Raw genomic sequence first — 57,671 nt, forward strand, 5'->3', positions numbered from 1 at the left:
GGTTCCTAGCCTCCTCGCGAGAGCTGCCCAACGGCGGGTGGCGCTTCTCGGGAGGCAGGTATTCATGACCCGTTTCGCAGCGCCCGGTACGGATGGCGCGGTCGTCTCCTACGAGGCGCGTTACGACCACTTCATCGGGGGTGAGTACGTCCCGCCGGCGCGCGGGCAGTACTTCGAGAACCCGAGTCCGGTGAACGGTCTGCCGTTCACGGAGATCGCGCGGGGTACGAGCGAGGACGTGGAGCGCGCGTTGGACGCGGCGCACGCGGCCGCGCCCGGCTGGGGGCGCACGTCCGTGACGGAGCGTTCGGACGTCCTGCGGAAGATCGCCGATCGGATGGAGGCGAATCTGGAGCAGTTGGCGGTGGCGGAGAGCTGGGAGAACGGCAAGCCTGTGCGGGAGACGCTGGCCGCCGACATCCCGCTCGCCATCGACCACTTCCGGTACTTCGCGGGGGCGGTCCGCGCGCAGGAGGGTTCGCTGGCGGAGCTCGACGAGGACACGGTGGCGTACCACTTCCACGAGCCGCTGGGTGTGGTCGCCCAGATCATCCCGTGGAACTTCCCGATCCTCATGGCGACCTGGAAGCTGGCGCCCGCGCTGGCGGCGGGCAACGCGGTCGTGCTCAAGCCGGCCGAGCAGACCCCGGCGTCCATTCACGTGTGGATGAGCCTGGTGGCGGATCTGCTGCCGCCGGGTGTGGTGAACATCGTGAACGGGTTCGGGGTGGAGGCGGGCAAGCCGCTGGCGTCGAGTCCGCGGGTGGCGAAGGTGGCGTTCACGGGCGAGACGACGACGGGGCGACTGATCATGCAGTACGCCTCCGAGAACATCACGCCGGTGACGCTGGAACTCGGTGGCAAGTCGCCGAACATCTTCTTCGACGACGTGTGGTCGGCGAACGACGATTTCCGTGACAAGGCCCTCGAAGGCTTCACGATGTTCGCGCTCAACCAGGGCGAGGTGTGCACGTGTCCGTCGCGGGCGCTGGTGCAGCGCGGCAACTATGCCGAGTTCATGGAGGCGGCCGTCGCTCGCACCGAGCAGATCAAGACCGGGCACCCGCTGGACACCGACACCATGATCGGCGCCCAGGCCTCCAACGACCAGTTGGAGAAGATCCTTGCCTACTTGGACATCGGTCGGCAGGAGGGCGCGAAGGTCCTGACCGGTGGGGAACGCATCGAGCACGAGGGCGAGTTGAAGGGCGGTTACTACGTCCAGCCGACGATCTTCGAGGGTGACAACCGTATGCGGATCTTCCAGGAGGAGATCTTCGGTCCGGTCGTCTCCGTGACCTCGTTCAACGACTTCGACGACGCCATCAAGATCGCCAACGAGACGCTGTACGGCCTGGGCGCGGGTGTCTGGACACGTGACACCAACACGGCCTATCGCGCGGGCCGTTCCATCCAGGCGGGCCGCGTCTGGACGAACTGCTATCACGCCTATCCGGCGCACGCCGCGTTCGGCGGTTACAAGGGTTCCGGCATCGGCCGCGAAACCCACAAGATGATGCTGGACCACTACCAGCAGACCAAGAACCTTCTGGTGTCGTATTCGCCGAGGAAACTGGGCTTCTTCTAGAGGCACGAAAAAAGGCGCCTGACCTGGGCTTTTGCCCGTTAGGCGCCTTCCTCTCGGCCCGTCCGGGGCAAAGACCGACTTACGTTATAACTCCCAGTTCCTCCCACCGCTGTCCCGCTCCTGACCAGTACTTCCGGACCAGTCACGGACCAAACCCCGACTCACCCTTCAGGCTCCGCGCCCTGGCTGACGCGGTCCCACTCCTGCATGGACTGCTCGATGAGGCGGTTGGCCTGTTCTCGGACGCCGTCCAGGAATTTGGCGTAGTGGCGGAAGAGGACCTCAATGCTCTGGCCCGCGCGACGAGCGCACTCGGCGGGGTCCACACCGGAGTACAGCCAGAACGAGATCCCGGCATGCCGGAGATCGTAGGGCCGCTTTGCCAGCCTGGAGGCGAGTTCTGTACGGGTCAGGACATACTTCCGTGCCCGCGCCCACGTTGTGCCATATGCAGCTGCGTCCACGTAGTTGCCGGCCTGGTTCCGGAACAGTCGGCCGTCCGGCGCAACACCGAAGCGTTCGATGTGTGCGAGGAGCATGCGTACGAACTGCGGCGGGATGGGCACAGGCCGTGTCGCGGTAGCCGCGCGGCGCTTGAGGGAATGCACCTCGTGCACCGAACCACCGTCCGTCCACTCTTTGCCTGATGTGACGACGCCACCCGACAGGTTGAGCATCCCCCAGCCGCTCTCGGGCAGATGGCACTGTTCGAGCCGGAGATGGATGACCTCCGCAGGCCGCATCGCCGCGTAGTACATGCAGCCGAAGAACGCCTCCAGGTGAGGGCCGCGCCCGCGCTGTTGGGCAACCGCCGTGAGCAGCCGGGCGACCTGGGCGGGATTGGGAACGGCAGCCGGGTCCACTTCCTCGTTGACCGCTGGAGCGTTCCACCTGAGTCCGTTGAGGGGATTCTCCGTGAAGTAACCCTTCTCCACAGCGATGTTGAGGACTTCGTTGAACGCAGCCCGCTTGCGCCGTGCCGTCTTGGCCGCAGCCTCTTTGCCGTCCAGCTTGAGGCACAGGGCGTCAAGTGCCCGTCGCAGCACATCGGCTTCCGCGAGAGCGCTGACAGGCAGGGAGTTTCGCTTCATCCAGTCCAGCGCCTGCCGCCATTCCTCAACTGGCTCTTTCTCCCACGCCTTCTTGTTGAACGCCCAGGAGTACAACGCTCGCCGCAGCACCCGCGGCTCCGCATAGGTCACGCCAGAGCGCACTAGGGCAGGCGTGATGGTGGCGAATGCGTCGGCCAGTGTGCGGCGGGTGTTTCCCGGCGTGCGGTCCCAACGCTGGTCGAGGTATTCGTGCGCAAGGTCATACCATGTCGTCCGCTGCTTGATAGCTCGCAGTTCGGACGCTGGCAGCCCTGTGCGCTCATCGAAGGGCTCACCATCGCGTGCCGCGGTCATCAGCTTTGACCGCCTGCTGTCGGCGAGCCCGACGGTCATGAATGACTCTGATTTTTCGCGCCCATTGACCGTCCACCGGACCATAAACGGCTTGCGCCGATCGGGGCGCTCCCGTATGTCCCAGAAACGGACATTGTAACTCATCGCCAAGTATCAGTATCTCTCTCGCACATGTCCCACCAGGCATCCAGGTCAGCACGACGACACCGGAGTTCACCATTGGGCAACTTGATCATGCGGGGCGCTTGCCCGCGAGCGCGCATTCGATAGAACGCCGACGGACTCATACGAATCTCCGCGAGAACCTCGGTGAGCTTCAGCGCCGGAGGACGAGCCATGCAATATCACCTTCACATTAAGAAAGGCTTCATGCCGGAAATCCAGGCGCGCATCGTATGCAGCAGAGATCCCCATTTCTGCACGGCCGCCGACCCGGGGTGGACGACCAGACGCAGCCAGGTATCACGCATCGATACAGCGGATGATTTCCTCTCGGCGCACAAGGGAGCGGTCCGGAATGAGACCTTGCGAAGCGAGCAACAGTGGCCGTGGGCATGAAGGATTGGTCATTGATGTAGCAGCAGCTGGCAACAGCCACCCAATATCTCCTCTCGGATGCGTACGGCTCTGCCAACTGTGTCCGCCACGGCTCCACCGCCAAGCACAGCCGAATGCGAACACCACCAATGCTCTGGAAGATCCCCGATTTCGGTAACCGGGGAGCTTCTGCTATGTATCGCCCTGCACTACGAAGGCTGCTCATCGCGCCTGTTTCCGCCTCAGTCACGCGGTACGAGCGGAGGGCGAGGGTGCGCCATCCGTGACGAGCACGGGCAGCCTGCCGCCGGTGAGCCGATCGAGGTCACGGGCCCTACGACCTCACAGCGCCAACAACCCAGGCGCCGTGGCGTGTTGCTGTACTGCGGTACGCAGCGATGTACGTAGAGGCCTCTCGACCACGGCGGTTACCGCGTTACACCAAATCCTGGCGTGCAAACACAGAGAGGCAGAGCCCTGGAAATGGCGCCAAAGCCCTCCGTCTCCGGGGCAGTCCAGGCGTTCGCGGCGCCGAGCGGGATGGGGACGAATCGGAAGGCGGGACTCGACAGGTGGACCTCCTCGGAGCGGGACGCGGTCGTGGGACCGAGCAGCGCGGGATGCGTACTGCCATAGCGGCCAGCCCCTCTACAGGCTGACCTTCAATGGCGCGCCCCCCGGCTGACCTGGTGTTTTCAGGGTCGTTGTACGTTGACATGATCCCGAACGGGGTTCCAGTCCCGTGGGCCATTTCCTTGTCTGCCGTGGGCGAATGCCGGAGCCTCGGTCACACAGAGCCACTCGCCCCTTGATGATCCCCGCCGTGGATCCGGCCGACTTCTCGGGCGGTGACCAATGCGAGCGATGCCGATGATCCAGTGCTGCTGCGCTGCAGTGATCAGCCCACCGAGGTCGGCACCAAATCCCGGTCGTGCACGACTGTCTGAGGGAAGAGGGTGCCTGGCTGATCACTCACGCAGTTCGCCGAGTTGTACGCCCGGAATTGGAGGGGCACGCAAGGCTGTCCCGGATCACGATGTCGCTGGCGCTGAGAGCCGACGACAGCTGTCCTTGCAGCTCGTCCGGGATGGTCCCTGCCCCGAGGGCGCAGGCATGTACGAGAGCGCGGCAGTCCTGGGTTTGCCAGTCCGTGGCGATCGCGGTGAACAAAGGGTGCGCCAGGTTCTCGCGGGCCGCGTAGCCGTCTTCGGCGGCGGCCGTCCTGCGGTGGACGTCCTCGACGATGCGGTAGGCGGTAGGAGCCTCGGCGGAACCGATCGCGTCGAGGACGATGAGGCCGAGCCGGATATCGAAGACGGTCATCCCAGGTTCGGCCGGCCACTCCAAATAGGTGGTCACCAGCGCCGCCAGTTGGTCTTCGACCGGCAGCTCGGCGCCGCGGCGGCACAGGGCCGTCAAGCATGCCGTGATGGCCTGCTCCCACGGATCACCGGGCATCGTTTCGGCAAGGAGAACAGCTGCCCATGCCGTGTCACCCGCAACGAGGGCAGCGAGTACGGCAACTTGGCGTCCGTCGAGCATCCGCTTGCCTACGCCGCGGTGAGTCTCGAGGTGTCTCAGGGCCTCCGCCCAAAGTCCCTTGGTGGTGAGGGTGCGGGTCCCATCGCCGAGGAGCACGCGCCACAGCCACGCACGGACCTCGTGGCGGTCCTCGTCGGTCGCAGTGATGTTCGCCGGTACGGCGACGCCCCCGAACCGGGCCGCTGTGCCTGCCTCGACGGCCGTGTACAGGCCGAGTAGGTGCTGGCGCCCCTCGTCGGTGTGGCCGGCGCGGATCTGGAGGCGGGCGAGGTTGACGACCGGTTCCAGTCCCCGGATTGCGCTCATGCCGGGCAGGGGGCAGGCATGGAGGTAGGCGGCGGCGTGCTGGTGGCACATCTGGCGGGCCAGGTCGGGCAGGCCGAGATCGGAGGCGATGAGCGCGGCCTGGTTGTAGACAGCGGATGCGAGCCCTTGGTCGCCCTTCTTCACCGCCGTCTCGGCGAGGTCGACGAGACCGCCCACGCGTTGGGGCAGGGGCAGACAGGCGGGCCGGAATCGGGCGACGAGCGGGAAGCGCTGGGCTATGGGTCCGTGCGGGTCCATGGGTTCCCCGGGCGTGAGTGAGAAGTGCTGGGGCGACGGTGCCCGCGAGCCGTACGCCGGCGGGCACCGTCCGCTACACAAGGGGCGTCACCGCCAGTCGACGACGATGCGGTTCAGCGGGGTGTCGAGAGCGAAGAGTCCGGGGCGCTGCTCGATGACGGGGGCGTCGAGGGGCTGGATCTCGAACGTGGCCTCGCGGCCGCGGTATTCGCGGTCCCAGGTACGGATGGCGTCGGCGACCTTCGTGGCGAGCTCGTCGCTGCCGGGGCCGTGGCCGATGACGCCGAACTCCCAGAGCTTGTCGCCCTCGGGGGTCTTCTTCTCCGACACGCGTCGCGCCAGGTAGGTGACGGCGCCCTTGTCGACGGCCGCAGTCGATGAGGGGTAGGGGTCCTCCGTGAGCAGAGTGCCCTTGGCGTTCTGGGGGAACAGCATCCGGATGAGGCCGGAGGGAAGGGAACAGGTGACGAAAAGTTCCATCCACTCCGGCGATTCCATGGCGCGGACCATCATGCCGGTCCACTCCTCGGTGCGCGGCTGGTCCAGGACTCCGGCGAGGGCATCGGCGTCGATGTTCTGCCCAGCGGGGGCCTGAAGCCGGACGGTGCCGTCTGCGCTGAGCGGGATGACACGGCGGTCGTCGTCGGCGATGCCCCGGCGGAGCGGCATGAAGGTGTTCATCTCGCTGCCGAGAGACACCCATCGACCCTCGCGCTGCTCGTAGGCGATGGACCGGGAGACGGTGCCCTTCAGGCGCTGGGGGACGAGGAGCCGGCCGCCGGGGGCGAGCTGTTGCATCCAGGCGTGTGGCACGCCGTGAGCGCCCACGGTGGCGATGATCCGGTCGTACGGCGCTCCTTCGGCGTAACCGAGGGCCCCGTCGCGGGTCACGGCCTCGACGTTGGTGAGACCAGCTGCGGCCAGGCGTGCGCGAGCGCCCTCCACAAGGTCGTCGTCGACATCAAGGGTGGTCACGTGCCCGCTCTCCCCGACCAGGTGGGCGAGGAGAGCGGCGTTGTAGCCGGTGCCGGCGCCGAGTTCGAGGATGCGCTCGCCGGGCTGCGCGTCGAGCTGGTCCAGCATGAGGGCGACGACGCCCGGCTGGGAAGCGCACGAGATCGAAGTGCCGTCGGCGTCGTACTTGATGTGCACCGGTGCGTTGGCGTAGGCGTCTTCGAGCGACGCATCCGGCACGAACACGTGACGGGGCACACTCCGCAGCGCATTCTCGACTGCGGCCGTGCGGGCGTGCCCCTCCGCGCGAAGCTGGTCGACCAGGGCGTTGCGGAGGCGCTCGGCGTCAGCCGTGGGGGTGGCGATCGTGTCGGTGTTCACCGCCCTGACGCTATCCGTCTTGGCCGTTGCCTCGTCGGTCGACGCGGTGTTGTCACTCGTTCCCATGATTACCTCTCGTGCGATGTTGGACATGGCGCTTTGGTCGTCCCGGAGGAGACCGGCGCGGTTGGCGTGAAAGATCACGTGGTGGGCAAGGACGGCTCTCAGACCGCGGGTGAGGGCGCCGCGGCCTGCGAGGTCGGCGAGCGCGGTGCCCGCCCTCTCGAAAGCGGCGACCCACTCGTCGTGCTCGGCGAGCGGGCCGTTCGCGCGGCACAAGCTATGGGCGTCGACCGTCATCAGCTTCCGCATCGCGGGCGCCAGTTCGGCGGCCCGCGCAGAGGGCAGAAGGCCGGTGGCCGGTCGGAGGGCGGCGACCTTTACCCATACGTCGCCCTGCTCGACCCAGTCCAGGCCGGCCGCCCGCATCATCACGCTTGCCAGCAGCACGGCGGTTTCCCGGCGTCCCAGCTGCTCCGGGCCTGGTTGATAGGTGAGCAGGTGGCGGCTGTCCTTGTGGAACAGGTCGTGGGCGACGTCCATGGCCTGGGTCCCGCCGAAGGCGTGGGTCTCGGGTTCGTAGATGTAGGGCAGCCATGACACGGCCGTGCCGTCCTGGACGAGGTCGCTCAGCAGCGCTTCGACGGCGGGTGAAGGCTCGTCCGCGCGGTACCGCAGCGGCCAGGGCTGCTTGTTCATGAACCACCAGCCGGTGAGCTGCCCGTCCCGTTCGGCAGCGAGGAGGACAGGGGCGAGGCGTTCGACGATGGCGCGCTGGGCGCTCTCGCGGTCAGCGAAGGTGATGTTGTGTTGCTGCCAACGGTCGGAGCGGTCCGGGGGCATACGGGTGTCCTTCGGTCGAGGGTCAGGCGATGAGCAGGCAGGCGTCCCAGGTGGATCGGGGCGGTGCGGCGGTGCTTGGCGCGAGGAGGGCCAGTGCGATACCGGCTGCGCCGTCGAGGAGACCGGGGCCGCGCTCCTCGTCCTGCAGGAGCGTCGTGGCGGCGTGTGCGGGGTCGGCGCCCGGCGGTTGGACTGCGGCTAGGAGTGCCGGGATCGTGGCGCGGAGCTGTCCGGCGGTCGAGGGGTGGGCGTCGTCGGCCGCGCGGGCGGCGACGTGGGCGAGGCCGGCGAAGCCGTGGCACAGAGCGTTGTCCGTCGTGGCCTTGAGCTGAAAGGGGTCGGTGATGGCGGCCACGAGCGCGTTCTCGGCGTCCAGCTGACGGCCGTCGTCGCCGCGGGCGAGCGCGGCGAGTTGCTGGGCGCGGGCGAGGCCAGCGGTGCCGTAGCACCATGACGGCCGCCGCGGCGTGGACGAGGTGAGGCGGCCGGTGCGCAGCTCTTCCCGGGTGACCCAGTACGGCCACGCCGGGCCTCGGCCACTGTCCTCTCGGCATCGGTCCAGCCACACCAGGATCCGGTCCAGTGCGTCGTCGTGGTCGTCGACGAAGGTGCCCTGCGTGGCGGCGAGCGCCAGGAGCGCGAGCACGCCGCCGATACCGTGCGCCATGCCGTTGTTGGCGTGTCCGCCTCGAAAACGGTCGTCCGGGCGGCCCGAGGGCCCTGTGTTCGTCCACCAGCCGGGCAAGATCTCGCCGTCGTGTGTGATCGGTTGGGTGAGGCGTACGCCGTAGTCGAGTACGGCACGCAGGGCGGCGCTGCCAGGGTTGCGGCGCAGGAGGTAGGAGCCGTAGCCGCTCAGGCCGCGAATGGTGTCGAACTCCGCGAGCGCTGGGAGGAGTCCGGCGTCGATGCGGCGGTGTGCGGCGCTGACGCGGCGGCTCACGTCGTCAGCCATTTGTCGGTCGAGAGTGTCGAGTGCGCGCTGGTAGGCGCCTGGCAGGTGATCGGCGGCGCACGCCAGAGCCTGCGCGAAGGCGGGCGCCCCGTAGAAGGGGTGGCTGTCGTGGCCGCTGGTCAGCGGTTCGCGGGATGCGGCGGCGAGCCAGTCGTGGGCGCGCTGCCACGGCCCCAGGCCGGCCGCAGCCCGCTCGATGTGCAGGAGCGCGATGCCGGGCAAGCCATAGGCAAGGTGCTGCCGATGAGAGACCGCTGGCCCAAGGTACGCCGTGTGGGGGTCGGCGAGCTGCTCGGCGACGGCGCCGGCCAGGTCCAGCCCGGCCTGTGCGATCACCGTGTCCTCCCAGTGGTGCGGGCGGTCCAGGCCAGGGCTGCAGCGCGAGCGAGGTAGAGGCAGACCTCTTCTTCGGGGAAGTTCACCGCGATGTGCCGCACGAAGTGGACATGCAGCAGCGAAGTCAGGACGTCATCAAGGGCGATGCCCTGCGTGTGGGGACCTGGCAGTTGCCGGCGGTAGGCGGCGAGCGCCGCGTCGCGATCGGCCCACGCCGACACGATCGCCGTTCCTCCGGGGGCGCCGCGCAATGCCGCCCAGTCGTCGCCAGGGTCAGCGAGGCGTACGGCATCGGTGAACTGCGGGCGCGGTACGGGCAAGGGCGCTGTGGGAGGGATGTGGTCGATCAGCCAGCGCATCCCGGCTTGGGTGCTGCCGAGGAAGGCGGAGGCGATAGAGACAGTGTGTGCGGCCACCAGCGTGCGCTCGTGTGGGCGCTGCGGCTGCGAGAGCTGGGCCAGGATGGCGCGCGAGTCCGCCCGGAACACTTCCTCGGCCGCGTCCCAGGCAGGGCCGGATCCCCAACGGCCCATCTCCCGATAGGAGGTGGGGTACCGCAAGTCCGCGAGCAGACCGGCGCCGCGCAGCTCGTCGGCCCATGCGCTCACGGTTCGAGCCGTCTCAGCGAATGCCTCCGGCGTGGGTAGCGCGATGCGCAGACGCAGGTGCTGCTCGGGGTCGCGGAAGCGGATGAACCACCACGGCGGGCCACCCAGCCGTTCGAGCAGATTGGGCAAGTGGCAGGAGAGCAGGGTGTCCTGGCGGCGATCGTCTCCATACAAGGTGGCCAGCAACACCGACGAAGCGGCCGGGGTCTGCATCTGGGCTGGAGAGAGGGCGCGAGCCCGGGTGGGGGCGGGAAGCGCCGGCCACGTCGGAGACCGGATTGCCTTGAGCGGCACCACTACCTCGTGGGCGCGACCGTCGCACCAACCAAGCGCCCCCGGTTCCGCCGCCTCGACGAGCACGGCCAGGCCCGCTCGGTCGAGGTGCTGGCGCAGCAGCGTCCGGTGGCCGGCCTCGTCGAGGTCGAGGAAGAGACGCCGGTCGTCCTCCACGAGGTAGACCCGCCGAGGTAGCCGCCGCCGAGCCCGCCAGTCGGTGAGGGCGGAGTCCCATTCGGCCCAAGGGCGTGCGCGACCAGGTTGCTCGGTCGCCTCCAGCCGCCAGCGGGCCGGGGAAAGCACCGTGCGCCCGCACCGCAGGCGCGGTAGGAACGGCATCGCCGCCGCAGCACCCCAGTCGAAGACGGTGACCTGCGCGCATTGAGCACGCGACAACTCGGTGAGGAATCGCACCAGCGGCGGAGTGTGCGTGCGGAGGTTAAGCGCGTGCATCCCGACGGCCTCGATGCGCTGACCGCGCTCGGGGGCGGCCACGTACATGCGGCGGCCGTCGCACCCCACCGCCAGGTCCGCAGGTGTGAGGACATCGTCTGCGGGAGCCCGGTGTTCCTGGAGGCTGATCACGGTGAGCAGGACTCGCGGGGCGCGCGTGACGTGGGCGCTCTCAGGCAGGAGCGGTGGAAAGGACAGCTGCGCAGGCACGGTGTTGATGTCGGTGGTCGGAAGGTCAGCCAGCTCGGCGGCCAGGGCCTCACGGTCGGCGGGGGCCAGGACGCTGAGGAACCGGCCTGTGGAGACGCCGGCGCCGCGAGACACGCTCACGACTTCAAGCCGGAATCGCCCGCGCTGCAACTCGCCCACGCTGGCCGCATGAACCCGCACCCCCACCTCCAGGTGCGGCGGCACCCGGGGTTCGTCGGGCCCTACGTCCAAGGCGTCGATCAACTCGTCGGTGAGGACCACCTCGTCGCGGCCGTCGAGCGCGGCGGCTTGCGCCAGCCGTACGAGGGCGTCATCCCGAGCGGAGACGCGAGGTCGACGGGCGCCAGGCGGAGTGCCTGGGTAGCCGTCGGGGTAACCGGTGCCGCTGTCCGCGACGACTTCCTGGAGCGGCACCATCGTGCCGATGCCGTACCGCTCGTAGAACCGCTGGTGGTACGCGCCCCACGCCGCGGTGCCGTACGGGCGGGCGCAGACTCGGGTCAGGATCAGGGCCGCGCGCTCGATCTCGCGGGCGACCGCGTCCGGCAGTACGAGCTGCGCGTCCAGGCGCAGGTCGAGCGCGACAGGGTGGCGGCGCAGACCTGGCACGAGGGCCCTCATCCGCGCTGCGACGCTGTCCTGCCGGCCCCGCGAAGTGCACTCATTGAGGCCGGTCCGGATCGCCCGCAGCTCGCGCAGCATCTCCGCGACCGGAGGGAGGCTGTCGGTGTCGATCGCGTCGAGTTGGTCGAGTAGATACCCGAGGGCGTCGGTCTCGGTGCTGGGTGTGCGCAAGCTCGTGATCAGGACATGCCGCTGGATCAGCTCTACTAGTAGCCGCCGCACCTTCTCCGGTCCGGCCTCGGGGAACTCCGCCTGGAGCTTGTCCGCGAGCACACCGACCCGGACCGGCGCTCGCGTTGCGGCGAGGACCGCGCGTACGGGCTCGATGAGGGCAAGGGACGCCTCAACCGCGCGAGTCCGATCGTCCTGAGCGTCGGATTGAAACGGCACGATGAGCCGGTCCCCGCGGCTCGTCACGGTGTTGTTGACGACCACCGGCAGCCGTTCGAGGAGGTCGGGGCAGGACTCCAGCCTCTCGATGACGGCGGCCAACCACTCTGCGCCCGCATGGCCGATGGCTACGTGCTCCGCACCCCAGCGTGCGCCCGCCTGCGGACCGAATTCTGCGACGGTCACACCGGCGAAGAGCCCGAACGGCGTCGCCCGGTGCTGGGAGCGCAGCAGGTAGCGGGCCACGGACAGTGCCGCACGCCGGACGTCTCGCGTTGACGGCTCATCGGCCGTGCACACGGTCCGTACCTGCGCGGCCAGGACCGGGCTGGCGTGTTCCAAGGCTTCGGCAAGGTCGGCGTTCGCCCAGATCTCACGCAGCCAGGCGGCACAGGTGGCGGCTCCGTTGGGAGAGTGATCGGAGAGGTCCGGAAGCGGACGACACGGCAGTGTCGGCTGGGCAACGGCTCGTACGAGAGCGGTCGTGCCGGTTCGGAACGCTGGGCGCGGAGCAACCACCACTACCTCCGTAGGTGAGGGACGGGCGGCTGGTGCCGCCACGCCACAGGGCGTGGCGGCACCAGCCCGGAGCGACGTGAAGCCTCGGGTTTAGGCGACGTTGGTGGTGCAGGCGCCACAGGTGGTTCCGCAGTTGTCGTCGGTCAGGTTGACCAGACCTGCGGGATCGGCGACCTCGACGAGGGACACGTCCAGGTCGAAACCGTCCGACGTCCTCGGCGTCTGCTGGCTCACATGAGTGCTGCTCGGTACTACGGTGCTGCGTGTCATGCCAACTCCTTTGAGTGGTTGGGATGTTGTTGTGCGGTGATGCCCGCCTCCGGCCGTACGGCACAGTCCGCACGGCCGGAGGCGGGAGTCTGCTCAGACGGCAGCCGGTCGCCGCTGCATGAAGTAGGCGAGCGCCTGAGCCTTGAGCCGGTCGAGGCACGGCTTGCAGGCGTGGACTGGGGCGTGCTGCCCGTCCCACTGCAGTGGGCCGAGCCAGATCACGGGCACTCCGGTGCGCTCGCACCCGAGCCAGCAGTCACCGGTGACCCAGTGCTCCTGCATGCCGGGGAGCTGGGTCATGTCTCGGCTCCCGTCCGCGGTCCAGGTGTGGGCGACCGGCAGGTGGGCCCGCACACCCAGAGCTGGAACAGCAGGCCCCGATGACGTACTTCGCCCAAGATCTCGCCGCTCGCTCCCAGGTACCGGGCGCAGCGTGCACACTCCATGGCCATCTGCTGGCGGGGACGTAGGCGAGCGACGTCCGGCATGGGCGAGGTCGCCACGACCGGCTTCACTCGTCGCCCTTCATGAAGAGTTCGGCCCAGACCTCTTTGCACCGTGGGCGCTCGTCCGTGCCGTGCAGGTCATAGCCCCAGCGGTCGGCGATGCCGTCGATCAGGAGCAGGCCGCGGCCTGACTCGTCGTCTCCCCTGACCTGCCCGAGCACCGGCAAACGTGATGGCGCCCGGTCCACCACCCCAACGCGCACCCGTGTCGCGCTCGGTCGCCCAATAATCAGGCGGATCGAGTCGCACGGGGTGTGCCTTACGGCATTCGCGATCAGCTCCGAGATGATCAGTGCGGCGACGTCGGCCAGGTTGTCGAGGTGCCATACGCCGAGGACGTCACGGACGAGCTTGCGGCCGATTTGGGCCGTGGACGGCTCGCAAGGGAAGGTCTGGCTATAGGCGGGGTGGCCGGTGGGGGCGGCCTGAACTGGCTTAATGAGACTCGTCATTGGGGTTGAGCCTTCGTGTCGTCTCGGCGCCCGGACCACCCCCGCGGGGGACCTCAGGGGCGGGCCGGGCCGTCAACAGCCGCCCGCACGGTGGGCGTAGCGGGCGACCAACACCAAGACAACTCCCCTCCTGCGCAAGGTGGTTAGGGCGATCAGCTGTCCGTCCATCCGATGAACCTAGGGCGATTTGACCCTCTCTTTACCTGGCGAGTGAGGGGAGGTGAGGGCTACCGTGCGGACATGGACACCACGCGCAACACCGTTCTTGAGGCGTGGATGGCCGAACACGGCTACAGCTCCAACAGCCTTGCTGACACTGTGAACAGGGCCTTAGAGGAACTGACCGGGAGACATGGCGGCCTCGACGGTTCATCGGTCCGGGACTGGAAAGCAGGCCGGGTCACGTGGCCCAAATCGGCTACCCGCAAGGCACTTGAGGACGTCAGCGGCCTGCCCGCCGTCGCTCTAGGGTTCGTGCCACGGGGCCGGACTCCGTCCAGCCCAGCCCCACCGCAGCAGGAGGACCCCGACATGAAGCGCCGTACCCTCGTCGGAGGCATCGCGGCGGCTGCCGCCGCGGCAGCCGCCGCTCCCGGCACCGCATCCCCGCGCCGCATCGGCATGAGCGACGTCGACCGTCTACAGAAGCGCTTCGCCGAGATCATCGCCAGCGACCACCGCCACGGCGGCCAACTCGGCATCGAGCAGCGGGCCGCCGCGCTCGCCGACGAGGCCCTGAATCTCCAGAACGCGGGCAGCGCCAGCCAGCGGGTTCGCAGCAGCCTCTACGCCTCCGCAGCGGCGTTCCGTTCCTCAGCGATGTGGGCTGCCATCGACGGCCGGCGCTACGACATCGCCAAGGCGCACATGCGTGAGGCCCAGGCGCTCGCCGAGATGTCCGGCGACCAGGCGATCAAGTTCCGCATCTGGAGCCACGCAGGCACCATGTACCGGCACATGGGCCGTCCCGCGGACGCGTTCGCCGCCAACGACGTCGCCCGAAACCTGCACCTCACCCGCCGAGACCCTCTCTTCGCCTCCCTCGGCCTGGCCCGCCAAGGCGCCATCCACGGCGCGGCCCAGGACCGCACCGGCACCCGCCGGGCGTTCGAGCAGGCGCAGGACGCCATGCTGCGCGCCGATCCCGCCGATTACCGGCCGGTGTGGATGCTCGCCTTCTACGACCAGGCCGAACTGGACTCCCTGGCCCTGTCAGCGCACTTGGCGCTCGGCGACTACTCGACCGCCGAGTACCACGCCCACCGCTGCCTGTCCGCCCTCCGACCCCACATGATCCGGTCCCGGGCCATCACCACGACCCGGCTCGCACACGCCCAGCTCGCCCAGGGCGCCCCCGACGCCGCCACGGCCACCGCGATGAAGGTCCCCGCCGACGCCGCTACCCAGCACGCCCGGGTCACGCGCATGCTGCAGGAGTTCGGGGCCGCGCTGCGCGCCACCGCGCCGGGCAGCTCCAGCGTGCAGACCTGGACCGAGCACGCCGCCACCTGGAGGATGGCCGCATGACCACGGCTCCCGCCATCGAACTGCGCACTTTCACCACCCTCGACACCGCCCGCGGCGACCTCCTCGACGTGTACGCCGAAGTGCGCGCCCCGCTCCTCCACCTGCCGAACTACGCGGTCACCGCGTTCGGCGAACGCCTGGACCGGCACAGCACCGAGCCGGGGTTCGCGGCGGTCCTCGCGTACGCGGGCAGTTATCCAGTCGGCTACGCCTACGGCAACACCATCGAGCACGGCGACCGGTACTGGCAACGCACCAGCCCGGCCCCGCCGGAGAAGTACACCCAGCGACCGGCCGTTGCCCTGAAGGAGATCGGCGTCCGGCCGGCCTGGCGGAAGACCGGCACCGCCCGGCGTATCCACAACGCCCTCCTCGCCACACGTGACGAGCCCTTCGTCACCCTCATGGTCAACCCGGCCGCTGGCGACGGAAAGGTCCACGAGCTCTACAAGTCGTGGGGGTACGAGGACATCGGGCAGAGCCAGCCGTCAGTGGCCTCGCCCGTCCTCACCGTGATGATCCGTGCAGCCCGCTGAACAGCAGCCACGGCCCACCGGCTTGACGGACTTCCACCGAGCCCCTGAAATTCCAGATGCTGGACCTCCGTCCCGAGCGCTACAAGATCGCTGCCACTGGGTTTCGTGCAAGCCGGTGAGTTACGACGAGTTCCCGGCGATCAGAGCCTGCAACAGCAGTGATCCCGTGGGTCTCGGTGCCAACAGATGCCCGGGGCGTTGAAACGCGCGTCCTCGGCCTGCCCACGCTGCTGCTGGACGCCGACGCCACCAGCCAGTCCTCCTACGACTGGTTCAAGGTCGCACAGGCCACGAGCTTCGAGACTCCCGCCAACCTGATCGTCGAGCGGTAACTGTTCGACGGCATCGCCGAGTACATCCGCACCAAGCGCGCCGAGTTCGGCGCGATCGTAGTCGACGCCAGCGCGGCAGCGCCCGTATCTTCCACGAGGCTGTTACCGAGGCGAACCTGCTGCTCGTGCCAGTCGCCCCCGCCAAGATCGAGCGCCGCAAGCTCGTGGCCACCTTCGACGAGGCTGAGCGCGCCGCAGCTCGTCTCCCGGCTGCGGCGCAAGGTCGACCATGACGCGCCCAGCCTGATTCACACACGCCGAGGGTTCGGCTACTGGCTCGGGCACGCCGACGCCGAGCACTGACCTGCCGCACCAAGCGGCGCCTGCCTTACAACTCCCCTACATGGCAAGGCATTTGGGCACCTGGACTCGGCTGTGATCTGTGTCACGTCAGCTCTCTGTCAGAGAACTGACCGGAAGCCGTCAGCCCGCTCTGTTTGCATGTGCTCATCGAGGCCTCGACCACTTCACCCCGGCGCTCCCACTCTCGAGCGGAGCCCCCACCACCGAGGAGAACCATGGCCGACACCCTGGCAGGACCCGTTCCCGAGGCACCGGACTCGCCCCCCGAGTTCCCGATGCCCCGGGAGGCCCGCTGCCCTTTCGACCCGCCGCCCGCCCTGAAGGACCTCCAGGCGAAGACGCCGCTGGCGAAGGTGCGGCTGTGGGACGGCACTGAACCGTGGCTCGTGACCCGGTACGCCGACCAGCGCGCCATCCTCGGCGACGCCCGAGTCAGCGCCGACACCGACAGCCCCGGCTACCCGACCAAGGCCAGTCCCGAGGGCGGCGAGGGCAAGCTCAGCTTCATCATGATGGACGACCCCGAACACGCCCGGCTGCGCCGGATGGTGACGGCCCCGTTCGCCGTGAAGAAGGTGGAGGCCCTGCGACCCGCCGTGCAGAGGATCGTCGACGACCTGATCGACGGGATGCTGAGCCGGCCGGGCCCGGTGGACCTCGTGGAGGAGTTCGCCCTGCCGATCCCCTCCCTGGTCATCTGCGAACTGCTCGGCGTGCCCTACGACGACCACGCGCTGTTCCAGGAGAACACCAAGACGATGGTCCGCACGACCGCGACCCCCGAGCAGCGCGGTGTTGCGACCCGGGAGATGGCCGGATACCTGGCCGGTCAGATCGCCAAGCGGCTCGCCGAGCCGAAGGACGACCTGCTCTCCAGCATCGCGGGGCGCGTCACGGCCGGGGAGATCGACCACCAACAGGCCACGGAGATGGCCCTGCTCCTGCTGATCGCGGGCCACGAGACCACCGCGAACATGATCGCCCTCGGCACCCTCGCCCTCCTTGAGAACCCCGACCAGCTCGCCCTGCTGCGCGAGAGCGACGACCCGAAGTTCGTTGCCGGCGCGGTCGAGGAACTGCTGCGCTACCTGCACATCACCCACCTGGGACGGCGCCGCGCGGTGACCGAGGACATCGAGATCGCCGGCCAGGTCGTCAGGGCCGGCGAGGGCGTCATCATCGCCAACGAGATCGCCAACCGCGACCCCGCGGTGTTCCCCGACCCGGACCGCCTCGACCTCACCCGCGACGCCCGCCGCCACGTCGCCTTCGGCTTCGGCATCCACCAGTGCCTGGGCCAGCCGCTGGCCAGGATGGAACTCCAAGTCGTGTACGGCACCCTCTACAAGCGCATTCCCACGCTGAAGCCGGCCTGCGCGCTGGAGGACGTCAGATTCAAGAACGACGCGTTCATCTACGGCGTGCACGAACTGCCCGTCTCCTGGTGACGGTTCCCTCTCCCGCGAACGAACGACAACCACGTGTGAAGTAAGGGGAATTCCCATGAAGGTGGAGCTGGAAGCCGACAAGTGCGTCGCCTCCGGGCAGTGCGTGCTCGCCGCTATGGACGTCTTCGACCAGGACGACAACGGCATCGCGATCCTCCTGGAGGACGAGCCCGCAGCCGATGTCCTCGACGACGTGAAAGAAGCGATCGCGGTCTGTCCGGCCGCCGCGATCCGCCTGGTCGAGCAGTGAGGCGGATCGTCGTCGTCGGTGCCTCGGCCGCCGGACTCGCGGCGGCCGAGACCCTGCGCCGGGAGGGCTACGACGGCACGCTCACCCTGGTCGGCGACGAACCGCTGGCGCCCTACGACCGCCCGCCGCTGTCGAAGCAGATCCTGGCCGCGGAGTGGGAGCCGGACCGGCTGGTCCTGCGCACCTCCGACGCGCTGGCCGCGCTCGATCTCGACCTGCGGCTCGGCGTGGCGTCCACCGGCCTCGAACCGGCCGCCCGAACCGTCGAGTTGGCCGACGGATCCGCCCTCCCCTACGACGGGCTGCTCATCGCCACCGGGGTCCGGCCTCGTCGGCTGCCCGGCGAGGGCGCACATGTCCTGCGCACCCCCGACGACGCGCTTACGCTGCGGAAGCGGCTCACCCCAGGCCGACGGCTGGTCGTGGTGGGCGCCGGCTTCCTCGGCGCGGAGGCCGCCGCCGTCGCCTGGCGACTCGGCTGCGAGGTCACGCTCCTCGAACCCGCCCCGGTGCCACTGGCCCACGCCGTCGGCATGGAGGTCGGCACGGTCCTGACGAACGCCCATCTGGAGCGGGGCGTGAACCTGCGCTGCGGGGTCACCGTCACCGAGGTGACCGAGGACGGCGTGCGGCTCGCGGACGGCGAGGTGATCGAGGCCGACGAGGTGCTGGTCGCCATCGGCTCCCTGCCCAACACCGAGTGGCTCACGGGCAGCGGCCTGACCGTCGGGGACGGCGTGGTGTGCGACGAGTACTGCAAGGCCGCCCCGAACGTGTACGCGGCCGGTGACGTCGCCCGCTGGTACAACCCGTTGTTCGGCACCTCGATGCGTATCGAGCACCGCACCACCGCCGCCGAACAGGGCATGGCCGCCGCCCGGAACCTGCTGCGCCCCGAGGCGGGCAAACCCTTCGCGCCGGTGCCGTACTTCTGGTCCGACCAGTACGACATGAAGATGCAGGCCTACGGCTATCTCCGCGGCCACGACGAAGTCGCCCTCGTCGAGGGCGACCTGTCCGAGCGGAAGTTCGTCGCCGCGTACCGTACCGGCGACCGCGTCACCGGCGCCCTCGCCGTCGGCATGCCGCCCAAGGCCATCCGCCCGTGGCGGCAGGCGATCGCGACCCGCGCGGCGTGGCACGACAGCGTGCGCACCACCGTCACCGCAGTGGAGTCCTGACCTCCGACCCATGAGAACGCGGCGGCCGGGGGACTTCGCGCCTGATCAGAGCACAAACGCCGGGCTCGACGCCGATCCCGCGCGCACGCACCGCCCCACGGCGTCCGGCCCTTCTCGGCCTCCCGAGCCGCCCCTCGACAACTTCCCCCCATGAGGAGAGAGACAATGTCCCCTACTCCATCAGGTCCGCCGTCGACAGCGTCCCCGCACGAGGAGCGCCTGCTGATCGACGGAGAGCTCCGTAGCGCCGCGGGCAGCGGCACGTTCGAGGTGCTCAACCCGGCGGACGGCACCGTTCTGGGCAAGGTCGCCGACGCCGGCCGGGAGGACATGCTCGACGCGATCGCTGCGGCCCGGCGCGCGTTCGAGGAGACGGACTGGGCCGTCGACCGGCAGTTCCGCAAGCGCGCCCTGACCCAGCTCCTCGACGCGCTGGTCGAGGAGAAGGACGAGCTGCGCGAGGAACTCATCGCGGAGGTCGGAGCTCCGCGCATGCTCACCTATGGTGCCCAGCTGGAGGAGCCTCTGCAGAAGTTCCGATGGCACATCGACCACATCGACCGGTTCGAGTGGGTGCGCCGACTCGACGACACCGTCAACCGGTTCACCAACGAGCCCAGCGAGCGGTGGGTGGTCAAGGAGCCCGTCGGCGTCGTCGCCGCCATCACGCCCTGGAACTTCCCCTTCGGGTTGCTGCTCGTCAAGCTCGCCGGCGCTCTCGCCACCGGCAACACGGTCGTCGCGAAGCCCGCCCCCGAGACACCGTGGAACGCCACTCGCATCGGTCGGCTCATCGCCGAGCGCACCGACATCCCGGCCGGCGTGGTCAACGTGGTGCCGACCAGCAACCTCGGCACGGCCGAACTCCTCCTGACCGACCCGCGCGTCGACATGGTGTCGTTCACCGGCTCCACGGCCACGGGGCAGCGCATCCTCGAACTCGCCGCGCCCACCTTCAAGCGCACGACGCTGGAACTCGGCGGCAAGAGCGCGTCGATCATCCTCGACGACGCGGACCTCACGCAGGCCATCCCGCAGGCGCTCGGCGCGCTCGCCCACTCGGGCCAGGGTTGCGCGCTGCCGACCCGACTGCTCGTGCACCGCAAGGTCTACGACCAGGTCGTCGCCGGCCTCACGCAGGCGTTCCAGCAGGTGTCCTGTGGTGACCCTCAGGACCAGGGCACGCTGGCCGGTCCGATCATCTCGGCCCGGCAGCGCGACCGCGTCGCCGACTACATCCGCGTCGGCCGGGAAGAGGGCGCGAGGCTCGCGGTCGGCGGCGCCGTCCCCGAACGCGCGGGCTTCTGGGTGGAGCCGACACTCTTCGTCGACGTCGACAACGACTCCACCATCGCACAGGAGGAGATCTTCGGGCCGGTGCTCACCGTGACCCCGTTCGACACCGACGAAGAAGCGATCCGGCTGGCCAACGCCAGCCGGTACGGCCTCGCCGGATACGTCGCCTCGGCCTCGACAGAGCGCGCTCTGCGCATCGCACGCGCCATCCGAACCGGCAGTTTCATGATCAACGGTGGCTCGTTCTCCGGCGGGGACGCCCCCTTCGGCGGTTACAAGGCCAGCGGCATCGGCCGCGAGGGCGGCCGAGAGGGCTTCGAGGTCTACACCGAGACCAAGACCATCGGGTCCGCACTCTCGCTCCCGCTTTCCTGACGCACCACTCCCACAGACACGGCAGGCCCGCGCCCGCCACCGGGCGCGGGCGCAGGCGAGAGGAATCGGACACATGAACGACTACCTTCAGTACACCGGCAGGACGGCGGTCGTGACCGGCAGCGCCTCCGGGATCGGCAGGGCGACGGCGAAGCGCCTCGTCGAACTGGGCGCGGAGGTCCACGCCATCGACTACGCGCCGACCGAGCTCCCGGGCCTCGCCTCCGCGATCCAGGCGGACCTGGCGCTGCGCGACGACATCGACCGTGCTTTCGCGAAACTCCCCGAGCACATCGACGCGTTCTTCGGCGTGGCCGGAGTCTCAGGTCTCCATCATGACTACAACACCACACTGCTGATCAACTTCGGCGCCTACAAGTACATCTCGGACACGCACCTGGAGGCGCGGATGGGCGACGGCGGCGCCATCGTCTATGTGACCTCCATGGGCGGTATCAACTGGGAGCGCTACCAGGAGGAACTCGAAGGGCTGATCCACGTCGCCGGGTGGGATGCCACCGTCGACGCGATCGAAGGACTCGGTCTCAACGACCAGCCCGGACCGGCCGCTTATCCCCTCTCGAAGCGGCTGCTCAACCTGTTCATGGCGCACAGCGCCACCGCGCTCGGAAGCCGCGGAATCCGGGTCAACGCCGTGCTCCCGACGAGCACCGAGACCGGTCTGACGTCCGACTTCGCCGTGATGGCCGGCGGACGCGCATCGCTTGAGTCGCGGGCCGGCCTGAACCAACGTCTGGCCACGCCGGAGGAGATGGCGGACCCCGTCGTGTTCCTCAACTCCCATGCGGCGCGGTACATCTCCGGACACCCACTCACGGTCGACTTCGGCGCCCGCAACCTGCAACTCCTCGGCCGCACTGCCGACGCGCTGGACCGCCCGCTCATCGGGAACGCGCAGGCCGCACGCTCCTGACTTCCCGTACGCCTGCCTGCCGCGGGGGTGCGCGAAGGCCGACGCCCGTCCTGGCCCGCGCGCACCCCTCTCCCCTTATGTCAGCTGAGCTCCTGCCGTTCCAGCGCCGGCGACCGCGATGTCCGGCCTGCGCCCGTAGAGCGTGATGCACAGCAAACCGGTGACCTGAAACCCGTCGAGGAGCACAGTGAACGAGTCGACTCTCACGGAGGCGTCCCCCACGTCCCAACGGCAGGTACTGAAGGCGCTCAGCGGCCTGCTCCTCGCCCTCTTCGTCTCGACCCTCAGCAGTACGGTGGTCTCCAGCGCGCTACCGAAGATCATCGAAGACGTGCACGGGACCCAGACCCAGTACACGTGGATCGTCACCGCGAGCCTCCTCACCACGACGGCGACGACCCCGATCTGGGGCAAGCTCGCCGACCTCTTCAGCAAGAAGACCCTTCTCCAAGTCTCCATCGTCATCTTCGTGCTCGGCACCGTGGCGTCGGGGATCAGCCAGACGGGCGGGCAACTGATCGCCGCGCGGGCCCTCCAGGGCGTCGGCGTGGGAGGCGCGCAGGCGCTCGTCCAGATCGCCATTGCCGCCATCATCCCGCCTCGCGAGCGCGGCCGTTACAGCGCTTACCTCAGCGGCACCACCTCGACATCGACCATCGGTGGGCCGCTCCTCGGCGGTGTCATCGTCGACACCTCGTGGCTGGGCTGGCGGTGGTGCTTCTTCATCGCCATTCCGCTCGCCGTCGTCGCGTCCTTCCTCCTCCAGCGGACGCTGAACCTTCCTCTCCTGCGCCGCGAGAACGTGCAGATCGACTACCTGGGGGCCACCCTGATCGCCTCCGGGGTCAGTGTCCTGCTCATCTGGGTGTCCTTCGTCGACAGCTCCTTCGCCTGGGCCTCGTGGCAGACCGCCGCCATGGTGTCCGGCGGGCTGGCCCTGCTCGCCGCCGCCCTGTGGGTGGAGAAGCGCGCCACCGAACCGATCGTCCCGCTCGCCATCGTGCGGCAGCGCACCACCGCCCTGGCCATCCTCGGCAGCCTGGCCGTCGGTACGGCCATGTTCGGCGCCTCGGTCTTCCTCAGCCAGTACTTCCAGCTCAGCCGCGGCCGCACCCCCACCGAAGCCGGTCTGCTGACCATTCCGATGATGGCAGGCATCCTGATCGCCTCCATCGTCGCCGGCCGGCTGATCAGCCGCAGCGGGAAGATCAAGCCGTTCCTCATCACCGGCGCCGCACTGCTCACCGCCGGCTGCACGGGCCTCGGCGTCATCGACAACAAGACCCCCATGGTCTTCCTGGCCGTGTCGATGCTGTGTGTCGGGATGGGCGTCGGCATGACACTGCAGAACTTCGTACTCGCCGTGCAGAACACCGTGCCGCTTAAGGACATCGGGGCGGCGAGCTCCACGGTGACGTTCTTCCGCTCCCTCGGCGGCACGATCGGCGTCGCCGTCCTCGGCGCCGTCCTGGCCCGCCAGGTCGAGGACGGGACCGCGAGCGGCCTTGCCTCCGCCGGGCTGTCCGGCGCGGACTCGGACTCTCCCGCACTGCGGGAGATCATCCGCGTCGCGTACGGTGACGCGACGGCGCACGTCTTCCTCCTCGCGGCCGCCGCAGCCCTTCTCGCCGTCATCGCCGCCGTCCTCCTCAAACCGGTCACCCTGCGCAGCAGCCTCGACCTGCCTGAGAAGACCGATGAAGCAGTGGCCGAGGCGCCCGATCCCGACCAGGGCACGCGTTCGAGCGCATGATGCCGAGGTGCCCCGCCGCTGCCGTACCGGGAGGATCACGGAAGGCCACAGGCCGGTCGGCGTCCGGGTACCGGCCCTCGCCGACCAGCACCAGGCCGCCTCCGGCAGCTACCGCCTTCAGCGGACGCGGACGACCTTGCGGGTGGCGGGCGTTGACCTTCTCCATCGTTCGTGCCGCATATGACCTTGCGTATCTCGACGTCGAGAGAGCTGCCACGGGTCATGGGCTCGTCCAGGGCCTGTGATCACCTGGCTTGACTGTTGATCACCACCCGCCACCGTCGCCGGGCAGTCGCAGCTCCGGCCTCTCCACCGCCCGGCCCGAACCAGGAAAGCCCCCCACATGACCGCGATCACCCCCTTCCGCATCGACATCCCCCAGTCCCAGCTGGACGATCTGCACGACCGCCTCGACCGCACCCGCTGGCCCAACGAACTCCCCGGCGTCGGCTGGGAGTACGGCATCCCCCTCGACTACGTCAAAGAGCTGGCGCACTACTGGCGGCACTCCTACGACTGGCGCGTCCACGAGACACGCCTGAACTCTTTCCCGCAGTTCACCACCGAGATCGACGGCCAGAACGTGCACTTCCTGCACGTCCGTTCAGTGAATCCCGACGCCCTGCCCCTGATCACCACCCACGGCTGGCCCGGCTCCCTCGTCGAACTCCTCGACATCATCGAGCCGTTGAGCGAGGCCTTCCACGTCGTCGTCCCCTCCATCCCCGGCTACGGCTTCTCGGGCCCCACCCGCGAGACGGGCTGGAACGTCGAACGCGTCGCCCGCGCCTGGGCGCAGCTGATGAGCCGACTCGGCTACACCCGCTACGGCGCCCACGGCAGCGACTGGGGATCGTCCATCACCCGCGAACTGGGCCGTCTCGACGCCGAACACGTCGTCGGCGTCCACGTCACCATGATCGGCGCCCCGCCTCCCCCGGAGGCCGCGCCCTTCACCGACGAGGAGCAGGCACGTCTGAAGCACGGAGAGCGCTACCAGCGGGAGCTGTTCGGCTACGCGGCCGTCCAGTCCACCCGGCCACAGACGCTCGCCTTCGCCCTGCACGACTCCCCGGTCGGCCAACTCGCCTGGATCGTGGAGAAGTTCAAGGACTGGACCGACTCCGTCGACGCGCCCGAGGACGCGGTGGACCGCGACCAGATGCTGACCGACGTCATGGTGTACTGGCTCACCGGCACGGCTGCCTCCTCGGCACGCCTGTACCGCGAGTCCGCCGCCTCCTGGGGCCGGCAGCCGGAACCCTCCACCACCCCGACCGGTGTCGCGGTCTTCCCCAAGGACCTCAGCCTCACCATCCGCCGCTTCGCCGAAGCCACCAACACCATCACGCACTGGTCCGAGTTCGACCGCGGCGGCCACTTCCCCGCCATGGAGCAGCCCGATCTGCTGGTCGCCGACATCCGAGGATTCTTCCAGAGTCTTCCGGGGACATCACGGTCATCTTCTCGGCCGTGAGACGCCGAGCTTGCGGACTGAGCCATTCACGCGGCGTCGCGTTCCCCGGTCTGCCCCCCCACGTCCATCAGTGGTGGCAGACCGGGATCCCGGTTCTCGGCGGTCTCTCCTTGTACTGCGTGGCCCGCAGGAAGGTGGCGACGACCGTATGGAGATACAGGGACACGACGACCCGTCGGTGTCTCCCCCCGGCCTGACCGCCCTCCTGGCAGGCGTCGCCTACATCCCTGCACCGTAGCTGCGGCCGAGGCGCGCCGGTACGCGGAACTGCGGCGGCAGGTACGCACTATCTCGGCTGCCCATGCGCACCGATTCGACCACCTGGCATTCATGGCTGTATTCAACGCTAGCCCTCGATAGCGATCCTATGACTCGAACTTGCGACTGAGTTTCACCTTTGCTAGCGTGTAGCACGAATAGCGGAGTGGGTTCAAGGGAAGCCGCGTCGACGGGCGTGCTTCATCTGAGTCGTGCCGCCGAGCGCGGGAGCGGCCATGCTCCCGGGCGAGCGAGTCGTCGCCAGCGCGGCCAGCGGGGAGTGCCAAATGCGAGAGATCAGCACGTACATCGACATCGACGCGAGCCCCGGGCTGGTGTGGGAGGTCCTGACGGACTTCGCCCGCTATCCGGACTGGAATCCGTACATCCGTGAGGTGACCGGAGAGATTCAGGTCGGGGCCACGTTGGCCCTGCGGACACAGCCCGCGAAGGGCCGCCCGGTCAATTTCAAGGCTCGGGTGACAGCCGTGGCGGAGGGCATCGAACTCCGCTGGGCCGGCGGGCTACCCATTCCGGGCCTCTTCGGCGGCGATCACGGCTTTGCCCTCAACCCGCACAACGGCGGGACGCGGGTGATCCAGGACGAGAGGTTTTCGGGGCTGCTGGTACCCGTGATGAGCAGCATCATCGACCGCACCCTGGAGAACTTCGAGCGGATGAACCGGCCCCTCAAGGAATGGGCGGAGGCCAAGGCCTCGGCCGGGGCAGGGCGGTGACGGTAACGCCCACGAGCGGGAGCTCATCCCGGTACCGGACACGCGCCGTAGCGCCGGTGTGCTCATAGACCACCCTGCCCGCGCCAGTTGCGCCTGCCCGGTGCGGCGCAGCGAACACCAGATTCGTACACGAGAGCCGTCCAGGCTCCTGAAAGGACTGACTGCAATGAGATTTCTCCTCCTGGGCGCCACCGGCGCGACCGGCCGCCTCTTCACAGACGCGGCCACCGCCGCCGGACACGAGGTGGTCGCCTTCGTACGCGACCCATCCAAGCTCGCCCGGCGCGAGCGGGTGACCGCGGTCGCCGGTGATGTCCGGGACGCCGAGGCGCTGGCCGAGGCCATGCGCGGCATGGACGCGGTGGTCAGCACCCTCGGGATCGGCAAGGCCAAGGACCCCGCGAACCTGATCATCGACACCACACGCGCGCTCGTCCAGGCCGCCGAGGCCAGCGGCACCAAGCGAGTAGTGGTCATGTCGGCGTTCGGCGTCGGCGACTCCCTGGCAAAGGCCTCCGGGATCCTCCGGTTTCTCTACAAGGGCGGCAAGGCGAACTTCGCCGACAAGGCCGCGGGCGAGCGCATCCTCACCGCCTCCGCCCTGGATTGGACGCTCGTCTACCCGGTGCTGCTGACCAACAAGCCGGCCACGACCGTCCAGGCCATCGACCTGAAGCAGCTTGACCGCCTGCCCGGCGTGCCCAGGATCTCCCGGGCCGACGTCGCCGCGTTCCTGCTCAGCGCCGCCGCCGAGGGCTCCTGGTCCCGGCGCACCGCAGTCCTCACCAAGTAGGCCCGTCTTCCCATGGCCGTCGCCAGGAGAGCCCAGGGCGATCACTCATGCCGCGCACCGTCATGGCCATGCCTACACGGATGACGACGGTCGTCGCCCCCATGCACAGAGCCGGTGACGCGCTCATGGGCGTCGCCCCGGAGTCCCGCCAAGGTGAGCCCAAAAGCCGCCTCAGGTTGATCTTGATGTTCTGATCCCCTGCCGCCTCTCTACCACCGACGAACCAGTTGAGGCAGCGATGCACACTGCCCCCACCGGATCACCACCCCCATCATCGCCGATCTCCTGCGCGCGCCCTGGAGTTGGAGCGCACCGAGCACGGCGTGCTGCCGCACCGACTGCCCGCCCGGGCCCGCGCCCAGTGCGCCGACCCGCAACTGGCCATGGTCGAGTCCCAGCCCTCCGGCGTACGGCTGGTCTTCCGCAGCCGCGCCACACCGTCGAGCTCGACGCCCTGCGCACCAAGCGGACCCTTGTGAGCGCCCCGGCCCGCTCGGACGGCTGTACGAACTCCTCGTCGACGGCCGCCTGACGGGCCCGGCGAGCGTGCCGGAGGGCAACACCATCACCTTCGACATGATCACCGGAACGGCGGAGCACCGCCCGGGCCCGCCCGGCACCGTGACCTTCACGGACCTCCCCGACGGTCTCAAGACGATCGAGATCTGGCTTCCGCACAACGAGACCACCGAACTCCTCGCCCTGCGTACCGATGCCCCCGTCGAGCCCGCCCCCGACCCTGGCCGCAGGGTGTGGCTGCACCACGGCAGCTCGATCAGCCACGGCTCCGACGACGTCGGCCCGACCGGCACCTGGCCCGCCCACGCCGCGTCCCTGGTCGGCGTCGAACTGATCAACCTGGGCCTCGGCGGCAGCGCCCTTTTCGACCCCTTCACCGCCCACGCCATGCGGGACACTCCCGCCGACCTGATCAGCGTCAAGACCGGCATCAACCGCGTCAACCTCGACGTGATGCGGCTGCGCGCCTCACCTCCGCCGTCCACGGTTTCCTCGACACCCTCCGCGACGGCCACCCCACCGCACCCCTTCTTGTCGTCTCCCCCATCCTCTGCCCCATCCACGAGGACACCCCGGCCCCAGCGCCCCCGACGTCACCGAACTCGCCGAGGGCCGCGTCCACTACCGCGCCATGGGCGACCCGGCGGACCCCACCCCCGGAATGCTGACCCTCCGCGTCATCCGCGACGAACTCTCCGCCCTGGTGGCCCAGCGCACGAAGGACGACCCTCACCTCCACTACCTCGACGGCCTCGCCCTCTACGGCGAGTCCGAGGCCGCCACCCTCCCCCTCCCGGACGGCCTTCACCCGGACGCCGAGACGCACCGCCACATAGGCGAAGGTTTCGCGGACCTGGCTTTCCGAGCCGACGGCCCCTTCGCCCCGTAAAGGGGCGTGGGGCTACATATGCGGCTCCCCCTGTGGGGGCGATCAACCGCCCACAACCCGAACCCGCCCACGAACCCCACCCCTTCCTATGGCATGCGTCGTGGCCGCCAGCAGTCAGTCAGGGAGCGATGTGAAGATGGCGTCGACCTCACGCTGGAAGGCGCCCGCGCCCGGTGCGAACTCCTGCGGTGCGAGGGCACGAGCGAGATCGGTCGCGGGCGCGTCGAGGTGCGCGGCCAGCTGACGGGCCGCCTCGGCCTCGCCGCCGGGGGCGACACCGGTCCGGACAGCCGCAGCGGCTACCGCGGACCAGGTCACGGGTTCGTCGAGCACATCGCGGACGGTGACCGGCGTCCGCGGCTCGGGTGAGGGCGGGAACGGGTCGGGCGCCTCCCAGTGATGCTCTCCATGTGCGACGGTCTCGTGCGCGTCGGCACCGGGCAGCCGGACCTGCGCGGTGGCCCCGACGGGAACCTGTACCTCCAGGCGGAAACGTCCGTCGGCGCGTGTCCAGGCCACGCGGGCTTCGCCGTACGGAGTGACGTGGCGGGCCGAGGCGGAGGTCAGCGCGGCGGACGGCACGGGGTGGATGGTGATCACGCGGTAGCCGGGCGCGGCGGGGGCGAGGCCGGCGACCCGCCGGTGCAGCCAGTCCGCGACCGCGCCGAGCGCGTAGTGGTTGAAGGAGGTCATCTCGCCGGGGTTGATGCTGCCGTCGGGCAGCATGCTGTCCCAGCGCTCCCAGATCGTGGTCGCGCCCATGGTCACCGGGTAGAGCCATGAGGGGCAGCCCGTCTGCAGCAGCAGGCGGTAGGCGACGTCGGCATGTCCGGTCGAGGTCAGTGCGTCGGTGACCAGCGGGGTGCCCACGAACCCGGTGCCGATGCGGAAGCCGCCGGTGCGTACGAGGTCCGCCAGCCGTCGGCCGGCCTCCTTGCGCTGTTCCTCGCCGGGCAGCAGTGCCCACTCGATGGCCAGGGCGTAGACGGTCTGCGCATCGGACAGGACACGGCCGGCGGGCGTGACGAAGGCACGGGCGAACGCCTCGCGGACCTCGGCCGCCAGGGCTGCGTGGTGGTCCGCCACCTCGCTCCGTCCCACCACTCGGGCCGCCTCGGCCACGATCTCGGCCGAGCGGGCCAGATGTGCGGTGGCGACCACATCGGGATCGGCCTGGGCCCGGTAGGGGTCCTCGGGCGGTGCGGTCGGGTCCAGCCAGTCACCGAACTGGAAGCCGCCCGTCCACAGCCGGTCGGGGCCGGCGAGTTCGGTCATCCGGTTCACCCAGGCGCACATGCTCGGCAGCTGCCGCTCCAATACGCCGCGGTCCCCGGTGCGTTGGTAGAGCACCCACGGCACCACCGTCGCGGCGTCGCCCCAGGCCGCCGCGCTGGGGGACGGGGTGCGCAGCACGTCCGGCACCACGAACGGGACGGATCCGTCGGGCTGTTGTTCGGCTGCCAGGTCGGCGAGCCACGAGTCGAGGAAGCCCGCGGTGTCGAAGAGGAAGGCCGCCGTGGGCGCGAACACCTGGATGTCGCCGGTCCAGCCGAGCCGTTCGTCCCGCTGAGGGCAGTCGGTGGGTACGTCGACGAAGTTGCCGCGCATGCTGCGGACCACGTTCTCGTGGAACTTGTTGAGCAGCTCGTGCGAGGAGCTGAACCAGCCTGTGCGCCGCAGGTCCGACCCGATCACCACCGCCTCGATGTCCTCACCGCGCAGGCCCGGCACGCCGGACACCTCCGCGTACCGGAAGCCGTGGAACGTCAGGGACGGTTCGAGGATTTCCCCGTCGGTGCCCGTGACGAGGTAACTGTCGGTTGCCTTGGCCGTGCGCAGGGGCCGGGTGCCGAGTTCGCCTTCCTCCAGGACCTCCGCGTGCCGTACGACGACCTCGCTGCCCGGCGCGAGACCGCGGACGCGCAACCGCACCCAACCCACGGCGATCTGGCCGAAGTCGACCAGCGTCCGGCCCGACGGTGAGGTCCATACCCGCTCGGGCGAGAGCAGAGAGCTGACCCGCACGCCGGGCCCGTCCGACGCCACGAGGGGGGTGGAATCGCCCTCGATCACTTCGACTCCGCCGGTGGCCGGGCGCCGGCCTGCGCCCCGCCGCCGTAGGTCAGTGCGCTGGCCGTCGTAGAGATCGTCGGCGAGTACCTCGCTCTCGCACGCTGTCCACGTGCCATCGGTGGCGAGGACGTGCACGCGGCCGTCAGCAGTCGTGACCTCCAACTGCGCCAGCAGCGCGAGTCGGTCACCGTAGAGTGCTCGCTCGCCGTTGAAGCCGAGCCGGCCCCGGTACCAGCCGTTGCCCAGCAGGAAGTCCAGCTCGTTGCGCCCGCTGCGGACCAGGTCCGTGACGTCGTACGTCTGGTAGCGCAGCCGGTGCTGATAGGCGGTCCAGCCCGGCGTCAGGACGAGGTCGCCGACGCGGCGGCCGTTGAGTGTGGCGACGTACACACCATGAGCCGTGGCGTACAGCCGGGCCTTGACCACCTCGCCCGGCACGTGGAGTAAGCCGCTCAGTACCGGCGCGGGTGCGTGCAGATCACCGACGCCGGTCGGGCTCACGAAGGCAGCGGACCAGTCGGAGACGTCGAGGAGACCGGCCTCCACGACGGCCGGCGCTCCCCACTCGCTCCACTCCTCCTTGTGCGCGACGCGGATCCACACCCGGGCGGACTCCCGGGACGCGAGCGGCTCGGCCGGCCAGGGCACCAGCACCTGCTCGCCGCTGTCCACCCGGTATCGCTCACGGGTCCCGTCCCGACTGATCTCGACCTCGTACGCCGTCTGCTCGTAGCCCTCGTCGGCCTGCGGAACCGTCCACGACAAGCGGGGGGTGCCAGTCCCCACGCCGAGCACGGGAGAACCGTCCGTGTGGTGCTCGAATCGAGGTGCGCGGGGAGCGGCAGCCACAACCATGCGGGTCTCCAGACTTCTCGGCAGACGGATGGGATCCGGGACGGGGGTACGCGTTGCCCGGTGGAAACACCCTTGCGAGCTCTCGGAATGAGCGGTGTCGAAGGGAGTCCGATCATTTGTATCGTTCCATAAGCGCCTCGACTTAGGAAGGCATCGATGGCCGAGTCCACCGTTCCGGCGGAGCAACCGCAGGCTCCTTCTCTCAACAAACACCGAAGGACAGCTGACTTGACCTGCCCATTCGATGCCCACGACTCTTGTCCTTGACGAAGCGCCACCTCGCAACACCAGCGCACCTTATTGACCACCCTCGGCTCCACTGCCTAGCCTCGGGATGGAACGTTACATAGACCTGGTGTGCCCGAGAACGTTGTCCGAGCAACGGAGGCCTTCATGACTGAGCAGACAACGACCGACGCACCACACCGGCTGCGCTTCGAGCACCTTGATGACGCCGTCCTGGGCGCGGGTGTCGCCCGCCCACGTCTGTCGTGGCAGTTGCCCGTCGGTGCCACGCGTCAGACGGCGTACGAGATAGCGGCGGGCGATTGGTCGACCGGCGTCGTGCGATCCGCCGAGCGCGTTCTGGTCCCGTACACAGGCCCTGAGCCGGCCACCCGCGGACGCGTCGAGTGGCGGGTGCGTGTGTGGACCGACCTCGGCGAGAGCGACTGGTCGGCGTCGGCGTTCTGGGAGATGGGGCTGCTGCAGCGGAGCGACTGGTCGGCTTCCTGGATCCGGCCCCATGAGTTGGACGTGCCCGAGCCTGGTTACCGCCCCGTCTACGCCCTGCACTCGGATGTGGAACTGACCGGACCGATCGCCTTGGCACGGGCCTATGTCACAGCCCACGGCATCTACGAACTGGTGGTCAACGGGCAGCGGATCGGCGACCAAGAGCTCACCCCGGGCTTCACCGCCTACCGCTCGAACCTTCAGGTGCAGACCTACGACCTGACCACCGCACTGCACGAAGGCGCGAACGACCTGGGTGCCTTCCTTTCCGACGGGTGGTACCGCGGCCTGTTCGGCTACAGCCGCACCTACGACAACTTCGGTGACCGCACGGCACTCCTCGCCCAGTTCGAAGTCACCTACGCCGACGGTTCCACGACCGTGGTCGGTAGCGGCCTCGGCTGGGGCTCCACCATCTCCAACTCCACGGAGGCCGACCTGCTCGACGGACAGCGCGTGGTGCAGCGGCTGGGCGGTTTCCGCTGGGATCGCCGCGACTGGCAGCCGGTGCTCGAGCCGACGGATCCGCTGTGCGCCGACTGGAGCCGCCTGTGCGCGACCCCGGCACCTCCGGTTCGCCGCGTCCGGTCGATCACGCCTGCGTCGGTGACGACCCTCGAGGGCGGGCGGCACATCGTCGACCTCGGCGAGAACACTAACGGCTGGATCCACCTCGACGAGCTACGCCCCGGGTCGGAGATCGTGTTGACCCATGGCGAGGCCCTCGACGCCGACGGTGATGTCACGACCGACCATCTGCGTCCCGACGCGGACAGCCCCACTCCGAGCCCCTTCAACCAGATCGACTCGGTGGTCTCCGTCGGCGACGGCCAGGCGTTCGAACCGCGCCACACGACCCACGGGTTCCAGTACGTGGCCGTCGACGGACTGCCGGGACCTCTCGGCACAGCCGACCTCCACGGCGTCGAAGTCCGCACGGATCTGCGCCCTACCGGCACCTTCCATTGCAGTGACCGCCGCGTCGAACTGCTGCACGAGGCTGCGGTGCGCAGCTGGCGGACCAACGCGTGCGACGTGCCGACTGACTGCCCCCAGCGTGAGCGGGCCGGGTGGACGGGCGACTATCAGGTCTTCGTGTCGACGGCGGCCTTCCTCGACGACATCGCCGGGTTCACCGACAAGTGGCTGAAGGATCTGGCCTCCGACCAGGTGCCCAACGGCATGGTCAGGAACTACGTCCCGTCTCCGGAGGCGGCGGTCGGGGGTGTCGAGGGTTCCTCGGGGTGGGGCGACGCGGCGGTTTCCGTACCGTGGCAGATGTGGCAGTCGTATCGGGATCGCGAGGTGTTGGCGCGGCAGTACCCGTCGGCCGTCGCGTGGTTGGAGTTCGTCAAGACGACCGCGCGTACGGCGCGAGCGCCGGAGCGGATCGAGGCGAATCCCGAGGCACCCGAACACGAGCAGTTCCTCTGGGACACCGGGTTCCATTGGGGGGAATGGCTGGAGCCCGGAGTCGAGATCGCCCTCTTCGAGGGCGAGCATTCGATCGTCGCCACCGCCTACTTCGCCAACTCCGCCCGTCTGCTCGCTAAGACCGCGGAGGTACTGGGCAAGGCGGAAGACGCGGCACGCTGGACCGAACTCGCGGCGAACGTCGAGCACGCCTGGGCCACCGAATTCATCGGCGCCGACGGCCGGCTGGCGCGGGACAGCCAGGCAACCTACGTCAGAGCGCTACGGTTCGGCCTGATCCCCGAGCACCTCGTGCCGTCAGCGGTCGAGCACCTCGTCGAACTGATCCGGGCCGAGGGCACACACCTGTCGACGGGCTTCCTGTCCACCGGGATGCTGCTGCCGGTACTGGCGGACAACGGGCGTGCCGATGTCGCGTTCGACCTGCTCTTCCAGGACACCTCGCCCTCGTGGCTGACGATGATCGACCGCGGCGCCACCACCATCTGGGAGCACTGGGACGGCATCGACGCCAAGGGCACACCGAGCGGCTCGCTCAACCACTACAGCAAGGGGGCGGTCATCGGGTTCCTGCACCAGTACGTGGCCGGCCTGCGTCCGCTCGAATCGCACCCCGGCTACGAGCGCTTCGCCGTGGAACCGGTGCTCGACCACCGGCTGGACTGGGCACGAGCGACGCTCGAGACTCCCTTCGGCCTCGCGTCGTCGTCGTGGCGACGCGAGGACGGCGCCGTTCGCTTTGAGGTCGTCGTGCCGGCGGACACCGAATGCGAGTTCCGCGTGGGCGAGCCCGTCGTCCTGGGGCCGGGAACCCATGTCATCACGTTCTAAGTGCGCTGTCCTGGGGCGTGGGTAACAGGCGACATGCTTGAGCGGCGTTGAAAGAGCCGAGGGCCCCTGGGTTCGGTGTGGATGACGACATCTACAACCGGCACCCAGGAGGCCCTCGTTGTCCCACCGTCATGCCCTGCTGACACCGACCTGCGGGCTGTGTCTGGCCCGGTGTGTCGTCGATGACGGCCGGCCCCGCGGCGGGCTGCGGATCGCCTCCAGGTCAGCCACAGCACCGCAGCCGGTGGGCCGGCAGCTACCGTCGGCACGGCGCCGAGGGCATGCACGACCGCTCCAGCCGCCCCCGGCGCTCACCTCCGCAGACCCCAGCCGGCCGCGTCACCAACCTCTCCGGTCAGCACACCTGGCTAGAGGCCGATGACCGGGGCGGGCCGCTCGCAGGTGCTGGTCACCGGGAGGGCGCGGCCGTGTTCGGCGGCGTCCATGAGGGTGAGCATGACGTCCAGGACGTGCGCGGCGAGTTCGGCCGAGGCGCGGTGCGGGCGCCCGGCGTCCAGGGCCTCGGCGAGGTCGGCAAGCCCCGCGCCACGGCCGGTGTCCGCGTGACCGGCGGACACCGGCAGGACGTCCCAGCCGTCGCCGCGGTGGATCTCGACGGGCCCGTCGAAGGTGTTCGGGTCGGGTACGGAGAGCGAGGCCTCGGAGCCGTGCACCTCGATGCGCGGCAGGCGCGCGGCCTTGATGTCGAAGCTCATCACCAGCGTCGACAGGGCGCCGTCCGCGTGCTCCAGGACACCCGTGATGTGGGTGTCGATCTCGACCGGGAAGGACTGCCCGGCCCGCGGACCACTGCCGATGAACCGCTCGGCACGCGGCCGCGAGGAGGCTCCGGTCACCTTCACCACCGGGCCCAGAAGGTGCACCAGGGCGGAGAGGTAGTAGGGGCCCATGTCGAGCAGCGGGCCTCCTCCGGGCTGGTAGTAGAACTCCGGGTCCGGGTGCCACGTCTCGGGTCCCGCGTACGTCATGAAGGCCGTCGCCGCCACCGGGCGACCGATCAGTCCGTCATCGACCGCCTTGCGCGCGGTCTGGGTGCCGGTGCCCAGCACGGTGTCGGGGGCACAGCCCACCCGAAGTCCCGCATCACGGGCGGCGGTCAGGACGGCATCGGCCTCCTTGCGGTTCGTCGCGAGAGGCTTCTCGCCGTAGACGTGCTTACCGGCGGCGAGTACGGCCAGGGCGACCTCGGCGTGCGCGGCCGGGATGGTCAGGTTCAGAACCGCGTCCACGTCGTCACGGGTGACGAGGTCCGTGACCGAGTCCGCCACCGAGACCTGGGATCCGACCTGGTCGGCGACGGCCTGCGCACGGGCCCGGTCGAGGTCGGTGACCGCGGTCAGCCGCACCGACGTCAGCTTCTCCAGAGTCGACAGATAGGCGCCACTGATCTTGCCCGCGCCCACGATCCCTATGTTCAAAGGCTTCACCGGCTCGCCCACAGCAGTCCCCTCTCGGTCAGCGTCCGCACCTGCGGCACGTCGAAGTCGTCCGGCTTGTGCCCGATGGTCGAGACGAAGACGCGTCCCGCGCCATGGGTCCGGGTCCACACCGCGGGCATGGCGGCGGGCCGGTCATGCAGGTCGTCGGCGGGGAACGTGGTCGTGGCCAGCACGTCGATGCGCGCATCGGTCAGGACCCAGTACTGCTCGCTGTGGATCGCGAAGTCGTCCAGGTCCGCGATGATCGGGTGGTCCGCGTGCTCGGGCGACAGCTGGTAGGTGTGGTCGAGGTAGCCGGGCGGGTGCGTCACGAACTTGCCGCCGGTCAGCAGGTGATAGCCGTGGTCATGGAAGCTGTCCACGATGCCGCCGTGCCAGCCGGCGAGTCCGGTGCCGCCGCGGACGGCGGCGGCCAGGTTGTCGCGCTGCTGCGGGGTGATCGTCCCCATCGTCCAGCACTGCACGACCAGATCGGTGGCAGCGAGCCGCTCCGCGTCGTCGTACACCGCGAGGTCTTCGGAGGTCTCGACGGTGAAGCCCTGCTCCTTGAGGAACGGGACGAAACTGTCGCTGATCGTCACGGGCTGATGCCCGTCCCAACCACCACGAACGACAAGGGCCCGCCGGATTTCGCTGGTCAAGGTATTGCACACTCCCATCGGCGCCGTGCGCACAGGCTCGGCGATCGGAGGTCGGGGGAAGAGAGCCCCACAGGTGTTTTCCCCAGTGGGTGTTGCCGCTGCTCAGGAGGTCGGTGAGGCTAGTTATGTACTACCATCCGAACGTATGGAGACCGGCGCTTCTTTTGTCAGGAGGTGCCGCCCGCCCGTGCTGTCGCTCGGGCCACCACAGCGAAAGGCGTGCGGCCCCGACGGGAAGCGCTCGGTCCGGCGGTCAGGCATTGGCCGCGATCAACTGCTGGTACCAGCGGTAGCTGTCCTTGGGCGTGCGCCGCAGGGTGTCATAGTCGACGTGGACGATCCCGAAACGCCTGTCGTAGCCGAAGGCCCACTCGTAGTTGTCGAGCAGCGACCAGACGTAGTAGCCGCGTACGTCCACTCCTTCCGCGACGGCGTTCGCGACTGCGGCCAAGTGGTCGCGGAGGTACGTGATCCGGTCGGGATCGTGGATCTGGCCGTCGGCGGACAGCACGTCGTCCTCCGCCGATCCGTTTTCGGTGATGAAGATGGGCGGAAGGGCGTCCGCGTACTCGTGACGCAGTGAGACGAGCAGCTCGCGCAGACTGTCGGGAACCACCGCCCAGCCCATCGCGGTGCGCCGAACCTCCGGGATGTCGACCGTCTCGATGCGGCAGTCCGTCGCGGTGCGCAGGGCCGGGTCGGGGCGGCGATGGGGTGCGTCGCGGACCACGGTGGGGGTGTAGTAGTTGATCCCGAGGAAGTCCATCGGCGCGGAGATCAGCTCCAGGTCGCCCTCTTGTCGGAAGGTCTGCCGGGTGATCAGCTCACCCCACGTCTCCTCTTCGGCGGCTGGATAGCGCCCGCGCAACAGCGGCTCGGTCCACATCAGCTTCTGCATGGTCTCAGCACGTACAAGGGCCGCGAGATCCGCGGCGGAGTCGGAGGCCGCGGTCACGTGGCTGAGGTTGAGCGTGATGCCCGCCTCCCGGACGCCGGCGGTACGCAGCGCCCGCATCGCCAGACCGTGACCGATCAGCAAATGATGAGCGGCGGCCAGCGCTGGGGTGCCTTCGGCCGCACCGGGGGCGTGATGGGCGTCGGCATACCCCAGAAAGGCGCTGCACCCGGGCTCGTTGAGGGTGATCCAGCGGGGGATCCGGTCGGCCAGGGCGTCGGCGACCAGGGCCGCGTACTCGCCGAACCGTTCCGCGGTCTCGCGTACCCGCCAGCCGCCACGGTCTTCCAGGGCCTGCGGCAGATCCCAGTGGTAGAGGGTCGCGGCCGGTTCGATGCCGGCGGCCAGCAGTTCGTCCACCAGCCGGGAGTAGAAGTCCAGGCCCTTGTGGTTCACCGGGCCCGAGCCGGTCGGCTGGATGCGCGGCCAGGCGATGGAGAAGCGGTACGAGCCGACGCCCAACTCGCGCAGCAGCGCCACGTCCTCGGGGTATCGGTGGTAGTGGTCGCAGGCCATATCACCGGTGGCGCCGTGCAATACCCGGCCCGGCTCGCGGGAGAAGGTGTCCCAGATGGAGGGCCCACGGCCGTCCTCATGGACCGCGCCCTCGATCTGGTACGAGGCGGTGGCGGCACCGAACACGAAGTCGGGCGGAAGGGAGGGTAATTCACTCATGCTGTCCTTACCTCTTGTTACTGCCGGAGTCGCCGGTGAGGACGGTCCGAGGCAGGTGTGTGCGTTGTCGTGGGGACGCGCTGCTGGACCGAGTCGCTTCGATGGCCATAAGTCTTTGCATCGTTCCATAGAGAGTTCGGCTTAGGAAGGCGCCGGCGCCCCGCTCGATCGCGACCTGCGCAGTTTGGTCTGTCACTGCGGCTGTAGCATGGCGCCCGTGGAAGCTGACGCTGCTGAACCTGGTGCGCAGGACGACCTGCGTGATTCCAGTGGTGGCCGGGCGAGGCCGGTGCGTGCCGATGGCACCATCGGGTCCCGGCCTTCCAGGGTTCGCCGTGCAACGATTCAGGACGTGGCGCGGGAGGCGCGGGTCTCGGTTTCGACCGTCTCCAATGTGATCCGCGATGCCCCCGGTGTCCGCCCCCAGATGAAGGCCAAGGTCGTTGCGGCGATCGAGAAACTGGGTTACCGGCCCCAGGCCGGCGCCCGTGCGATGCGAGGACGCTCCTACACCATCGGCGTCATGCTCACCGAGTTCTCGGCCCCCTTCCAGACAGAGATCGCGGAAGGGATCGCAGACGAGCTGGAGCCGAGTCCGTACCAGGAGATCTTCGTCGCCGGAGGCCTCTCGCCCGAGCGCCAGCAAAGAAGCATCGAAGCCCTCGCCGACAGGCAGGTGGACGGGCTCATCGTCATCGCGCCGGCGATGGCCACCTCGTGGCTGGAGAAACTGGGATCGGGACTGCCCACCCTGGTGATCGCACGGCACGGCGGCTCCGCCCAGTACGACACCGTCGTGGACGACGACCAGGGAGGCGCGCGTCTCATGGTCGATCACCTCGTGGCCCTGGGCCACAAGCGCATCCTGCACACCAGTCATCCGGCGGGACGCCTCAAGAGGCCCTTCGTCCTGGCCCACACCGCGCGATGTGACGGCTATGTCAACGCCATGAAGCGACACGGCCTCGAGCCCGACGTCATCGAGACCACCTACTCGGAAGCAGGCGGGTACCAGGCCGCCCTGGAAGCCCTGGCCAGGCCGACGCCACCGACTGCCGTCTTCGCCGGCGCGGACATCGCCGCACTCGGCGCGCTGCGGGCAGCGGAAGAGCGTGGCCTGAGGGTGCCTCAGGACATCACCGTCGCCGGGTACGACAACATCTATGCCTCGACCATCGGCCGGGTCTCTCTCACGACGGTCGACCAGTCGGGCCACCTCACGGGCCAGATGAGCGCGCGACTCCTGCTGGAGCGGCTGAACGGCCGGACCCAGCCCGTGCACTACGTCGTGTCCCCTCGGCTGATGCCGCGTGGCACGAGCGCGGCCCCGGTACGAAAGTCCGCCCGACGGCTGCCCTGACAGGGAGAGCGAGCCGGTCGGTTCGCATCTCCACACGCCCCCACCGCCATTAGAACGGTCCACGACCTGCGCGTGACGGGAGGGGGCATACCGTTTCGCGCGGCTCGGCGTCCACCAGCGCGCCGACATGAGAGGCCCACTGTCGACCAAACCAAGCCATAGGTGCTTTGACCTGCCGTTTTGACCACCGCAGCATGAGCGCGTTACAGAACCGTTACCGCGCAATCACGACGCACTCTCTTGACCGACCTTCGCCTGCTACCTAGCCTCCACTTGAAACGTTCCAGAGAGCATTTTCAGCCGGTACGCCCCTTTGACGTGCACCCGGGCGTAGACGTTTCCGCCAGTACTCGCGGCCATATCCGGCCGAACTTTCCCGTGTCCGAAGGAGCCGATCATGCGGCGCACCAAAAGACTTGCTCGCGTATTACTGACCATGACGACGGCCCTGACCTCGCTGGCTGCGCTGAGCGCTTGCACCGACGCGAACACCGCGTCTACGCCCGGGGGTAAGAAGGACACGCTTGTTCTCGGTTCGACCGCGGACATCCAGGGCTGGGACCCGGCGAACCAGCCCTCCTTCCAGGGCTGGCCGGCCGATGCCGTGTACCAGACCCTGACCCGGTTCGACGCTCTGGGCAAGCCCCAGCCGGACGCCGCCACGAAGTGGGAGGTGAACTCCGACAACACCGCCGTGACCTTCCACCTGCGCGAGGGCATGAAGTTCTCCGACGGCGAACCGGTCGATGCGGAGGCCATCAAGGTCGGCTTCGATTACCAGGCATCGCACGGCGGTCAGGCCGCCCGCCTCAGCGATTACAAGGCCACCACCCCGGACTCCATGACCGTGAAGCTCACCTCGTCGAAGCCGGATCCGGGCATCGTGGGCATGGGCGGCATCAAGGTGGCGAGTCCCAAGTACCTGAAGGCCGGCAATCTGAACAAGGCGCCCGTCGGCTCCGGTCCCTACACGCTCGACGCGGCGAAGACGACCAGGGGATCGACGTACACCTTCGTCAAGAACGAGGACTTCTGGGACGCCAAGACCTTCCCGTACAAGAAGCTCGTGGTCAAGGTGCTCAAGAACCAGACCGCCGCGCTCAACGCCCTCAAGACGGGACAGATCGACGGCACCTTGATCCAGCAGTCGATGTACAAGGAGGCCATCGCCTCCGACCTCAGGGTCCTGGGGATGCGCGGTAACACCACACGGCTGCTGCTCATGGACCACAAGGGCGAAAAGATCCCGGCCCTGGGGGAACTGAAGGTCCGCCGCGCGCTGAACATGCTCTTCGACAAGAAGTCCCTGGCGAAGGACTTCTACCAGGGACGGGCCGTTCCGGCGAACCAGATCTTCCGCCCGGGATCGGACGCCTACATCGACGATCTGAAGGATCCATACCCCTACGACCCGGCCGAGGCCAAGAGGCTGATGAAGGAGGCGGGGTACGAGAAGGGGTTCACCGTGACGTTCCCCCTGTTCGGGGGCCTCGGGATGGAGGAGCTCATTCCCGTGGTGGCGCAGGAGTTGAGCCAGCTCAACATCAAGGTGAAGCAGAAGACCCTGTCCGGGCCGACCGCCGTCGAGGAGCTGCTCAGCGGTAAGTACCCGATGATCCTCTGGCCACTGGGCAACTACGGCGACTCGAAGCAGGACATCAAGGACTACGTGCTGGACGACGGCATCTGGAACGTGATGCACCAGCCCGACCCGACGGTGACCAAGCTCTGGGACAGGTTCCTCACCAGTACCGGCCAGGAGGCCAAGGAGATCCAGCAGGAACTCAACCGCTACACCATCGAGCAGGCGTGGAACGTTCCGCTGGCGTACCCGGAGGGCTTCTACGCCTACAGCCCGAAGATCCGGATCCCCGAGATGACCGACTCCAACGCCCTCAACCCCCGGCTGTGGGACTACAAGTAGGCGGGCCGGCACGAGAGATCGGATCCACAGGTGTACCGAGTTCTTCTCAGAAAGTTCCTCCGGGCCGTGACGATTCTCCTCGTCGTCAGCTTCACCACGTACCTCCTCATGTACGGCAAAGGGCCCGGGATCGTACGCGCCGTCCTGGGGCGGGAGGCCCAGGAGGCGGACATCCGGCGGGAAGTGGCCCGGCTCGGCCTCGACCGGCCGCTGCTCGTGCAGTACGGCGACTGGCTCCAGGGGCTGCTCACGGGCGACCTGGGCGAATCGCTGTTCACGGGACAGTCCGTGACCTCGCTGCTTGCGACGCGGGTGCCGGTGACGCTCGCCCTGGTCTTCCTGACCCTGGTGATGATGGCCGTCCTCAGCGTCCTGCTCGGCGTCACCGCCGCCGTGCGCGGGGGCTGGATCGACCGGGTGGTCCAGTTCCTGTCGGTCCTGGGGGCGGCCGTCCCGCCGTTCGTGATCGCGATCGGGCTCGTCTTCACCTTCGCCATCGCGGTCCGAGTCTTTCCCGCGACCGGATATGTCTCCCCGGACCAGAGCTTCGGCGGGTGGATCGCCTCTGTCACGCTCCCGACGCTCGCGTTGCTGATCGGGGCGGTCGCCGGAGCAGCCGCGCAGTTCCGGGGAGCGGTCATCGACACCCTCTCCCAGGACTTCGTCCGCACGCTGCGGGCCCGAGGGATCAGTGAGCGCGAGGTCGTCTTCCGCCACGTCCTGCGCAACGCCGGCGGACCCGGGCTCATGACCCTCAACCTGGGCGTCATGACCCTCCTGGGCGGGGCGGTGTTCATCGAGCAGATCTTCGCGCTCCCCGGTCTGGGCTCGGCGGGGCTCGAGGCCTCGCTCCAGGGCGATGTGCCCGTGGTCATGGGCATCCTCGTCGTGGCCATCGCCATCGTCCTAGTCGTCAACCTGTTCGCCGACCTCGCGAACGCGGCGCTCACCCCGAAGGTGAGGACACGATGAGTGTGCCCGAGCATCTCCAGGCCTCCGGGCCGGCTCAAGAGCCGGTGTCGGCGGGAAAGGGCCGGTCCGTCCTGCGGCGGCTCGTCGCCGACCCGATGGCGGCCGGCTGCCTGGCCTTCGTCACCGTCGTGGCCGTCCTGGGCCTGAGCAGTCCGTGGCTGGCCCCATACGGCCCCAACTTCACGGAACTCAGCGCCGTGAACGCCCCGCCCTTCTCCCCCGGTCACTTCCTGGGCGCGGACGCGTCGGGCCGGGACATCCTCTCCCGCCTCATGTGGGGAACCCGCCAGACCCTGCTGGCCTGTCTGCTCCTCCTGGCCGTCTCGTCCGTGCTCGGTGTCGTCGGCGGCCTCGTCGCCGGCTTCTACCGGGGCAGGGTCGAAGCCGCCGCGGACTGGGTCTCCGACGTCATCATGACGATGCCCGCGGTCCTGCTGCTCTTCGCGCTGTACGCACGGACCGGCCCCAATATCGCGGTCGCGATGATCGTGTACGGCCTGCTCGTGGCACCGTCGTACTTCCGCCTGGTCAGGTCCGTCGTGGTCGGCGTACGCAACGAGCTGTACATCGACGCCGCGACCGTGGTCGGCCTGTCCGACCTGCGCATCGTGGGCCGGCACGTGCTGTGGGCGGTGCGTGCCCCGGTGGTGATCCACAGCTCGTTCGTGCTCGCCGGGGGCATCGGCGTCGAGGCCGGGGTGAGCTTCCTCGGCCTCGGTGATCCCGCGACGCCGTCCTGGGGATCCGTGCTCCAGACCTCCTTCTCGAGCATCTACACCAGCAAGGCCGCCGTCGCCTGGCCCGCCCTCCTGATCAGCCTGTCGATCCTGGCGCTCGTCCTGCTCGGCAACGCCCTGCGCGACGTCCTCCAGACCTCGGCGCACCGCACGGCGCCCTCGCCGCGCCGGCTGAGGGAGATGATTCGCGAGGCTCGGGAGGGGGTGGAGCCGTCTGCCTCTGCAGTCCCGGCCCCGGACACCGTGCTCTCGATCCAGGGGCTACGCATCGGGTATCCAGACGGCGACAGGGAGATCCGGGAGGTCGTCCACGGCATCGACCTGGAGGTGCGGCGCGGCGAGATCCACGGACTGGTGGGCGAGTCCGGGTCGGGCAAATCCCAGATCGCGTTCGCGACGCTGGGCATCCTTCCCGGTGAGGCCATCGTGCTCGGCGGACGGGTCCTGCTCGACGGCGAGGACCTGCTGGCGAGCGACGATCGCATGCGCCGGGCGCGCGGCCGGCGCATCGCGTACATCCCGCAGGAGCCAATGTCGAACCTGGACCCCTGCTTCACCATCGGCGCGCAGCTCATCCACGGCCTGCGCGCGGTCAAGGAGATCTCGAAGGAGGGCGCCCGGCGCGAACTCCTCGCCCTGCTCGCCCGGGTCGGCATCAAGGATCCGGAACGCGTCCTCCGGCAGTACCCGCACGAGATCTCGGGCGGGATGGCCCAACGCGTCCTGATCTGCGGCGCGGTCGCCTCGGACCCCGACGTGATCGTTGCGGACGAGCCGACGACCGCCCTGGACGTGACGGTGCAGGCCGAGGTCCTCGAACTGCTGCGGGAGCTGCGGGATGAGCGCGGCCTGGCGATGATCCTGGTGACCCACAACCTGGGCGTCGTCGCGGATCTCTGCGACACGGTCAGCGTGATGCGGGACGGGCACATCGTGGAGCGCAGCGACGTGGACTCGCTGTTCGAGGATCCCGCTGTGGACTACACCATGGAACTGCTCACTTCGGCACGCCGTGTCGAGATCGCGGAGGTGTGACCGTGCCGGAGGCCGTACCGAAAGCGCAGACCGTACGGGAATCGGAGCCCGCAGGGGAGTCGGAGCCCGTACTGAAGGTCGAAGACCTCGTCGTACGTTTCGGAGGACGCCGGGCCACCGGCGCCACCGTGATCAACGGTGTCTCCTTCGACCTGCGGGCCGGGGAGACGCTGAGTCTGGTGGGCGAGTCCGGGTCGGGGAAGACCACGATCGGGCGCGCGATCCTCGGGCTCGCCCCGGTGACGGCGGGCACCGTCACGTTCCGCGGGAAGACCGTCAGCAACATCTCACGGGCCCGTCGGCGCGTCCTCGCACGGGACATCCAGGTCGTGTTCCAGGACCCGTACTCCTCGCTGAACCCGTCCATGGTGATCGAGGACATCCTGGCCGAACCGCTCCTCGCCGGCGAGGGCGGCGACGGGCGCACCGCAACAGGACAACGGGCCCGTGTACGTGAACTCCTAGACGCCGTCGGTCTGCCCGCCGACTGCGGACGGCGCACACCACGGGAGTTCTCCGGAGGGCAGCGGCAGCGGATCGCCATCGCCCGCGCGCTCGCTCTGGACCCCGCGGTCATCATCTGCGACGAACCCACCAGCGCGCTGGACGTGACCACCCAGGCCAAGGTGCTCACGCTGCTGAAGGACATCCAGCGCGAGACGGGTGTGGCGTACCTGTTCATCAGCCACGACCTCGGCGTCGTCAACGAGGTGAGCGACCGGATCGCCGTCCTCCATCAGGGGCACATTGTCGAGATCGGCAAGGCGACCGATGTCGCGACGGCTCCCGAGCACCCCTACACACGCAAGCTGCAGATGGCGGCTCCCGTCGCGGATCCGAAGAAGCAGCGACTGCGGCGGGCCAAGCGCCTGGAAACGCTGGCGGCGGAGCTTCCGGCTCCCAAGGTCGGGTCGTGAGCGGCGGCGATGCGCGGGTGATTGGCGACTGCGTCTCGAGGGCGTAGTCGCGGTCTGCCGACGGTCCGCGCACGGCCCTGGGCGCGCGGGCCGTCTGAGTACACGCACCACCCACTCCCCTATACGCACCACCCACCCCTGGACGCATTCCCCCCACCAGTACCCCCGAAAGGACTGCCATGGAGCCGCAGGACAGGTCCGAACCGAACACGACACGCGAGGGCGGAGGCTTCCCACGCAGGGCTTTCCTGCGCGGGAGCGCGGGCGCGCTCTCCGTGGCCGGGCTCGTCGCCGCAGGCGAGTTCGGTGGATTCCCGCCCCTTCCCTCGACCCCGACCGCCCACGCGTCACCGCTCAACGCGGCGAGGGGGCCGGAGGCGGCGTACATCCGCACCTGGGGCCTCGCACCGGACGGCCCCTGCGAAGCGGGGGCCGACCCGGAGTGCCGCACCGGCGAGCCCTCAGGCCTACGCGGAGCCGCAGGCGGCATGAGCGTGCCCGGTCTGGGCATCCCGCTCGGCGGCGTCGGCGCCGGCTCGTTCCACTACAACCTGTTCGGAACCTTCGGGCCGTGGAGCATGGGCGGTTCACAGGCCTCGGACTGGTGGGACATGCGCACGCTGCCCCAGGCGGCCTTCCACGTCCGTGAGCAGGTCGCGGGTGCCTCGGGCGGCCCGACCGTCAAGACGCTCGCCACGCGGCACGACCACATCGCTCCGCAGCGGGATTTCGCCGGGGTTCTTCCGCAGTGGAACCAGCTGAACCCCGGCGACGGCACCTATGCCGCGCTGTACCCGTTCGGCTGGACCTCTTACAACGTGTTCCGGTCACAGGTGTCCATGCGCTTCTGGTCGCCGATCGTGGCCGGCGAGGACGAGCGCACCTCCATGCCGGTGGCCTTCTTCGACGTGGAACTGGCCAACCCCACGACGAAGGCCGTCGACCTCTCGGTGATGTTCACCTTCCCGAACGCCACTCCTCATCCGTCGGGCACGACGCGCACCGGGCTCTACAGCCGCTTCGACACCGACGCCCGGTCGGGTGTCGCCGGCGTGACGCTGGGCTCGGACCACCGGACGAACACGCCCGACTCCTACAAGTCGGAGTGGACCATCGCCGCCCTGCCGGCCACCGGCCAGAAACTGACGTACGTCACTTCGTGGAACGGGGCAGGCGACGGGAGCGACATCTACGAGCCGTTCTCCTCCACGGGCATGCTGCCGAACAGTGCCCTGGACGACTCGGACTCGGCGGGCGCCGTCGCCGTGACCGTGCGGCTGCGGCCGGGCCAGAAGACCACCGTCCGGTACGCCCTGTCCTGGGACTTCCCGCAGGTGTACTACGACGCCGCACCCAGCGGCCGGGCCGTCTGGATGCGCCGCTACACCGAGTTCCTCGGCGCCACCTCGACGGCCACCAACGACTACGTCCCGAACTCGTATCCGTTCAAGCAGGCCTTCACCATCGCCAAGCGCGAGCTGGCACGGCGCGACAACTCCCTCGCCGCTGTCGAGGCGTGGTGGAAGCCGATCGCCGAGAACCCGAAGTACCCGGTGTGGCTGCGGAAAGCGGCCCTGAACGAGCTGTTCGGCATGGTCTTCAACGCCTCGTTCTGGGAGGCGGGCCTGGTCAGCAACTCCATCACTCCCGCCCCCGGCGGACCTCGCCTGGGCGCTGACGTCCCCGGCACCCACCTCTTCTACACGATCGACGGCGGAAGCGGCGGCGCACCGGCCAACGAGATGGACGTCGACAGCTTCGGCTACCTGCTGTACACGAAGCTGTTCCCCAACATCGAACTCGGGCGCCTGCGTGCCTGGTTGCAGCTGACCAAGCAGGACCGGTGGGGGCGGGTGCCCCAGCAGATCATGTTCGACACAGGTCCGTTCATCAACGCGACCGGAGCCAACCAGGGCGCCCCATCGGCAACGTCCGAACCCGTCTTCGGCGCACCGCCTCCGGGCACCGACGATCTCGGCAAGCTCTTCGATCCCGCGGGCGGCGACGCGTTCCGGGACTGCTTCCACAAGCTCATCTACCGGGTGTACGCGCTGTACCAGGAGACCGGCGACAAGAGCCTGTTGACCTACGGGTATCCCCAGATGCTGCGGACGCTGAAGCACTCACAGTTCTTCCGCCCGCCCGGCTCCCACCTCCCGGCTGACCCGCCGTCGAACAATCCGCCGAGCACCTACGACCAGCTCCTGGTCAACGGGCACGGCATCTACAACTGCCAGCTGTATCTGCTCTCGCTGCAGATCCTGTCGACGCTCACTCCCAAGGCCAGGGCCCTCGGCGTTCCCGAGGCCACGCCCGCGGTCCAGAAAGAGGTCGACACCGAACTCGCGGCGGCGAAGGAGGAGTTCGAGGAGATCTTCTGGAACCCCAAGACCGGGCGCTACCGCTACTGCGACGGCACCGGCGGCATAGACGGGCGGACCGGCGACATCTTCGGCGCCAAGAAGCCGGTACTGCCGAAGGACGCGGCCTTCCTGGACGCGTTCTACGCCCAGTGCGTCGCCTCCCAGCTCGGCCTGCCGGATCTGATCGACCTGCGACGTGCCCGCCAGCACTGGCACAACACCCTGGACGCCTTCCTAGCGCCCAAGGACGCCAACGGCGTTCCCGTAGGCCCGCCGATCATTCTCGACGAGAACCTGAAGCCGTACCCGATGGACTACGCCCAGCCTGGCACCGGCCGTTTCGTCCCGGAGATCGCCGACGTGTGGCCCGGCACGACCTGGATGGCGACAGCGGCCGCCGTGCACATCGGCCGCAAGACCGGCGACGGGAAACTGATCGCCAAGGCCCTGCAGATGAGCGAAGCCGTGGCGAACCGGATCTACGACGACGGCGCCACGACCAAGGGCCATGCCTTCGCCACACCGGAGTCCTGGTTCGTGGCCAACCCGAACATCTCCCGGTACGCGGCCTACGCCCGCGCCCGGTCCGTCTGGCAGCTCGTCGACGCACTCGACACCGTGCAGGGGAGTTCGAAGTGACGACCACACCGCCACCGCCCCAGTCGTCCATACGCCCGGGCCAGGTCTGGTACGACACGGCCGGCCACCGCATCCAGGCGCACGGCGGGTCGATCACGTGCCTCGACGGAACGTTCTACTGGTACGGCGAGAACAAGGAGCGGACGAAGCCCGGCAGCGGAATCTGGCACTGGGGGATCCGCTGCTACTCCTCCACCGACCTGTACAACTGGGAGGACCGCGGGCTGATCATCCCGCCCGAGCCGGGCGACCCGAACTCTCCTCTCCACCCGGCCCAGCAGGTCGACCGCCCGCACATCGTCTTCAACGCCGCCACCAAGCAGTACGTGTGCTGGATCAAGATCATGGGCGAGGGGAATACCCAGACCAGCACCGTCCTCGTCGCCGACGACTTCCTCGGCCCTTACCGCGTCGTCCGCACTGGGCTGCGCCCGCTCGGCATGAACGCCGGCGACTTCGACCTCGCCGTCCATCCCGACGACGGCAAGGCGTACTACTACTTCGAGCGCGTGCACAGCGAGCTGATCTGCGCCGACCTGACCGACGACTACACGAACGTCACCGGCTACTACTCGACCCACTTCCCCCACCCCCACCCGCCGTACGTCCGTGAGGCACCGGCCCACTTCACGCGGGGCGGACTGCACTACTTGATCACTTCGGGCACCACCGGCTACGCCCCCAACCCGTCGGAGGTGGCCGTCGCACGGACCTTCCACGGCCCGTGGACCGTGCTGGGGGACCCGCATCCCCAGGACGCCTCCGGAACGTCGTACCGCTCCCAGATCAGCTCGGTGTTCAAGCATCCGCACAAGAAGGACCTCTACATCGCCCTGGCCGACAGGTGGCTGCCCCACCTGGCACCCGAGCTGGCCGAGCCGATCCAGGAAGAAATGCGCAGGCGCTTCTCCGGAGACGCGACGGAGGACGCCTCCGACACCCCTGCCGTCCTCCCCCCTGAACTGCTCGACCCCGACACTTCCATCGCGGACTACGTCTGGCTGCCCCTGCGCTTCGAAGGAGAGATGGCCTTCCTGGACTGGCACGACGAATGGCGGATCGAGGACTACGACTGACAGACGCGCCGAACAGGCGCCGCGTTGGCGGGAGATGAGGCCGGGCGGAGCACGCGAACCGCCTGCGAGCGGACGGCGCGCCACCTCGAAGTCGTGGGGCGCGCCGTCACTCGGTGGTCAGCGGTGTAGACAAGCACCTCCGGCGCGCCGAGGTCGTCCACTGCCCGGCCGAGCGCGGCCACGAGCTGGTTCGTCGTGATGCGCGGCTGCCGGGAACGGAGATGTTCTACGAACGTCAAGCCTGCACCTCCGGCTCGCCATGTGGCAGACCGCGTTGCAACCCGGAGTGCTGTTCAGTGCCGTGACAGGGCACCCCATCCGCCTTCCACCCAAGTCGTGTCGTCCCCACACTCGGAAGACATGGATCGTGAGCAACACAGCGGCGGCACCGAGCTGGGGCGCTACCTACGCGCCCGACGGGCCCAGGTGACCCCCGAGGAGGTCGGCCTACCACCCGGTGCCGGCGCGCGTCGCACACCCGGACTGCGCCGTGAGGAACTGGCCACCCTGGCCGGGATCAGCATCGACTACTTCACCCGGCTGGAGCGCGGCAAGGAGACCCACCCCAGCCCGTCCGTCGTCGACTCCCTCGCCCGCGCCCTCCGGCTGGAGGAGCCGGAACACGACCACCTGCGCAGCCTGGCCGCGCATGCCGCGCGTACATCTCCAAAACCGCCCACCGCGCCCACCCGCTCCGTACGGCCCGGAGTAAAGCTCCTGCTGGAGGCCATGCGGCCCCAGCCCGCGCACGTGGTCAGCCGCACGGGCGACGTACTGGCCTGGAACCCGGGCGGACTGCGACTCCTCGCCGGGATGGAGGACTGGCCCGCGAGACAGCGCAACATCGCACGCTACGTCTTCCTCCACCCCACCGCCCGCGACCTCTTCGACGACTGGGGCAACCAGGTCCGCGGCTGCGTAGCCCGCCTGCGGGCCCTGGCCGGTACCGACCCGGACGCCCCCGACCTCACCCAGCTCGCCGGTGAACTCCTGCTCAAGAGCCCGGAGTTCGCCCGCCTGTGGGAACGCTACGACGTACGCGGCCACTCCTATGGCCGCAAGACGTTCCACCACCCGGACGTCGGCGACCTCACCCTCGGCTACCAGTCCATGCAGCTGGAAGGCACCCCCGGCCACCGGCTGGTCGTGTACCACGCCGAGCCCGGCAGCACCGAGTACGACGCGATGGTCCTGCTCGATCTGGCGGCGTCCGACTCGGCGCACGCGTCACGGATCGGAGCATCGCGTACCGGGTTCGCGGACTGACACAGCACTCACCCCGGCCGGTGCGTCGCCCGCGCACCGAACCCCGGTCCGAACCACCGAAGACCGAAAGGACGAACAGCATGCGCACCACCACCCTCGGCCCCGACGGCCCCGAGGTCGGCGTCGTCGGCCTGGGCTGCATGGGCATGAGCTTCAGCTACGACCAGGCGACCCCGCGCGACGAGGCCGAGCTGGTCTCGGTGATCCATCAGTCCCTCGACCTGGGGATGACCCTGCTGGACACCTCCGACGTGTACGGCCCCTACACGAACGAGCAGTTGGTCGGGCGCGCCCTGGCGGACGGCCACCGCGAGCGCGCCGTACTGGCCACCAAGGTCGGCGTGCTGGGCAAGGACGGTGCGGTCACCGGCGTCGACGGCCGCCCGGAGCACATCCGTCGCTCGATCGACGAGAGTCTCGGGCGCCTCGGCACGGACCACGTGGACCTCTACTACCTGCACCGCGTCGACCCGGATGTGCCGATCGAGGAGAGCGTGGGCGCGCTGGCGGAAGCCGTGGAGGCGGGCAAGGCCCGCGCGATCGGTCTGTCCGAGGTGAGCGTCGAGCAGATCAGGCGGGCCCAGTCCGTTCACGCGATCACGGCGCTGCAGTCCGAACTGTCGCTGTGGACGCGGGACTGGATGACCGAGGTACTGCCACTGCAAAGAGCAGGGCATCGCCTTCGTGCCGTACTCACCGCTCGGCAAGGGCTTCCTCACCGGCCGCTTCTCCTCGGACGACGACCTGCCGCAGGAGGACTTCCGGCGCGGCCTGGCCCGCTTCCAGGACGATGCCCTGGCGATCAACCGCGCCATCACCGACAAGGTTCGCGAGATCGCCGACCGCCTCGGTGTCACCCCGGCGCAGGTGGCGCTGGCCTGGGTGCTGGCCCAGGGGGAGTACGTCGTCCCGATTCCCGGCACCAAGACACCCGAGTACCTGCAGGACAACGCCGGTGCGGCCGACGTGCGGCTCAGCGCCGAGGACCTCGCCGAACTCGACGCCCTGCCCACCCCACAGGGAGGCCGCTACTACTGAGCCGGCGTCGGCCCAAGCACCACAACAGATCAGCACAACAGATCTGCCCCACAGAGCAGCCCTACAGAGCAGCCCTACAGATCAGTCAGAGGAAGTTGGTCATGGAGTACACGCGTCTCGGAACCTCGGGCCTGAAAGTCAGCCGTATCGCGCTCGGCTGCATGAGCTTCGGCGACCCCGCGAAACGGATGCCATGGGTGCTCGACGACACGGCGGCCGAGCCGATCTTCCGGCAGACCGTCGCACTCGGCATCACGTTCTGGGACACCGCCAACATCTACGGTCTGGGCACCTCCGAGGAGATCGTCGGACGCGCGCTGCGGAAGTACACCCAGCGCGACGACATCGTCCTCGCCACGAAACTGTTCCAGCCCATGCACCAGGGGCCGGGCGGCGCGGGGCTCTCGCGCAAGGCAGTCATGGAGCAGATCGACGCCTCGCTGCGGCGCCTGGACACGGACTACGTCGACCTGTACCAGATCCACCGCTTCGACCCCGAGACACCGGTCGAGGAGACGATGGAGGCGCTGCACGACGTGGTCAAGGCGGGCAAGGCCCGCTACATCGGCGCCTCCTCGATGTGGGCATGGCAGTTCGCGAAACTGCAGCACGCCGCGGAGGCGAACGGCTGGACGAAGTTCGTGTCCATGCAGGACCACTACAGCGTGATCCATCGCGAGGAGGAGCGGGAGATGTTCGGCCTGCTCGCGGACCAGGGCGTGGGCAGTATCCCGTGGAGCCCGCTCGCCGGGGGAAAGGTGACCCGCCCCTGGGGCGAGCAGGGCACGACGCGCAGGTCGGAGGAGGACCGCCAGGTCGACATGAACGGCCGGCCGCTCTTCCTCGACAGCGACAAGGCCATCGTCGACGCGGTGCAGAAGATCGCCGAGGAGCGCGGGGTGTCCATGGCGCAGATCGCGCTGGCCTGGGTGCTCAAGAACCCGGTGGTCTCGGCCCCGATCGTGGGCGCCACCAAGCCGCACCACCTGGCCGACGCCGTCGCGGCGATCGACATCGAGCTGACCGACGACGAGGTCGACGCTCTTGAAGCACCCTATGTTCCGCGCCTGCCCATCTTTTTCTCCTGATCGGCCGGCAAGGGCCGACGTACCGACACGGGTCTGGGGTCGTCGCGCCCTGCCCGCGTGCGCGTTGCGCTCGCACTGAGACCGCCGGCACCGCACTCCCCCGCACTCGTCGCAACGGGTCTGCGGTCAGGAAATCCACACAAGGAAAACAGGAAGAGTACTCGATGAGTAAGACCTCCAAGTCGCCCTCGCCGAAAAGGGCTTGCGCGTGAATCCGAAATACAAAGCGATTGCTCTGATCGCTGTTGCTGCCCTGACTATGGCAACACTCATTTACGTCAACCTGCAAAATGTGCGAGACACGGGCAGGCAAGGTTTTTCCCTTGTGGGCGATGCCGGAACGCCTGAGGTCGGACAATGGTCGAGCGAGCCGAACCGGACAGCTCAGGTGGAGTCCTGACGATGCTACGTAAGCTGCTGTTCTGGAGCTTCGCGGTGGTGTTTCCGCTCCCGCTGATTCTCACCTACGAGTTCGTGGCCACTGAACCCGACCTCCTGAAGTTCTATGTATTCCTCGGCCTGATTGCCTATACATGGTGGCTGTTGTCCATCGTGCTCAGCGTGAGACCGGCCTGGCTGCACCGCTTCGTGGGACTTCCGGCCATCTACGGCCTGCATGGAGCACTCGGCGTACTGGCAATCGCGGCAGTATATGTGCACAGTGACAACTCCTACTCCCCGAGCCACCTGGCTCGAATTCTGGGGGATTGGGGGTTCTATGGAGCGCTCGCAGTGCTGTGCTACTCGATGTTCTTTATGAGTGGGTGGTTCGTCGACAGGTCGAGACTGCTGCTGAAGGTCAAGGGACTTCTGGAGACCGTCCTCCGCCGCCAGCTATCCGTGTGGATTCATCGACTCAACCTGGTGATCGTGGCGATGATCTGGCTGCACGCCCACCTGCTCGTGAGAGTGAATCAGTACTTCGCGTTCATGATGCTTTTCGATCTGTACACAGTGACGGCGCTCGGCATCTATGTCTGGAAGAAATGGATCGCGCCCGACACGTATCTGATGGGGACAGTCACCAGCAACGAAACGCGCGGTGGGGCGACCCGCAGGGTGTCGGTGGGCCTCGACAGCAAAGCGGCGACCCTCCGGCCGGGCGACTTCTTCTTCCTCAGCTTCGAGGGGTCTTCTTCTGCGAGTAGGGAATGGCACCCCTTCTCGGTGACCGACGACAACCAGAAGACCCTGGCCTTCACGATTCGGCAGCACGGAGACTTCACCCGGCGTCTCGACAATGTCGAAGTGGGAACCCGCGTCCGCCTGGAGGGGCCGTTCGGCCGCTTCGAATCGATCATCCAGGGGCGGCACCGCGAAGCTCCGCTCGTGCTCGTCGGGATGGGCGCGGGTGTGGCGCCGCTGCTCAGCCTGGCAGCAGCTCACCACACCACGCGGAAGATTCACCTGCTGTGGGCCGTCCGTAGCCCGGAAGACGCCTATTACCGTGACGTGATCGAGGAGTACCAAGCGGCGTCTGGTAACCGCATGCAGGCCACCATTAGTGTCGGCCGGTTCCGCCGTGAAGATCTCGCCAACACGCTGTCTGCAGAGGCAGTCGCGAAGGGCGCGTTCTTCATTGTGGGTCCGAACCCCGCCGTGTTGGCGAACCAACGCCTACTGCGGCGCATCGGCGTCTCTGCACGACGAATACACCAGGAACGCCTCACCATGTAGTCGATGCGACCACAGTTCCACGTGGCCCCAGGAAATCGCCCATGCCGACGAAACGGAGTTCACTGAGATGACAAGCACCACGCGCCGGAAATTTCTTGCACTGACCACCGTCGCACTGGCGGGAGCCGGAACCGCGGGCTGTTCAATAATAAGAGGGGCAGGCGAGGCACTCGGCGGTTCCGAAGCCTCGAAAACCGTCCCGCCATTGGATAATTCACGCACTTTGGTCGCCTACTTTTCGATGCCGGAAACCGATGACCCGAACAACATGACGGAGAACGAGCAGAACAGCACTCATGTCGTTGATGGAAAGGTTCTCGGGAACACCCAATACGTCGCTCAAATCATCGGGGAGAGCACGGGCGCCGAGGTATTCCGCATCGAGACAGCGGAAGAGTTGCCCCTCGATCACAAAACCCTGTCAGATCTCGCACTAAAACAGCAAGAAGACGACGAAAGGCCGAAACTCAAAACCCTGATACCGAACCTTGAAGAATATGGCACCGTATTCATCGGCTATCCGATCTGGTGGTACAGCCTGCCGATGCCGGTGCACACGTTCCTTGAACAGCATGATTTCAACAAAAAGAACATCATTCTATTCACCACTCATGGCGGAAGCCGCCTGTCGGGAACTGTTGAAATCGTCACCGAAAAGCTTGCTGATTCCACTGTGATCAGTAATGCGTTCACGATCTCACGAGACGATATGGACAATGCCGAGGCGGAGGTGGGCGATTGGCTCGACAGTCTCGGGATTTCATGACGCCCGCCAGTTGCGGTCCCGCGGTCCGGGCCGAGCCCGGCCAAAAGGGATCTTTGCCCGGTTTTTGGGGGGCACTGGCACGGCGTGGAACAGCCCGGCCTCCCACCCCGGCGGGCGCTCTGCTTGAGTTTTACTGACCGCCCGGCAACATCGGCACCACAGGACGCGCCCCTCACCGGACAAGCCGGGACGTCATCCGAATTCACGGACGTGGTGAGCCGATACCGCCGGACGAAGTGCCCAGGTGCTCGTCTCCGGCGCGGTCCGCTTCTTCGCCACCGACTGCGATGCGGTAACGCACCGAGGGTGCTCTCAACCGACCAACATGAGGGATGTAACGCATGCACGAACAGGACAGCACGCCGAACGGCAACTCGACCGACCGCGGCCGTCGCGGCTTCCTGATGGGTGCGGCCGGGCTGGCAGCCACCTCGGTGGTGGCCGCGCCGGCCACACTGGCACAGGCGCAAACCGCATCGTCCGAGACCGGCACCAAGGGCCCCGTCGGCCGTCGCAGCCCGGTGACCGCGGCCATCACGCAGACTGGTCACCGACGGCTCGGGTCCGGGCCCGGGTCCCTGAAGGTTTCCAGCATCGGCCTCGGCACCCAGACCATGCCGGGCAACCTTTACGGTCCGGTCACCAGCCGCAAGGACATGGTCGCCCTCATCCGGACAGCTTTCGACCAGGGAGTGACGTTCTTCGACACGGCCGAGGCGTACGGGCCGTTCGAGTCGGAACGGATCCTCGGCGAAGCCCTCCGGACCGTCCGCGACGACGTGGTGATCGCGTCCAAGTTCGGCTGGAACATCGACCCGGACACCGGGGCGAACACCGGCCTGAACAGCCGTCCCGACCGCATCCGGCAGGTCGTCGACGGCATACTGAGGCGCCTGCGGACGGACCACATCGACCTGCTCTACCAGCACCGGGTGGATCCCACCGTCCCGATCGAGGACGTCGCGGACACGGTGAAGGAACTCGTCGCTCAGGGCAAGGTGCGGCATTGGGGCCTGTCCGAGCCGGGCCTGGGGACCATCCGCCGGGCTCACGCGGTCCTGCCGCTCACCGCGATCCAGAACGAGTACTCCATGCTGTGGCGCGGACCGGAGGAGCAGGTCCTGCCGCTCTGCGAGGAACTCGGCATCGGCTTCGTGTGCTGGGCGCCCCTGGGCATGGGCTTCACGACCGGCGCGATGAGTCCGTACTTCCCGTTCACAGAGGGAGACCGTCGGACCGCGATGCCCCGCAACAGCCGGGACAACCTGGCCGCCAACATGCCACTCGTCCAGCTCCTCCAGGAGTGGGCCGTACGCAAGGGCGCCACGCCCGCCCAGATCGACCTCGCCTGGCTGCAGGCCCAGAAGCCGTGGATCGTGCCGATACCCAGCACCACCAGGCTGTCCCACTTCCTGGAGAACATCGGCGCGGAAGAAGTCAGGTTCAGCCCCGACGAACTCCAGGAGCTCAACGCCGCCGTCGCGCAGATCACCATCCACGGTGACCGGCTTCCGGCAGCGTCCCTCGCGCTGACGGGCGTGGAAGCACCGCCCCGCTGACCGGCTGACCGGCCACACAAGCCGAACAACGCAGCACAACGTCCTCCCGTCCCCGGCCGGACTCCCGTACAACTACGGGATGTTCCGGCCGGAAGCGTATGGGGTCGGTCTGGGGGTGGCCCTGGGGGCCCTGTCACACCCCGGAACACCACTCCCCGGAACGGTGCGGTCTCCCACACGGCGAGCGACCGCAGCAGGCTGCCTTGTAGCTCGAAGATCAGGCGCTCCAGCACAGGGCATCCGCGGGTGTGCCCAGGAATCCGAGACACAGGGAGCGGACGATGAAGTACACCAAGCTGGGCGATCTGGAGGTCTCCCGCATCGGTCTGAGCGCGATGTCGATGTCCCACGCCTATACCGGGGCGAGCACGGATGACGCGGAATCGATCCGTACGATCCACAGGGCGCTCGACCTGGGCGTCACCTTCATCGACACCGCCGAGGTCTACGGGCCCTTCACCAAAGAGGAGCTCGTCGGCCGGGCGCTGAAGGGGCGTCGCGACGGGGTCGGCGTCGTCCTAGCGCATCGTCGGGGCGCTGCTCGGCCCCGACGGGAAGCCGGTCGCCTACGAGCCCGGAAGCTGGGGTCGTGCCGAGGCCGACGGCCTGGTCACCGATGGCCGCTGCAGAACGCGGAGCCGGGCCGATGAAGCGATCCTGGGGATGGACAGGTCTGGCGGCGGGGGCGGCCCTGGCTGTGTCGGCGGCCTCCTGCACGCCGTCGTCGACACCCACATCAGCCCCCGCACTGTCCGCGTCCGCCGACAGGACCGCACCCACGTCAGGAGCCACCGTGCAGCCGTCAGCCGACCAGAGAGCCCGCGAGGAGATCTTCGACGCTCACCGCGCCTATCTGGACGCCATGGACGAGGGAGACACCGCGGCGCTCGACGACCTGCTCGACGACGACTTCACCCTCACCCACATGACCGGCTATGTGCAGCCGAAAGCCGAATGGCTGGCCGAGATGCGGCAGGGCCGGTTCGTCTACCACACGATCGACGAGAAGAAGACGACACTCGACATCGAGGGCGACACGGCTCGCCTCGTCGCCCGGACCGTCACGGACGCGACCGTGTACGGCAATCGCGCCGACTGGCGGCTGCAACTCACCACCGACTACGCCCACAAGGGCGACACCTGGGCCACGGTCCGCACCGTGGCCACGACCTGGTGACCGGGACCTTCCGGAGGCGGATGTGACAGTGGACCGGCTCGGCCTGGTCGTGCACGGCTGGCGCACAGAGGCCGTGGAGGCGGCCGGCGGTGTGTGGAGCCGCCGCCCGACGGTGATCACAGGAGGGACTCGGCGGTGATGGGCAGTTCGCGCACCCGTCGGCCCGTGGCGTGGAAGACGGCGTTGGCGATGGCGGGCGCCACGCCGACCAGGACGACTTCGCCGAGGCCCTTGACGCCGATGGGGTCGGCCTCGTCGTCGCGCCCGTCGACGTAGATCGCCTTGAGGTCGGGGACGTCGGCGTTCACCGGGACCAGGTAGTCGGCGAGGTTGGCGTTGACGATCCGGCCGTCGCGGTGGTCGGTGACCGTGTGCTCCAGCAGGGCCGTGCCGATG

The 57,671-nt window shown here is 68.5% G+C and carries 42 protein-coding genes and 4 pseudogenes (1 of these 46 running past the window's edge); 32 read left to right on the forward strand and 14 right to left on the reverse strand.

Features of this window, described 5'->3' with window-relative positions; translation table 11 throughout:
* The first annotated feature begins 64 nt into the window (after positions 1-64).
* Entirely contained in the window at positions 65-1,588 is a 1,524-nt protein-coding gene (gene exaC / locus RM704_RS13315) for an acetaldehyde dehydrogenase ExaC (protein ID WP_033531079.1), read from the forward strand.
* A 161-nt stretch (positions 1,589-1,749) separates the two neighbouring features.
* Here the strand turns inward: exaC and RM704_RS13320 are convergent, their stop codons facing one another.
* From RM704_RS13320 to RM704_RS13360, 9 genes are all read right to left on the reverse strand, one after another.
* Positions 1,750-3,138, reverse strand: a complete 1,389-nt coding sequence (locus RM704_RS13320) for a tyrosine-type recombinase/integrase (RefSeq protein WP_033531078.1) — start codon at positions 3,136-3,138, stop codon at positions 1,750-1,752.
* The gene (locus RM704_RS13325) at positions 3,135-3,332 is read right to left on the reverse strand and encodes a helix-turn-helix transcriptional regulator (protein ID WP_078937406.1); all 198 of its coding nucleotides are present in this window, start codon (positions 3,330-3,332) and stop codon (positions 3,135-3,137) included. Before RM704_RS13325 ends, RM704_RS13320 begins: the two co-directional genes overlap by 4 nt.
* A 1,171-nt stretch (positions 3,333-4,503) precedes the next feature.
* Positions 4,504-5,637 carry a hypothetical protein gene (locus RM704_RS13330; RefSeq protein ID WP_033531077.1) on the reverse strand — a complete coding sequence of 378 codons (1,134 nt, stop codon included), beginning with the start codon at positions 5,635-5,637 and terminating at the stop codon, positions 4,504-4,506.
* Between the two features lie 87 nt (positions 5,638-5,724).
* Positions 5,725-7,815, reverse strand: a complete 2,091-nt coding sequence (gene fxlM, locus RM704_RS13335) for a methyltransferase, FxLD system (RefSeq protein ID WP_033531076.1) — start codon at positions 7,813-7,815, stop codon at positions 5,725-5,727.
* Positions 7,816-7,837: 22 nt separating this feature from the next.
* The gene (locus tag RM704_RS13340; protein WP_033531075.1) at positions 7,838-9,106 is read right to left on the reverse strand and encodes a lanthionine synthetase C family protein; all 1,269 of its coding nucleotides are present in this window, start codon (positions 9,104-9,106) and stop codon (positions 7,838-7,840) included.
* Positions 9,103-12,039, reverse strand: a complete 2,937-nt coding sequence (locus RM704_RS13345; RefSeq protein WP_192829811.1) for a lantibiotic dehydratase — start codon at positions 12,037-12,039, stop codon at positions 9,103-9,105. Before RM704_RS13345 ends, RM704_RS13340 begins: the two co-directional genes overlap by 4 nt.
* Before the next feature lie 237 nt (positions 12,040-12,276).
* Positions 12,277-12,456 carry an FxLD family lanthipeptide gene (locus tag RM704_RS13350; protein WP_030661977.1) on the reverse strand — a complete coding sequence of 60 codons (180 nt, stop codon included), beginning with the start codon at positions 12,454-12,456 and terminating at the stop codon, positions 12,277-12,279.
* Positions 12,457-12,549: 93 nt separating this feature from the next.
* Positions 12,550-12,756: a hypothetical protein gene (locus RM704_RS13355; protein WP_371649106.1), complete on the reverse strand. Its 207-nt coding sequence runs from the start codon at positions 12,754-12,756 to the stop codon at positions 12,550-12,552.
* A 211-nt stretch (positions 12,757-12,967) separates the two neighbouring features.
* Positions 12,968-13,414, reverse strand: a complete 447-nt coding sequence (locus RM704_RS13360; protein WP_033531074.1) for an ATP-binding protein — start codon at positions 13,412-13,414, stop codon at positions 12,968-12,970.
* A 240-nt stretch (positions 13,415-13,654) separates the two neighbouring features.
* On the opposite strand from RM704_RS13360, the gene RM704_RS13365 reads away from it, so the two are divergent.
* The 14 genes and pseudogenes from RM704_RS13365 (at position 13,655) to RM704_RS13425 (ending at position 28,022) form a co-directional block, all read left to right on the forward strand.
* Positions 13,655-14,941 carry an NsdA family TPR-like regulatory protein gene (locus RM704_RS13365; RefSeq protein WP_078937405.1) on the forward strand — a complete coding sequence of 429 codons (1,287 nt, stop codon included), beginning with the start codon at positions 13,655-13,657 and terminating at the stop codon, positions 14,939-14,941.
* Positions 14,938-15,477, forward strand: coding sequence for an N-acetyltransferase (locus RM704_RS13370; protein WP_033531073.1), 540 nt, complete (start codon positions 14,938-14,940; stop codon positions 15,475-15,477). The genes RM704_RS13365 and RM704_RS13370 overlap by 4 nt, the downstream gene beginning before the upstream one ends.
* A 176-nt stretch (positions 15,478-15,653) precedes the next feature.
* Positions 15,654-15,809, forward strand: coding sequence for a hypothetical protein (locus RM704_RS13375; RefSeq protein WP_311590570.1), 156 nt, complete (start codon positions 15,654-15,656; stop codon positions 15,807-15,809).
* 195 nt (positions 15,810-16,004) lie between these two features.
* A pseudogene (locus RM704_RS45545) lies at positions 16,005-16,112 on the forward strand (response regulator transcription factor); the annotation flags it as partial.
* Between the two features lie 215 nt (positions 16,113-16,327).
* Entirely contained in the window at positions 16,328-17,560 is a 1,233-nt protein-coding gene (locus RM704_RS13380; RefSeq protein WP_033531072.1) for a cytochrome P450, read from the forward strand.
* 55 nt (positions 17,561-17,615) lie between these two features.
* Positions 17,616-17,810 carry a ferredoxin gene (locus RM704_RS13385; protein ID WP_033531071.1) on the forward strand — a complete coding sequence of 65 codons (195 nt, stop codon included), beginning with the start codon at positions 17,616-17,618 and terminating at the stop codon, positions 17,808-17,810.
* Positions 17,807-18,991 (forward strand): NAD(P)/FAD-dependent oxidoreductase, encoded by a 1,185-nt coding sequence (locus RM704_RS13390; protein ID WP_033531070.1) that lies wholly within the window; start codon positions 17,807-17,809, stop codon positions 18,989-18,991. Before RM704_RS13385 ends, RM704_RS13390 begins: the two co-directional genes overlap by 4 nt.
* 165 nt (positions 18,992-19,156) lie before the next feature.
* Positions 19,157-20,662 (forward strand): aldehyde dehydrogenase family protein, encoded by a 1,506-nt coding sequence (locus RM704_RS13395; RefSeq protein WP_033531069.1) that lies wholly within the window; start codon positions 19,157-19,159, stop codon positions 20,660-20,662.
* A gap of 73 nt (positions 20,663-20,735) precedes the next feature.
* Positions 20,736-21,596 carry an SDR family oxidoreductase gene (locus RM704_RS13400; protein WP_052146421.1) on the forward strand — a complete coding sequence of 287 codons (861 nt, stop codon included), beginning with the start codon at positions 20,736-20,738 and terminating at the stop codon, positions 21,594-21,596.
* Positions 21,597-21,783: 187 nt separating this feature from the next.
* A complete protein-coding gene (locus tag RM704_RS13405) occupies positions 21,784-23,349 on the forward strand; it encodes an MFS transporter (protein WP_033531068.1) in 1,566 nt (521 codons plus the stop codon).
* A 343-nt stretch (positions 23,350-23,692) separates the two neighbouring features.
* A complete protein-coding gene (locus RM704_RS13410) occupies positions 23,693-24,826 on the forward strand; it encodes an epoxide hydrolase family protein (protein WP_033531067.1) in 1,134 nt (377 codons plus the stop codon).
* A gap of 545 nt (positions 24,827-25,371) precedes the next feature.
* Complete coding sequence (locus RM704_RS13415; RefSeq protein WP_033531144.1) at positions 25,372-25,821, forward strand: SRPBCC domain-containing protein; 450 nt, start codon at positions 25,372-25,374, stop codon at positions 25,819-25,821.
* Positions 25,822-25,987: 166 nt separating this feature from the next.
* Complete coding sequence (locus tag RM704_RS13420) at positions 25,988-26,614, forward strand: NAD(P)-dependent oxidoreductase (RefSeq protein WP_033531066.1); 627 nt, start codon at positions 25,988-25,990, stop codon at positions 26,612-26,614.
* Positions 26,615-26,872: 258 nt separating this feature from the next.
* Positions 26,873-28,022: pseudogene (locus RM704_RS13425) on the forward strand (SGNH/GDSL hydrolase family protein).
* A gap of 114 nt (positions 28,023-28,136) precedes the next feature.
* On the opposite strand, the gene RM704_RS13430 reads toward RM704_RS13425, so the two are convergent.
* Positions 28,137-30,881, reverse strand: coding sequence for a family 78 glycoside hydrolase catalytic domain (locus RM704_RS13430; protein ID WP_311590571.1), 2,745 nt, complete (start codon positions 30,879-30,881; stop codon positions 28,137-28,139).
* Between the two features lie 462 nt (positions 30,882-31,343).
* Here RM704_RS13430 and RM704_RS13435 point away from each other — a divergent pair, with 462 nt between their 5' ends.
* Entirely contained in the window at positions 31,344-33,950 is a 2,607-nt protein-coding gene (locus RM704_RS13435; protein ID WP_033531143.1) for a family 78 glycoside hydrolase catalytic domain, read from the forward strand.
* Between the two features lie 368 nt (positions 33,951-34,318).
* Here the strand turns inward: RM704_RS13435 and RM704_RS13445 are convergent, their stop codons facing one another.
* From RM704_RS13445 to RM704_RS13455, 3 genes are all read right to left on the reverse strand, one after another.
* Positions 34,319-35,410 (reverse strand): Gfo/Idh/MocA family protein, encoded by a 1,092-nt coding sequence (locus RM704_RS13445; RefSeq protein WP_033531064.1) that lies wholly within the window; start codon positions 35,408-35,410, stop codon positions 34,319-34,321.
* Entirely contained in the window at positions 35,395-36,069 is a 675-nt protein-coding gene (locus RM704_RS13450) for a ThuA domain-containing protein (RefSeq protein WP_033531063.1), read from the reverse strand. The genes RM704_RS13445 and RM704_RS13450 overlap by 16 nt, the downstream gene beginning before the upstream one ends.
* Positions 36,070-36,304: 235 nt before the next feature.
* On the reverse strand, positions 36,305-37,681 hold the full coding sequence (locus RM704_RS13455; protein WP_033531062.1) for a GH1 family beta-glucosidase: 1,377 nt from the start codon (positions 37,679-37,681) through the stop codon (positions 36,305-36,307).
* A gap of 352 nt (positions 37,682-38,033) precedes the next feature.
* Here RM704_RS13455 and RM704_RS13460 point away from each other — a divergent pair, with 352 nt between their 5' ends.
* The 16 genes and pseudogenes from RM704_RS13460 (at position 38,034) to RM704_RS13535 (ending at position 57,275) form a co-directional block, all read left to right on the forward strand.
* Positions 38,034-39,041, forward strand: coding sequence for a LacI family DNA-binding transcriptional regulator (locus RM704_RS13460; protein ID WP_311590572.1), 1,008 nt, complete (start codon positions 38,034-38,036; stop codon positions 39,039-39,041).
* 397 nt (positions 39,042-39,438) lie between these two features.
* The gene (locus RM704_RS13465; protein WP_033531061.1) at positions 39,439-40,965 is read left to right on the forward strand and encodes an ABC transporter substrate-binding protein; all 1,527 of its coding nucleotides are present in this window, start codon (positions 39,439-39,441) and stop codon (positions 40,963-40,965) included.
* 30 nt (positions 40,966-40,995) lie between these two features.
* The gene (locus RM704_RS13470) at positions 40,996-41,937 is read left to right on the forward strand and encodes an ABC transporter permease (protein ID WP_033531060.1); all 942 of its coding nucleotides are present in this window, start codon (positions 40,996-40,998) and stop codon (positions 41,935-41,937) included.
* The gene (locus RM704_RS13475) at positions 41,934-43,709 is read left to right on the forward strand and encodes a dipeptide/oligopeptide/nickel ABC transporter permease/ATP-binding protein (protein ID WP_033531059.1); all 1,776 of its coding nucleotides are present in this window, start codon (positions 41,934-41,936) and stop codon (positions 43,707-43,709) included. Before RM704_RS13470 ends, RM704_RS13475 begins: the two co-directional genes overlap by 4 nt.
* A 2-nt stretch (positions 43,710-43,711) precedes the next feature.
* On the forward strand, positions 43,712-44,626 hold the full coding sequence (locus RM704_RS13480) for an ABC transporter ATP-binding protein (RefSeq protein WP_052146433.1): 915 nt from the start codon (positions 43,712-43,714) through the stop codon (positions 44,624-44,626).
* A 179-nt stretch (positions 44,627-44,805) separates the two neighbouring features.
* Positions 44,806-47,628 carry a GH116 family glycosyl-hydrolase gene (locus RM704_RS13485; RefSeq protein ID WP_033531058.1) on the forward strand — a complete coding sequence of 941 codons (2,823 nt, stop codon included), beginning with the start codon at positions 44,806-44,808 and terminating at the stop codon, positions 47,626-47,628.
* Positions 47,625-48,704 carry a family 43 glycosylhydrolase gene (locus RM704_RS13490; protein ID WP_033531057.1) on the forward strand — a complete coding sequence of 360 codons (1,080 nt, stop codon included), beginning with the start codon at positions 47,625-47,627 and terminating at the stop codon, positions 48,702-48,704. The genes RM704_RS13485 and RM704_RS13490 overlap by 4 nt, the downstream gene beginning before the upstream one ends.
* 360 nt (positions 48,705-49,064) lie before the next feature.
* On the forward strand, positions 49,065-49,970 hold the full coding sequence (locus tag RM704_RS13495; protein WP_033531056.1) for a helix-turn-helix transcriptional regulator: 906 nt from the start codon (positions 49,065-49,067) through the stop codon (positions 49,968-49,970).
* Between the two features lie 80 nt (positions 49,971-50,050).
* Positions 50,051-51,008, forward strand: a pseudogene (locus RM704_RS13500) (aldo/keto reductase).
* Positions 51,009-51,109: 101 nt separating this feature from the next.
* A complete protein-coding gene (locus tag RM704_RS13505; protein ID WP_033531055.1) occupies positions 51,110-52,096 on the forward strand; it encodes an aldo/keto reductase in 987 nt (328 codons plus the stop codon).
* Between the two features lie 208 nt (positions 52,097-52,304).
* Entirely contained in the window at positions 52,305-52,496 is a 192-nt protein-coding gene (locus RM704_RS13510; RefSeq protein WP_157856794.1) for a hypothetical protein, read from the forward strand.
* 2 nt (positions 52,497-52,498) lie between these two features.
* Positions 52,499-53,773 (forward strand): FAD-binding oxidoreductase, encoded by a 1,275-nt coding sequence (locus RM704_RS13515; protein WP_311590573.1) that lies wholly within the window; start codon positions 52,499-52,501, stop codon positions 53,771-53,773.
* Between the two features lie 67 nt (positions 53,774-53,840).
* On the forward strand, positions 53,841-54,539 hold the full coding sequence (locus tag RM704_RS13520) for a flavodoxin (RefSeq protein WP_033531054.1): 699 nt from the start codon (positions 53,841-53,843) through the stop codon (positions 54,537-54,539).
* A 341-nt stretch (positions 54,540-54,880) separates the two neighbouring features.
* Positions 54,881-56,098, forward strand: a complete 1,218-nt coding sequence (locus RM704_RS13525) for an aldo/keto reductase (RefSeq protein WP_033531053.1) — start codon at positions 54,881-54,883, stop codon at positions 56,096-56,098.
* Between the two features lie 281 nt (positions 56,099-56,379).
* Positions 56,380-56,634, forward strand: a pseudogene (locus tag RM704_RS13530) (aldo/keto reductase); the annotation flags it as partial.
* A 257-nt stretch (positions 56,635-56,891) separates the two neighbouring features.
* Entirely contained in the window at positions 56,892-57,275 is a 384-nt protein-coding gene (locus tag RM704_RS13535; RefSeq protein ID WP_052146418.1) for a nuclear transport factor 2 family protein, read from the forward strand.
* A 116-nt stretch (positions 57,276-57,391) separates the two neighbouring features.
* Here the strand turns inward: RM704_RS13535 and RM704_RS13540 are convergent, their stop codons facing one another.
* Positions 57,392-57,671 carry the 3' end of a xanthine dehydrogenase family protein molybdopterin-binding subunit gene (locus RM704_RS13540; RefSeq protein WP_033531051.1) on the reverse strand. Its footprint extends 1,925 nt past the window's final position, so only the last 280 of its 2,205 coding nucleotides appear in the window; the start codon falls outside the window, past its right edge — the gene reads right to left on this strand; it ends in the stop codon at positions 57,392-57,394.

Source organism: Streptomyces gottesmaniae, from assembly GCF_031845845.1.
GTDB classification, from domain to species: Bacteria; Actinomycetota; Actinomycetes; order Streptomycetales; family Streptomycetaceae; genus Streptomyces; species Streptomyces akebiae.

Bases quoted from the DNA above. Each gene is read 5' to 3' on its own strand.
- exaC (WP_033531079.1), top strand. From the start codon at position 65: ATGACCCGTTTCGCAGCGCCCGGTACGGATGGCGCGGTCGTCTCCTAC.
- RM704_RS13320 (WP_033531078.1), bottom strand. From the start codon at position 3,138: ATGAGTTACAATGTCCGTTTCTGGGACATACGGGAGCGCCCCGATCGG.
- RM704_RS13325 (WP_078937406.1), bottom strand. From the start codon at position 3,332: ATGGCTCGTCCTCCGGCGCTGAAGCTCACCGAGGTTCTCGCGGAGATT.
- RM704_RS13330 (WP_033531077.1), bottom strand. From the start codon at position 5,637: ATGGACCCGCACGGACCCATAGCCCAGCGCTTCCCGCTCGTCGCCCGA.
- fxlM (WP_033531076.1), bottom strand. From the start codon at position 7,815: ATGCCCCCGGACCGCTCCGACCGTTGGCAGCAACACAACATCACCTTC.
- RM704_RS13350 (WP_030661977.1), bottom strand. From the start codon at position 12,456: ATGACACGCAGCACCGTAGTACCGAGCAGCACTCATGTGAGCCAGCAG.
- RM704_RS13355 (WP_371649106.1), bottom strand. From the start codon at position 12,756: ATGACCCAGCTCCCCGGCATGCAGGAGCACTGGGTCACCGGTGACTGC.
- RM704_RS13360 (WP_033531074.1), bottom strand. From the start codon at position 13,414: ATGACGAGTCTCATTAAGCCAGTTCAGGCCGCCCCCACCGGCCACCCC.
- RM704_RS13365 (WP_078937405.1), top strand. From the start codon at position 13,655: ATGGACACCACGCGCAACACCGTTCTTGAGGCGTGGATGGCCGAACAC.
- RM704_RS13370 (WP_033531073.1), top strand. From the start codon at position 14,938: ATGACCACGGCTCCCGCCATCGAACTGCGCACTTTCACCACCCTCGAC.
- RM704_RS13380 (WP_033531072.1), top strand. From the start codon at position 16,328: ATGGCCGACACCCTGGCAGGACCCGTTCCCGAGGCACCGGACTCGCCC.
- RM704_RS13385 (WP_033531071.1), top strand. From the start codon at position 17,616: ATGAAGGTGGAGCTGGAAGCCGACAAGTGCGTCGCCTCCGGGCAGTGC.
- RM704_RS13395 (WP_033531069.1), top strand. From the start codon at position 19,157: ATGTCCCCTACTCCATCAGGTCCGCCGTCGACAGCGTCCCCGCACGAG.
- RM704_RS13400 (WP_052146421.1), top strand. From the start codon at position 20,736: ATGAACGACTACCTTCAGTACACCGGCAGGACGGCGGTCGTGACCGGC.
- RM704_RS13410 (WP_033531067.1), top strand. From the start codon at position 23,693: ATGACCGCGATCACCCCCTTCCGCATCGACATCCCCCAGTCCCAGCTG.
- RM704_RS13415 (WP_033531144.1), top strand. From the start codon at position 25,372: ATGCGAGAGATCAGCACGTACATCGACATCGACGCGAGCCCCGGGCTG.
- RM704_RS13420 (WP_033531066.1), top strand. From the start codon at position 25,988: ATGAGATTTCTCCTCCTGGGCGCCACCGGCGCGACCGGCCGCCTCTTC.
- RM704_RS13435 (WP_033531143.1), top strand. From the start codon at position 31,344: ATGACTGAGCAGACAACGACCGACGCACCACACCGGCTGCGCTTCGAG.
- RM704_RS13450 (WP_033531063.1), bottom strand. From the start codon at position 36,069: ATGGGAGTGTGCAATACCTTGACCAGCGAAATCCGGCGGGCCCTTGTC.
- RM704_RS13455 (WP_033531062.1), bottom strand. From the start codon at position 37,681: ATGAGTGAATTACCCTCCCTTCCGCCCGACTTCGTGTTCGGTGCCGCC.
- RM704_RS13465 (WP_033531061.1), top strand. From the start codon at position 39,439: ATGCGGCGCACCAAAAGACTTGCTCGCGTATTACTGACCATGACGACG.
- RM704_RS13475 (WP_033531059.1), top strand. From the start codon at position 41,934: ATGAGTGTGCCCGAGCATCTCCAGGCCTCCGGGCCGGCTCAAGAGCCG.
- RM704_RS13485 (WP_033531058.1), top strand. From the start codon at position 44,806: ATGGAGCCGCAGGACAGGTCCGAACCGAACACGACACGCGAGGGCGGA.
- RM704_RS13495 (WP_033531056.1), top strand. From the start codon at position 49,065: ATGGATCGTGAGCAACACAGCGGCGGCACCGAGCTGGGGCGCTACCTA.
- RM704_RS13505 (WP_033531055.1), top strand. From the start codon at position 51,110: ATGGAGTACACGCGTCTCGGAACCTCGGGCCTGAAAGTCAGCCGTATC.
- RM704_RS13515 (WP_311590573.1), top strand. From the start codon at position 52,499: ATGCTACGTAAGCTGCTGTTCTGGAGCTTCGCGGTGGTGTTTCCGCTC.
- RM704_RS13520 (WP_033531054.1), top strand. From the start codon at position 53,841: ATGACAAGCACCACGCGCCGGAAATTTCTTGCACTGACCACCGTCGCA.
- RM704_RS13525 (WP_033531053.1), top strand. From the start codon at position 54,881: ATGCACGAACAGGACAGCACGCCGAACGGCAACTCGACCGACCGCGGC.